This is a genomic window from Flavobacterium lotistagni, assembly GCF_011392125.1.
Classification (GTDB): Bacteria; Bacteroidota; Bacteroidia; order Flavobacteriales; family Flavobacteriaceae; genus Flavobacterium; species Flavobacterium lotistagni.
In genome coordinates this window covers 57672-115342 of sequence record NZ_JAAJBU010000002.1, presented here as the reverse complement: position 1 = coordinate 115342, position 57671 = coordinate 57672, and the positions used below count along the sequence as shown (strand labels likewise).

General features: G+C 43.0%; 44 protein-coding genes (2 of these 44 cut by a window edge). 19 read left to right on the top strand and 25 right to left on the bottom strand.

From position 1 onward, the window contains the following. The 8 genes from G4D82_RS03295 to pheT all read right to left on the bottom strand — a co-directional run. Nucleotides 1–562, bottom strand: the 5' portion of a protein-coding gene (locus G4D82_RS03295) for an ABC transporter permease (RefSeq protein WP_166334477.1). 275 nt of this gene lie to the left of the window's left edge; the window shows 562 of its 837 coding nt (coding positions 1–562); it begins with the start codon at nucleotides 560–562; its stop codon lies off the left edge, out of view. Between the two features lies 1 nt (nucleotide 563). Continuing rightward, entirely contained in the window at nucleotides 564–1460 is an 897-nt protein-coding gene (locus G4D82_RS03290) for an ABC transporter ATP-binding protein (protein WP_166334475.1), read from the bottom strand. 67 nt (nucleotides 1461–1527) lie between these two features. Then, nucleotides 1528–1770, bottom strand: a complete 243-nt coding sequence (locus G4D82_RS03285) for a hypothetical protein (RefSeq protein ID WP_166334473.1) — start codon at nucleotides 1768–1770, stop codon at nucleotides 1528–1530. 182 nt (nucleotides 1771–1952) lie between these two features. Then, nucleotides 1953–3011: a nucleoid-associated protein gene (locus G4D82_RS03280; protein WP_166334471.1), complete on the bottom strand. Its 1059-nt coding sequence runs from the start codon at nucleotides 3009–3011 to the stop codon at nucleotides 1953–1955. Between the two features lie 36 nt (nucleotides 3012–3047). Then, nucleotides 3048–3407: a four helix bundle protein gene (locus G4D82_RS03275; protein ID WP_166334469.1), complete on the bottom strand. Its 360-nt coding sequence runs from the start codon at nucleotides 3405–3407 to the stop codon at nucleotides 3048–3050. 118 nt (nucleotides 3408–3525) lie between these two features. Beyond that, nucleotides 3526–4074: a plasmid pRiA4b ORF-3 family protein gene (locus tag G4D82_RS03270; RefSeq protein WP_166334467.1), complete on the bottom strand. Its 549-nt coding sequence runs from the start codon at nucleotides 4072–4074 to the stop codon at nucleotides 3526–3528. Nucleotides 4075–4203: 129 nt separating this feature from the next. Further along, complete coding sequence (locus G4D82_RS03265; protein WP_166334465.1) at nucleotides 4204–4593, bottom strand: hypothetical protein; 390 nt, start codon at nucleotides 4591–4593, stop codon at nucleotides 4204–4206. A 54-nt stretch (nucleotides 4594–4647) separates the two neighbouring features. Next, nucleotides 4648–7068 carry a phenylalanine--tRNA ligase subunit beta gene (gene pheT, locus G4D82_RS03260; RefSeq protein ID WP_166334463.1) on the bottom strand — a complete coding sequence of 807 codons (2421 nt, stop codon included), beginning with the start codon at nucleotides 7066–7068 and terminating at the stop codon, nucleotides 4648–4650. 260 nt (nucleotides 7069–7328) lie between these two features. On the opposite strand from pheT, the gene G4D82_RS03255 reads away from it, so the two are divergent. Both G4D82_RS03255 and G4D82_RS03250 read left to right on the top strand, forming a co-directional pair. Beyond that, complete coding sequence (locus tag G4D82_RS03255; protein WP_166334461.1) at nucleotides 7329–8834, top strand: aldehyde dehydrogenase family protein; 1506 nt, start codon at nucleotides 7329–7331, stop codon at nucleotides 8832–8834. A 74-nt stretch (nucleotides 8835–8908) separates the two neighbouring features. Beyond that, the gene (locus tag G4D82_RS03250; RefSeq protein ID WP_166334459.1) at nucleotides 8909–9283 is read left to right on the top strand and encodes a DUF779 domain-containing protein; all 375 of its coding nucleotides are present in this window, start codon (nucleotides 8909–8911) and stop codon (nucleotides 9281–9283) included. On the opposite strand, the gene G4D82_RS03245 is transcribed toward G4D82_RS03250, so the two are convergent. From G4D82_RS03245 to recG, 7 genes are all read right to left on the bottom strand, one after another. Next, on the bottom strand, nucleotides 9280–10200 hold the full coding sequence (locus G4D82_RS03245) for an AraC family transcriptional regulator (RefSeq protein ID WP_166334457.1): 921 nt from the start codon (nucleotides 10198–10200) through the stop codon (nucleotides 9280–9282). The two genes, G4D82_RS03250 and G4D82_RS03245, sit on opposite strands and share 4 nt — an antisense overlap. 308 nt (nucleotides 10201–10508) lie before the next feature. Continuing rightward, nucleotides 10509–11375: a bestrophin family protein gene (locus tag G4D82_RS03240; protein WP_166334455.1), complete on the bottom strand. Its 867-nt coding sequence runs from the start codon at nucleotides 11373–11375 to the stop codon at nucleotides 10509–10511. A 66-nt stretch (nucleotides 11376–11441) separates the two neighbouring features. Then, nucleotides 11442–12857, bottom strand: a complete 1416-nt coding sequence (locus G4D82_RS03235) for a hypothetical protein (protein WP_166334453.1) — start codon at nucleotides 12855–12857, stop codon at nucleotides 11442–11444. Between the two features lie 36 nt (nucleotides 12858–12893). Then, complete coding sequence (locus G4D82_RS03230; RefSeq protein ID WP_166334450.1) at nucleotides 12894–14207, bottom strand: TolC family protein; 1314 nt, start codon at nucleotides 14205–14207, stop codon at nucleotides 12894–12896. Beyond that, the gene (locus G4D82_RS03225) at nucleotides 14191–17283 is read right to left on the bottom strand and encodes an efflux RND transporter permease subunit (RefSeq protein ID WP_166334448.1); all 3093 of its coding nucleotides are present in this window, start codon (nucleotides 17281–17283) and stop codon (nucleotides 14191–14193) included. The genes G4D82_RS03230 and G4D82_RS03225 overlap by 17 nt, the downstream gene beginning before the upstream one ends. 33 nt (nucleotides 17284–17316) lie before the next feature. Beyond that, entirely contained in the window at nucleotides 17317–18378 is a 1062-nt protein-coding gene (locus tag G4D82_RS03220) for an efflux RND transporter periplasmic adaptor subunit (RefSeq protein ID WP_166334446.1), read from the bottom strand. Nucleotides 18379–18476: 98 nt separating this feature from the next. Continuing rightward, entirely contained in the window at nucleotides 18477–20579 is a 2103-nt protein-coding gene (gene recG, locus G4D82_RS03215; RefSeq protein ID WP_166334444.1) for an ATP-dependent DNA helicase RecG, read from the bottom strand. A 122-nt stretch (nucleotides 20580–20701) separates the two neighbouring features. On the opposite strand from recG, the gene G4D82_RS03210 reads away from it, so the two are divergent. From G4D82_RS03210 to G4D82_RS03155, 12 genes are all read left to right on the top strand, one after another. Then, nucleotides 20702–22789, top strand: coding sequence for a M1 family metallopeptidase (locus G4D82_RS03210; RefSeq protein WP_166334442.1), 2088 nt, complete (start codon nucleotides 20702–20704; stop codon nucleotides 22787–22789). A 6-nt stretch (nucleotides 22790–22795) separates the two neighbouring features. After that, entirely contained in the window at nucleotides 22796–23701 is a 906-nt protein-coding gene (locus G4D82_RS03205) for a patatin-like phospholipase family protein (RefSeq protein ID WP_166334439.1), read from the top strand. 54 nt (nucleotides 23702–23755) lie between these two features. Beyond that, nucleotides 23756–24532, top strand: coding sequence for a toxin-antitoxin system YwqK family antitoxin (locus G4D82_RS03200; protein ID WP_235924294.1), 777 nt, complete (start codon nucleotides 23756–23758; stop codon nucleotides 24530–24532). Between the two features lie 64 nt (nucleotides 24533–24596). Next, entirely contained in the window at nucleotides 24597–25784 is a 1188-nt protein-coding gene (gene mnmA / locus G4D82_RS03195; protein WP_166334437.1) for a tRNA 2-thiouridine(34) synthase MnmA, read from the top strand. Between the two features lie 22 nt (nucleotides 25785–25806). Then, entirely contained in the window at nucleotides 25807–27423 is a 1617-nt protein-coding gene (locus G4D82_RS03190; protein ID WP_166334434.1) for a S8 family serine peptidase, read from the top strand. After that, a complete protein-coding gene (locus G4D82_RS03185; RefSeq protein WP_166334432.1) occupies nucleotides 27423–28367 on the top strand; it encodes an NAD(P)H-dependent flavin oxidoreductase in 945 nt (314 codons plus the stop codon). Before G4D82_RS03190 ends, G4D82_RS03185 begins: the two co-directional genes overlap by 1 nt. Nucleotides 28368–28377: 10 nt before the next feature. Then, a complete protein-coding gene (locus G4D82_RS03180) occupies nucleotides 28378–28803 on the top strand; it encodes a hypothetical protein (RefSeq protein WP_166334430.1) in 426 nt (141 codons plus the stop codon). Nucleotides 28804–29190: 387 nt separating this feature from the next. Then, a complete protein-coding gene (locus G4D82_RS03175) occupies nucleotides 29191–36339 on the top strand; it encodes a gliding motility-associated C-terminal domain-containing protein (RefSeq protein WP_166334428.1) in 7149 nt (2382 codons plus the stop codon). 12 nt (nucleotides 36340–36351) lie between these two features. After that, nucleotides 36352–37299, top strand: a complete 948-nt coding sequence (locus G4D82_RS03170; RefSeq protein WP_166334426.1) for a PorP/SprF family type IX secretion system membrane protein — start codon at nucleotides 36352–36354, stop codon at nucleotides 37297–37299. A gap of 11 nt (nucleotides 37300–37310) precedes the next feature. Then, on the top strand, nucleotides 37311–39188 hold the full coding sequence (locus G4D82_RS03165; protein WP_166334424.1) for an OmpA family protein: 1878 nt from the start codon (nucleotides 37311–37313) through the stop codon (nucleotides 39186–39188). 127 nt (nucleotides 39189–39315) lie between these two features. Then, complete coding sequence (gene pafA / locus G4D82_RS03160; protein WP_166334422.1) at nucleotides 39316–40929, top strand: alkaline phosphatase PafA; 1614 nt, start codon at nucleotides 39316–39318, stop codon at nucleotides 40927–40929. Nucleotides 40930–40931: 2 nt separating this feature from the next. Next, entirely contained in the window at nucleotides 40932–42170 is a 1239-nt protein-coding gene (locus G4D82_RS03155; RefSeq protein WP_166334420.1) for a T9SS type A sorting domain-containing protein, read from the top strand. Here G4D82_RS03155 and G4D82_RS03150 read toward each other — a convergent pair whose 3' ends face one another. Beyond that, on the bottom strand, nucleotides 42171–43442 hold the full coding sequence (locus G4D82_RS03150; RefSeq protein ID WP_235924293.1) for a T9SS type A sorting domain-containing protein: 1272 nt from the start codon (nucleotides 43440–43442) through the stop codon (nucleotides 42171–42173). Nucleotides 43443–43615: 173 nt separating this feature from the next. Between G4D82_RS03150 and G4D82_RS03145 the strand changes: the two genes are divergently transcribed. Then, a complete protein-coding gene (locus G4D82_RS03145; protein ID WP_166334418.1) occupies nucleotides 43616–44002 on the top strand; it encodes a YegP family protein in 387 nt (128 codons plus the stop codon). Nucleotides 44003–44100: 98 nt separating this feature from the next. Here G4D82_RS03145 and lysA read toward each other — a convergent pair whose 3' ends face one another. Next, nucleotides 44101–45303, bottom strand: a complete 1203-nt coding sequence (lysA, locus tag G4D82_RS03140; protein WP_166334416.1) for a diaminopimelate decarboxylase — start codon at nucleotides 45301–45303, stop codon at nucleotides 44101–44103. A gap of 176 nt (nucleotides 45304–45479) precedes the next feature. Between lysA and G4D82_RS03135 the strand changes: the two genes are divergently transcribed. After that, on the top strand, nucleotides 45480–45857 hold the full coding sequence (locus tag G4D82_RS03135; RefSeq protein WP_166334414.1) for a T9SS type A sorting domain-containing protein: 378 nt from the start codon (nucleotides 45480–45482) through the stop codon (nucleotides 45855–45857). A gap of 214 nt (nucleotides 45858–46071) precedes the next feature. After that, nucleotides 46072–47268, top strand: a complete 1197-nt coding sequence (gene sucC / locus G4D82_RS03130; protein WP_166334412.1) for an ADP-forming succinate--CoA ligase subunit beta — start codon at nucleotides 46072–46074, stop codon at nucleotides 47266–47268. 344 nt (nucleotides 47269–47612) lie between these two features. On the opposite strand, the gene G4D82_RS03125 is transcribed toward sucC, so the two are convergent. From G4D82_RS03125 to G4D82_RS03115, 3 genes are read right to left on the bottom strand one after another with little or no spacing between them, the layout of a single operon-like run. Beyond that, nucleotides 47613–48077, bottom strand: coding sequence for a DUF1569 domain-containing protein (locus G4D82_RS03125; RefSeq protein WP_166334410.1), 465 nt, complete (start codon nucleotides 48075–48077; stop codon nucleotides 47613–47615). Continuing rightward, nucleotides 48077–48508, bottom strand: coding sequence for a DUF1456 family protein (locus tag G4D82_RS03120; RefSeq protein ID WP_166334407.1), 432 nt, complete (start codon nucleotides 48506–48508; stop codon nucleotides 48077–48079). Before G4D82_RS03120 ends, G4D82_RS03125 begins: the two co-directional genes overlap by 1 nt. 38 nt (nucleotides 48509–48546) lie before the next feature. Further along, nucleotides 48547–49350, bottom strand: coding sequence for an alpha/beta hydrolase (locus tag G4D82_RS03115; RefSeq protein ID WP_166334405.1), 804 nt, complete (start codon nucleotides 49348–49350; stop codon nucleotides 48547–48549). A 344-nt stretch (nucleotides 49351–49694) separates the two neighbouring features. On the opposite strand from G4D82_RS03115, the gene G4D82_RS03110 reads away from it, so the two are divergent. Continuing rightward, nucleotides 49695–50096 carry a TerB family tellurite resistance protein gene (locus G4D82_RS03110; protein WP_166334403.1) on the top strand — a complete coding sequence of 134 codons (402 nt, stop codon included), beginning with the start codon at nucleotides 49695–49697 and terminating at the stop codon, nucleotides 50094–50096. Between the two features lie 99 nt (nucleotides 50097–50195). Here the strand turns inward: G4D82_RS03110 and uvrB are convergent, their stop codons facing one another. Then, nucleotides 50196–52187, bottom strand: coding sequence for an excinuclease ABC subunit UvrB (gene uvrB, locus G4D82_RS03105; protein ID WP_166334400.1), 1992 nt, complete (start codon nucleotides 52185–52187; stop codon nucleotides 50196–50198). 554 nt (nucleotides 52188–52741) lie between these two features. Beyond that, a complete protein-coding gene (nudK, locus tag G4D82_RS03100) occupies nucleotides 52742–53323 on the bottom strand; it encodes a GDP-mannose pyrophosphatase NudK (protein WP_166334398.1) in 582 nt (193 codons plus the stop codon). Nucleotides 53324–53470: 147 nt separating this feature from the next. On the opposite strand from nudK, the gene G4D82_RS03095 reads away from it, so the two are divergent. Further along, nucleotides 53471–54127: a hypothetical protein gene (locus G4D82_RS03095; protein ID WP_166334396.1), complete on the top strand. Its 657-nt coding sequence runs from the start codon at nucleotides 53471–53473 to the stop codon at nucleotides 54125–54127. 120 nt (nucleotides 54128–54247) lie between these two features. Here the strand turns inward: G4D82_RS03095 and G4D82_RS03090 are convergent, their stop codons facing one another. From G4D82_RS03090 to G4D82_RS03080, 3 genes are all read right to left on the bottom strand, one after another. Further along, the gene (locus G4D82_RS03090; protein ID WP_166334393.1) at nucleotides 54248–54910 is read right to left on the bottom strand and encodes a thiamine diphosphokinase; all 663 of its coding nucleotides are present in this window, start codon (nucleotides 54908–54910) and stop codon (nucleotides 54248–54250) included. Between the two features lie 80 nt (nucleotides 54911–54990). Further along, nucleotides 54991–55815, bottom strand: coding sequence for a DUF4249 family protein (locus G4D82_RS03085; RefSeq protein ID WP_166334391.1), 825 nt, complete (start codon nucleotides 55813–55815; stop codon nucleotides 54991–54993). A 5-nt stretch (nucleotides 55816–55820) separates the two neighbouring features. Further along, nucleotides 55821–57671: the 3' portion of a TonB-dependent receptor gene (locus tag G4D82_RS03080; protein WP_166334389.1), read on the bottom strand. The gene runs 534 nt beyond the window's last position; the window shows 1851 of its 2385 coding nt (coding positions 535–2385); its start codon lies off the right edge, out of view; its stop codon occupies nucleotides 55821–55823.

The window sequence follows — 57671 nt, the reverse complement described above, 5'->3', positions numbered from 1 at the left end:
GTATGTTCCAAACTAGTAAAAAGCCCAGAGCAAAAGCCGATCGTTTGACCAAAATACCGAGAAACAAACAGAACGAAAAGAAGCCCACGAGTTTGACGAAATAAGCCAAGATGTAATCTAAATCGGAAAAAATAATCCCGATTTCGTTGTAAGAAGAAAAACACAAGCCAAGAATCATCGACATTACAAAAACAAATACAGTCGAAATGCCCGAGAGAACGACCACCGTTAAAAATTTGGACGCGATAAATTCTTTTTTGCTCAAACTGTCAATCAGGTTTTGCTTGAGCGTTCCGTAACTGTATTCGTTGGCCATCATTGAAACGATGACAATGGCCAAAAAGAATTTTAAAATGGCGGCGATATAGGTGTTGAAATGCCAAATAAACGGAAAATTAAAAATTCCCATTTCGGCCAAATGAAATTGGAAAGGTCCAAGGTCGAACTTGATAGATGCAATTAATGCAATGAAAGTCAGTAAAATAAAATAAGACAACGTCAAGACGCGGCTGGCGCGATTTTTCCAGATTTTCTGGAGTTCTATGCTAAGAAGGCGCTTCATTTTAATGGCTTTTGGTGAGTTCAAGAAATTGTTCTTCAAGGCTGTGTTTGCGCAAAACCAAATGGTTGAGCACGATGTTTTTCTCAAACAGCAAACGGTTAAGTTCTTGAGCCTTTATAGGTGCTTTTAAATACACGAGCAGCTTGCCGTTTTCTTCAATACATTTTTCAATTTTCGGCAACAATAACAAAACCGATTGGAGTTGCTGCAAATCATCACTCTGCAATTCAAAGAAACCATCATTGGCAGACATTTCATCGACGCGGCCCGAATAAAGCACTTCGCCTTTTCGAAGCACTAAAACATGCGAGCAGACTTTTTCGACTTCATCTAGTAGGTGCGAGGCCAGTAAAATTGTCGTGCCTTGTGCTGCAATCATTTTAATAATATCGCGGATTTGATGAATACCTTGCGGATCTAAACCGTTTGTAGGTTCATCGAGAATCAAGATTTCAGGATCGTTAAGTAAGGCCGAGGCAATCGCTAAACGCTGTTTCATTCCAAGAGAGAAAGTACTGAACTTGCTATTTTTGCGATCGATTAACCCAACAAGTTGCAGCTTTTCGTTAATTTTTAAATAATCCGCACCTTTGATTTTGCATACCAATTCTAAGTTTTCGGTGGCGGTCATGTACGGATAGAAATTCGGACGTTCAATGATGGCGCCTACTTTTTTGAGTGCTTCGTGCGTTTGCATCGTACCGCCAAACCAAGAATAATTTCCTGAGGTTTTGTTCACGACATTCAAAACAATGCCCAAAGTGGTTGATTTTCCCGAGCCATTCGGGCCTAAAATTCCGTATACGTTGCCTTTTTGTATTTCAAGCGAAACATTCCTGACGGCTTGTACCGGGCCGAAACGCTTGCTGAGGTTTTCAATGCTGAGGATGGTTTCCAAACTGTTCGTTTTTTGAGATGGCTTTAGGACGAACAAGGTAGGGAAAAGTTACCGAACCAGCTAAAATTTAGGACGTCAAATGGTGGCGTTTTTGATAAAAATGCACCAGCGTTTCGTTAATGGCTTTGTGCTCAGGAGTAAGAAAAATGCGCCGACCTTGCTCATCGTTGGTCAGTTCGAGCTGGCAATGAACACATTTATATTCACGAAAATAATCGGTCACTTTGCGCGTGGTCACGAATCGGTGGCCAAAAATAGAGCACCAGACTTTTCCGGTCAGCGTCATAGGTTGGTGGGTGAACTTCTTCATTGCATTAGTTATAATTGGGGCGAGCAAATGTATCTATAACATTGATTAAAAGCAAATTATACCGACTAAATGCAGCTATTTAACAAAACGCAGTATAAAAACTTACAAAACAATAACCGTTACCCAATAAAAAACCCTAACTGTTTGTGACAATTAGGGTTCAATTTTGAAAAGCTTCGTTCTTAGCTCTTTTGTTCCTTATTAAAATATACCAAATAGTAATACATCTGTTTTTCTTCGTCCCAACCTTTTTCTACGAATTTTTCGGCGCTTTCCGGGTTGATGAAATCCAGTTTGATTTGAATGTGCGTATCCAGGTTAATGACGTTCTTAATTGACTTTCTTGCGTCTGAAACTGCGGCATTGGCAATCGGGAAAGTCGTCACGTCTTCGATACTGTATTTCTCGCCTTTATCGACTTTGTAATTCTTGAATTCCGGAATCAGATCCGGGTTATCAAGTACTTCGTTGAGGAAATTCGTTTCTTCGAACTGGTCGTTTTTCGCGAAATAATTTACCGAGCGGTTCATGAACATCACTTCTTCTTTCTTGTCTTCAGCCGGAAATACAACATCTTTAGCAAATCCTTGGCAGAATTTCAAATACTTTTTAGTGATGAAGTTCTCGTCTTCAAAAGCGTCTACTGAAAGGAAATGCTCGAGCCAATAGCGCGCGTCATAACGGTTGCTGTCGACGGTCAGGATTTTATAACCTTCTTCTTTTTTATAGTTGAAGATCAAACAACCTTTGTCGAGTTTGTTCAGGTTGATGCCTTGTTGCAAGATCATTTCCAGCGTATTGCCTTTTTCCTCGAACTGCATAAAATCAGACTGGATCTCACTTTTGAAAATCCCGATGGCATCAACGAGGTTATTGTCGATGTTCAGGTTCGTCAGATAAGCCACGTAAACCTCGCCGTTCTTGATGTGCGGATGGTTCGACTGTTCGAAAAGGTGCTTGGTAATTTTTTTAGAAACTTCGTGAACCGCACTCGGATTGGTAAAAATCTCAGTGGCGAAGTTGTACATTTCGTTGTAATCCAAATCTACATCGTGCGCGAATTGGAAATAGTTTTCTTCTTTTTCGCGAAACGGCTTGAAAAAATATTCCTTGAGCAAAGGCACTACTTCGTCATTGAGCGCATAAGGCTGTTCTGATAAAAAAATCGCTTCGTTGCGGCTTTTGTTCCCGACGCGGTGGATCGAAAGGTTTTCGATGTGGGTGTTGTATAAGTTGATCATTTTGAAAAGTGCCTGAGTGCCTGAGTGCCTGAGTTTTTATGCTACGGTGTTTAATTTTCTTGCGAATGTCAGCATCATAATTTCCAGTTCACGGCTATTCTCGTAGAGCAAGTTAAATTCTAATTGGTTTAAATAATTAATGTTTTTTGCAATTTCAATTTGAGTTTGATACTCATATAAAGAGCCGATAGAAATTGATAAATAGCGGGCCAACTCTTTTTTTGTCTCACGACCATACCCTTCAGCAATATTCGACGGAATTGAAACCGCACACCTGCGTAATTGTGAAGTAAGGCCATATATTTCGGATTGCGGAAAACAATTCGTGTTTTCATAAGTGGCAGTGACCAATTTCATGGCTTTTTGCCAAATCAGCAAATCTCTAAAAGTTTTCATCGGCATATAATTTTATAAACGGCTTGTAATCAATAAAATAATTTAATTTTGCACTAAGGCACTAAGGCACTAAGGCACTAAGGCACTAAGGCACTAAGGCACTAAGGCACTAAGGCACTTAGTTCCAATTATCCTCAAACCCATAATCCTCATAATGCTCGCCGCCTTCTTCGTCGTTGAACATATCGAGGTCGTCATCATCGAGGTCATCTTCAAATTCGCCGTAAATATCGTTGGTCATATCGGCCTCGAAAGATTTATCGCCAGCATCCATCGGCATCATTCCGTGTGAGAATAAAGTGCTTGGATAAGTTTCTCCAGATTCCACTTCTTCAATCGCGGCCAACTCTACCAAGAAGGTCCACATATTCAGGAAATCGTATACGTAAATAATCTTTGTGTTTTCCTTGTCGAGTATCGAAGTGAGCGGATAATCGGCCATGGTTTTCATTTCGCCGGCCACATCGCCTGTATCAAAAAGCGGAATTTCTTCGTTTTGGTTCCATTGGTTGTCGCAGGTGTAGAACGAAGCCAGTTCAGTGCCGTCAAAGTCGAAAGCATTCACGATGGCGTTGTGCAAATCTTCGAGATTGTCTTCTTCAAGAATAGCAATGTCGCGGAAAATATCTTCTTCAGTATCTAGGATTACCCTGAATTTATAAACCATAATCTTTGTTTTTTTGGAAGGCCAAAGGTAATTTTAAATTTCGTTTCAGCCGAAAAAAGTAATTAACAAAATGCAGAAAAGTACTCGTGAAATGCCATAAAAAAAGCCCAATCAATTTGGGCCTTCTGTTTATTTCTTCTCGGAGCACAACCCGACGATTTCATGGAACACATCGTGCAGGTCAGACAATGATTTTTTGATGTCAGCATCTGAAGCTTTTGCGGTCACCATCTTGTGTAAGGCTTTGCTTTTGAGTTGCAATTTTTCGGCTGAGGCTAAAATTGGAGCCGTTTTGAACTCGGCTGGAATGTCTGATTTTAAAACCGCCGCCGCTTTGTTCATCAATTCTTCAGAGCGTGATTTGATTGGTTGCAAGTTGCCTTCTTCAGACGGATGGAACGTTTGCGACATCACTTCGTGGAATTCCTTGATGGCCGGCCATTTGTCAAAAGTAGATTGTGCGCTTACGGTGCTGGCTGTCAAGAAAAGCAACAGCATCGCTACAAATTTAATTTTCATGATCGATAATTTAGATTAATATTCCTTTGAAACAAATATAACTTTTCTTTGGTTCTAGCGCAATACCGCACCGAGTTCGGCAGCTAGGTTTTTTTGCAATTTGCCCATGACTTTCTCAATCTGCTCGTCAGTGAGTGTTTTCGACGGATCTTGCAAAGTAAACCCAACAGCATACGATTTTTTACCTTCGGGCAAGTTTTTTCCGGTATAAACGTCGAACAGTAAAATGTCTTTGAGTAGCGATTTTTCGGTTTGTCGGGCGATTTTATACACGGCATCAAAAGCCACATTTTCGTCGAGCAATAAAGCCAAATCGCGGCGCACTTCCGGATATTTCGGAATGTCGATGAATTTGATTTTGTTCGAAATTAATTTCAAAACCAAACTCCAGTTGAAATCAGCATAGAAAACTTCCTGCTTGATGTCGAAATGTTTCAATATAGATTTCTTTACGGTGCCAAATTCTACGAGTATTTCTTCGCCAACCACTAGAGCAATTCCCTCAGCAAAAACGTCAGACTTTAAAGGTTCGGTCTTAGTTTTATCAATGCCTAATCTTGAAATAATAGCATCGATGTAGCCTTTGAACAAGAAGAAATCGGTTGGTTTTTGGGTATACGTCCAGTTCTCGTCGGAGCGGTTTCCGGAAATAAAAAGCGTCAAGTGCTTCAATTCCTCGTAACCCGAATCATATTTGTGGTACGATTTCCCGAATTCGAACAATTTCAAATCCTGATTTTTGCGGTTGATGTTGTACGAAACAGATTCCAAACCAGAGAACAGCAACGATTGGCGCAGCGTAGAAAGTTCACTGCTCAACGGATTCAGCATGGCTACATTGTGTTCTTCTCGAAGCAAATCCGACAAGGCGATATACTCGGGCGAAGTCAACGAATTGGCCATCATTTCGTGAAAACCCATCGAATTGAGTTGCGTCGCCACAATGTTCTGTACTTTATAATCTTCAGTTCTCGAGGAATTGGCCACCGTGGCGTTGAGTTTTTTAGTGAAGTTGATGTTGTTGTAACCGTACACGCGCAAGATTTCTTCAATCACGTCGATTTCCCTTTGTACATCTACGCGGTAAGCCGGAATCGTGAGCCCAAGCCCGGCATCAGTAACGCTATTGACTTTAATATCGAGAGAGGCTAAGATTTTCTTGATTGTTTCTTTCGGCAATTCCTGACCGATTAATTTTGTTGCTTTGACAAAATTGAGAAATACCGGGAAGTCTTCAATTTTCTTAGGATAAATGTCGATGACGTCTGAAGTGATTTCGCCGCCGGCCACTTCTTGAATCAACAAAGCCGCACGTTTCAAGGCATATTCGGTAATGGTCGGGTCGATGCCGCGCTCAAAACGGAACGAAGCATCAGTACTTAAACCATGGCGTTTGGCCGTTTTACGGATACTCACCGGATTGAAATAAGCGCTTTCCAGAAAAATGTTCGTAGTATTTTCAGTTACGCCAGAATTTTTACCGCCGAAAACACCAGCAATGCACATCGGGCCTTTCTCGTCGCAAATCATCAAATCTTCTTCGTGCAATGTTCTTTCGATATCGTCTAGCGTCGTGAATTTGGTTCCGGAAGGCAGCGTTTTTACGATTACTTTTCCGTTGATTTTTGAGGCGTCGAAAGCGTGCAGCGGCTGCCCAAGTTCGTGCAAGACATAATTGGTCACATCGACAATATTGTTCTTCGGATTCAAACCGATAGATTTCAAACGATTTTGCAACCATTCCGGAGAAGGCTTCACGGTAACGCCTGAAATCGTCACTCCGCAATATCTTGGCGCAAGTTTGTTGTTTTCAATTTTTACATCGATTTTGAGCGTTCGCTTGTCAATTCGGAAGGTACTCACTGACGGCGTAATCAGCTCTACATTGGTGCCTTTCTGAATCATTCCCGCACGCAAATCTCTCGCAGTTCCCAAATGACTCATTGCATCGGCGCGATTGGGTGTGAGGCCGATTTCGAAGATTTCGTCGTTTTCTACTTTGAACACCTTGGCCACAGAAGTTCCGGGCTTCAATTTCTCGTCTAAAATCATGATGCCGTCGTGGCTGGTGCCTAAGCCCAATTCGTCTTCGGCGCAAATCATACCGTGGCTTTCCTGATCGCGGATTTTTCCTTTCTTAATCGTGAACGGTTGGTCGTCTTTGTCATACAAAACAGCACCAATGGTGGCTACAGGAACTTTTTGTCCGGCAGCTACATTGCTGGCACCACAAACAATTTGAACCGGAACGCCGTCACCTAAATCTACGGTGGTAACCTTCAAACGGTCGGCGTTAGGATGCGGCTCGCAAGTCAGTACATGGCCCACTACAATGCCTTCGAGGCCACCTTTCACAGATTGGTATTTTTCAACCACTTCTACTTCGAGGCCTAAGTCGGTGAGTAGTGCCGCTGTGTCTTCAGATTTCCAGTCTATTTTAATGAATTGCTTGAGCCAGTTGTATGATATTTTCATGTTCGTTTATCGGTCTTAAATGCGGCTGCAAATATAAGGATTGCTGCCTGCAACTCGAAAACTTTTTTGGGTTTTTTGCCATTGCCAATACCGGTAAATTTTTACAGGAAAATTATCAATCTTATATAAATGAGATAACTGTTTTGCGAATCGTTCAAAAAAATCTGCACTTTGGAAAATTAGTGCTACTACTTGAATGAAAAGTGCTATTGCAGCTGCACCGATGCCATTACATTTGGATAAACCAAAACTATAAAAACATGAGTAACATAGTCCAAAGACCTCAATTCAAGGCAAAGTATGACAATTTTATTGGAGGAAAATTTGTCCCTCCAGTAAACGACGAGTATTTCGATAACATTTCGCCCATCGACGGAAAAGTATTCACCCAAGCCGCACGATCGACAAAAGCCGACGTAGAGTTAGCGCTTGATGCCGCGCATGAAGCGTTCAAAACTTGGGGCAAAACCTCGGTCACGCACCGCAGCAATCTATTGAATAAAATCGCCAACGTGATTGAAGAAAACCTCGAGTATTTGGCGGTAGTGGAAACCATCGACAACGGAAAAGCCATCCGTGAAACCCGCGCCGCCGATTTGCCGCTAGTTATTGACCATTTCCGCTATTTCGCCGGCGTAATTCGCGCAGAGGAAGGTACTATTTCTGAGCATGACGAAAACACTGTTAGCATTTGCTTGAGTGAACCTTTGGGCGTGGTCGGGCAAATTATTCCTTGGAATTTTCCTTTACTAATGGCTACTTGGAAAATCGCTCCAGCCTTGGCAGCCGGAAATTGCTGTGTAGTCAAACCGGCCGAGCAAACCCCAACATCCATCATGGTCTTGATGGAATTGATTCAAGATATTTTACCGCCGGGCGTTCTGAACATCGTGACCGGATTTGGTCTGGAAGCCGGAAAACCTTTAGCGCAATCCGACCGCGTAGCCAAAGTATCGTTCACAGGAGAAACCACCACCGGCCGATTGATTATGCAATATGCTTCTGAGAACTTGGTGCCTGTAACGATGGAGTTGGGTGGCAAATCGCCGAACATTTTCTTCTCATCGGTAGCCGAACACGATGACGCTTTTTTCGATAAAGCCATTGAAGGCGCGGTGATGTTCGCATTAAACCAAGGCGAAATTTGTACTTGCCCGTCGCGTCTTTTAGTTCAGGAAGACATCTACGACAAGATTATGCCGCGCATTCTAGAGCGTATCAAAGCCATTAAAATTGGGCATCCACTCGATGGTTCGGTGATGATGGGCGCCCAAGCTTCGAACGACCAATACGAGAAAATCCAATCGTATCTCAAAATCGGCAGGGAAGAAGGCGCTCAGGTTTTAATTGGCGGAGAAGTCAATCAGTTAGATGGTGAACTAGCTGGCGGATACTACATCCAACCGACTGTTTTCAAAGGCCACAATAAGATGCGCGTGTTCCAAGAAGAGATTTTCGGCCCGGTACTTTGCGTGACCACTTTTAAAGATGAAGCAGAAGCTTTGGAAATAGCCAACGACACACTTTACGGTTTAGGTGCCGGAGTTTGGACCCGAGATGCGCACCAGATTTATCAAGTTCCGAGAGCCATTCAGGCCGGTCGGGTTTGGGTGAACAGTTATCACGCTTATCCGGCGCACGCTCCGTTTGGCGGTTACAAGAAATCCGGTTTTGGCCGTGAGACGCACAAAATGATGCTCGCCCACTACCGCCAAGTGAAGAACATGCTGATTTCTTACGATAAGAACAAATTAGGATTCTTCTAAATAAAACTCTTGATGATGCCCCGCAAAGTTAGATTTTGATTTCGGCTTTGTGGGGCATTTTATTTTCTGTAGCTATGACACCCAGAGTAACCCTTACCCCAAAAGCCAGCGAACTGATTGCTGAGCTTAAAGCCCGATACGGCGCGTTGATGTTCCATCAAAGTGGCGGATGCTGCGATGGTTCCCAGCCGATGTGTTTTGAAAAAGGCGATTTTAGACTAGGCCAAAGCGATGTGTGTTTGGGCACTATCGACGATTGCGAATTCTGGATGAGTAAAGACCAATTCGAATATTGGCAACACACCCAACTCACAATCGATGTGGTCGAAGGCCGAGGTTCGAGTTTCTCGCTGGAAATTCCTTTGGGTTTGCGTTTTTTAACTCAATCTAGGCTTTTCACCGAATCGGAAAGGCAGGATTTGGAACCTTTGCGCTACATCGAAGATTAATTCACGTGCAATAATTGGTATTGCTTCGGTGTGATGCCTTCGTATTTTTTGAATAGCCGGATGAAGTAATTGCAATCCTCAAACCCAGACATGAAACAAACTTCGTTGACTTGAATAGTTGGGTTTTTCAGCAATTGCTTGGCGCATTTTATTTTTTCCTTCAATACAAATTCCAGTGGGCTCATGCCTAGCTCGCGCTTGAAAAACCGATAGAACGAAGTCGTGCTCATACACGCTTTTTCACTCAGGCTTTTCATCGACATATTCTCGCGTAGGTTCATCCGGATAAATTCCAAAACCGGTGCAATCGGATTGGTTGTATCTGGCAAAACGCCTTGGTCAATCGCTTTCACAGTCTGCGTTTGAATGATGCGGATCAGTAATTCCTGCAAGGTCAAGTCGGCCAAAATATCTTTAGTCAACGATTGGCTCGTACATTCCTTAATGAGTTTGCTGATGGTCGCCGCCAATTCCACGTTGTTGTAAAAGAAATAGTTCTGATAATCCAACTGCCAAAAACGCTGCTGCCCTTCTTTCGGGTAACGCTCGTTGAGCAACTGCAAAGTCTGCCCGATTTTTTCTTGATCGATAGCCAAAGCCAAACACTGCGTCGGATTGTCTGTAGTGGCTTCCGGGAAATCGATTTTCATTTCCACTTTCGACGGAATCACCACTGTTTCGCCCGGCAAATACTCAAACTCCGGATCGTCGAAAAGGTGCATCACTTTTTTGCCGCGCAACATGCTCGTGACAACCAAATCGTCGAATTGGAGCGGTACTAAAGCCGAAGCCTGATAAGTCTCGAACAAATTCAGCTCGCAATGGTTCAACGAATAAACGGTGCGGTTTTCCACCAAGGTTTTCAGCGAACGTTCTCGGGTAAGTGCTGGTGGCCGAATCAGGGCACGTTGGTTCATATCAAATGCTGTAAAAATGCGAGAGCTAAAGATAGCCAAAATAGGGATACACTAACAACTTAAGCAAAAATTAATTAGCTTAAAATATTTTAAATTCGGTTGCTAATTCAATAAGCTGCAATATGTTGAAAAACAGAGATTTTTTGTCAAAGTAAAATCGGTAGCCTAAGAAAAGTTAACCATTTACCGAACCAAGTTCAGGGGGCAAAGTAGCCCAACTACAAGTATTTTTTTTAGAAGCTAATCCCGCTCTACGCTCTATCTTTTGTTTTGAACCCCAAAACAAAAGGATGCCGCTGTGATCGGGGCTAGGGCAATAGTTCCGCAACGTGCTTTTTGATGTTGTCCGCAATTTTTCTGGTTGGCAAATCGTTCGCATCGCCACCAAACGGATCTTCAATTTCTTCGGCAATGAGTTCCAAACTGGCCAATACGTAGAAAATAAAAACAACCACTGGCGCAGTATAATATCCCAGTGAAAACGAATAACCAAAAGGCAAAGTCATCACATAAAAGAAAATAAACTTCTTGATAAAAGCGCTGTAAGAATAGGGAATAGGCGTGTTTTTAATTCGCTCGCAAGCACCACAAATATCCGTAAACGATTGAATTTCGGCATTTAAAATAATGAGTTGGTCGCCGCTAATTTTTTTTGAATCGTACAGATCATTCACTTTCTGAAACAGATTCTTAGCGACTTGATTGGGTCGGTGCGCCCGATGGTCAATCTTCAAATCTACATCATCGAACAGTTGCTGGCTTGTTTCTTCATTACTCAAATGTTCGTGCAAAATCGTTGCATACACCGGAATCATCTTCTTGAAGTAATGGCGATCGTTTTCGTCTTTCAAAATCACCGCAAGTTTCAGCGCAAAATTCCGGCTGTTATTCACCAGCGCGCCCCACATTTTTCGGCCTTCCCACCAACGGTCATAAGCGGTATTGGTTCTGAAAACCAAAAGCAACGAAATCACAAAGCCCAACATACCGTGCATGATCGTGATATTTTTGATGTAGCTTGTGTCAGTGAGTTTCCAGTATTCTACTTCCAAATAGCCAACAATAGCCGCATAAATGCCAATGCCCACCATTATCGACAGCAGTTGCCGAAACGTGTCAGCCTTGTGAAAACGGAAAATAAAAGTAAACCAATCTTTAGTGTTGTAGGAAATCATAGCTCGGAATTTATCTGCGAAAATAAACAATCTGAGTACATTCTGTGAGAGAAGTGTTGGCGGTTTTTAGTTTTGTTTTAGTTTGGTTTTGTCGAAGTATTTTTTTGTGTTCATCAGCTCGATTAAAGCTTCAAATTCTATGTTGTTTTTGACCACCAGAAGCAGCACAGCATTACCTTTCGGGTCAAAAAAACTCAAAAGCAACGGTTCGTTTTCATAATGCACGGCAGACAATTCAGGATAAATTTCTTTGAGTTGGTTTAAAGTATTTTGCTGATTTTGATTAATGATAATGAGCTGATTTCCGGCACTTTCTTTTAAATGGTCAATACTATAAGGATGCAAAATCGGAGACGAGGAATTCAAATGGCTCAATCTAAAATATTTTCGCAATGGAACCGTAATTTCGCTTTCGTTTTCATTGTCATAATACAAATACAACTTGTTCAATAAAATCGAATAGTCTGCATTGGCATTAGGGAATTTTAAACCAAACAACGAAATGGCTTGGTCGATAAAATTTTTGTCGATGGGTTTGTTTTCGTTTAAATAAGATTCCACCAAAGGATAAAGGGCTCTGGCAAAGCCTTCAATGTAAGGATCATTATACCACTGTTCAGAATCCATTTTTCCGGTGATATTTTGATAAGCCCAACCATTTCCTAACGCAGTAGCCAAGGCTTCGTCAAAATAAGTACTCGCGAATTTTGAATACTCAGATTGGTTTGCTGCGAAATACGAAACCAATTCTTTTTGAAATTCCTTAGATTGTTCGTCATACAAAACATGACACATTTCGTGAACAATGACACCATTTCGCCCGACATAATCCGTTTCATCGGTCAGCACGCCAATGCATAAACTGTTTCCGTGTGGCATGGCAGTGGTTGAACCGTTTTTCCCCGGAATCGGATACAAAGCAATTTGGAATGGAATTTCATTTGTCCAAGTCGAATGATAGAAGGCATTAAATCGGTTAAAAATTTCAACATTTGATTTTTTGAATTGGATTAAATTGTTTTTTTGGTTGATGATTTTCTTTTCATAATCCTTCCAAATGATCTCGTCGTATATTTTTTCGGCTTCAAACAATAGGTCAAATAGTTTTTGATATTCTACTATGGGCAAAATACCGACAGTCGCTGCTTTAAATTCATTTAAGTTAGCTGAATTCACAGCCTGAATCGAAATTAAATCAAAAGTAGAGCGGTTGGGTCGGCGCTCATCGGGAAATTCATAACGTTTGAAATGATAACTTAAATTAATCTTGATGTATTCTTTGCAGAGGTTTTTAAACTTCGGATTATTTTGGGTTTTCTCTTCAATAAACTTTCTGAAGTAAGCAGAAGTTCCGTTGCCGCCGGTGGCTGTTTCCATAAAGTTGAAAACGCAATACGGTTTGCTGATTTTATAGCTGAAAAAATCTTGACCAAAAGCCAAAGAAGCAGTAAGAATCAGCAAGCTCAAAAGGGTTTTCTTCATAAAAATTTTATTTAAGTTATTTACGGGTTGAAGCATTTAAAACCCCAAATTTCCAGCTAATTCTTTCAAAGCAATTTCCGATAATTTCGCTTGGTATTGCGTGCCGGTAAAACGCACTTTTGCGTTGATATAATTGAGCTGTGCGGTACGAAATTCAATCGTCGGTATGGTTCCGATTCTGAATTTCTCTAAAGTGATTTCGAGGTTTTGCTTGGCGATGGCTTGGTTCTTTTCTTCGAGTTTTACCAATTCGAGATTGGTTTGATAAGTTTGAAAAGCGGCTGCCAATTGGCTTTCGAGTGTTTTGTTTTGTTGTTCGATAGCAATCTGGGAATTGGCTACTTGCAACTGAGCGACTTTCTCGTTGCGGTGTTGGTTAAAGCCATCAAAAATAGGCAGCGTAGCACTAAAACCGTAATTTAAACCTTGCGAAGAAGTTCTCGTGGCAAAACCCAAATCCGAACGCGATTCATTGAAATTATAACCGGTATTGAGCTGCACCCTCGGATAGCGATTGCCTTTGATTTGCTTGAGTTGCAACTCGGAAATTCGTTTGTTGAGCACCAAGGCTTCCACTTCCGGATTCTGTTTCGAGGCCAATTCGTTAAGGTTGGCCAAGAGCAGTTGGTTATCGATTTGAATTTCTTCTGACACTTTGAAATCGAGTTTCGTATCGCGGGCGAGTTGTTCGTTGAGCTCAATTTTGGTGCGGGCGAAAAGTTCTTTTTGGCGCAGTAAAGTTGTGGTATCAGTATTCAAATCTACTTCGGCATTGAGGGTTTCAAGCTTTGAAGCTTTGCCAATCGTGTAACGGTTTTGGGCCAAGGTCAATCGCTGTCTCGAAATCACAATCGTTGAATCAAGCGCTGCCAATTGCTGCTGCTGTTGCACCAAGTCGTAGTAAATCGCCATCACATCACTAACTTTCTGCAAAATGGTTTGTTTGAGCCGAATATCTCCCAGTTTTTCTAGTTCTTTGAGTTGATCGCGGCGGGCAAACATTCTAAAACCATCGAAAATCGTCCAATTCAAGTTAGCGCCGTAAGTCAGGGAATTGTTCTTGGCATTGTCGAGCGAATTTGTTGTACCATCGGCCCGCGTTTGCGATAGGTTTTGAATGCCGTTATTGTCTACCACGGACGCATTTACGGTAGGCAACATTCCGGCGTTTCCCAGTGTGTTATCAGCTTGGGTAATCTTCGAATGGTTCGCAGCAATACGAATGTCGTAGTTGTTTTCCAGAGCTATCTTGACCGCATCCTCCAGAGTCAAAGTTTGCTGTGCGCTCGTTTTGATGAAGCACAACAAGATCAATCCGAGCCATTTTATTTTATTACATTTTTTTTTCATAATCTTCCAAATGGTCAAATTCAGGACGATGTGTTTTGGCTCTAGACCACATTAAGTACAACGCCGGAATCACAAAAAGCGTCAGGATTAAAGAGAAAATTGTTCCTCCGACAATCACCACGCCCATTCCAATTCGGCTCGTTGAGGCAGCTCCGAGCGATAAAGCAATTGGCAAAGCGCCCAGCGAAATGGCTAAACTGGTCATCAAAATCGGGCGCAAACGGGCTTCGGCGGCTTCCACCACAGCATCGTATTTGGATTTTCCTTGCTCGCGCAGTTGGTTCGCGAATTCAACAATCAGGATTCCGTTTTTGGTTACCAAACCAATGAGCATGACGGTTCCAATCTGACTGAAAATATTCCAAGTTTGATCAAAAAGCCATAGCGAAAACAAGGCTCCGGCCACCGCCATCGGAACGGTCAATATAATAATAAATGGGTCGATGAAGCTCTCAAACTGCGCTGAGAGAATCAAGAAAATCAGTAATAACGCCAGTCCGAATGCAAATGACGTATTCGAGGAACTTTCAACATAATCACGCGATTCGCCACCCAAATCTGTTGTGAAGCTTTCGTCGAGTATCTTAGATTTAATCCTGTCCATAGCTTCGATGCCGTCTGAAATACTTTTCCCCGGAGCCAAACCGGCAGAAACGGTCGCCGACATATTTCGGTTGTTGTGGTACAGTTGCGGCGGATTGCTCTTCTCGGTGATGCTCACCACATTGTCCATCTGAATGAGTTCACCTTTGACATTGCGCACAAAAATTGAAGTCAAATCGAGTGGTTTTGAGCGGTCTTTCTGGTCGAATTGCCCAATCACCTGATACTGTTTTCCGTTGCGGATGAAGTAACCAAAACGCTGTCCGCTAAAGGAAAGCTGTAGCGTTTGTGCAATATCGAGTACTGAAATTCCGAGGCTTTCTGCTTTTTCACGATCGATGGTAACATTGATTTCGGGTTTGTTGAATTTCAGGTTGACATCTGTAATGGAAAAGGTTGGATCTTTTGCTGCTTCTTCCATGAATAGCGGAATCTTTTGCTGCAATTTTTCAAAGTTTGGCGCTTGAATGATATATTGTATAGGCAAACCACCGCGTTTGTTCACGGCTATGGTCGGCTGTTCGGTCACCGAAGTTTTGGCCTGCGGATATTTCTTGGTCCATTGGGTGAGTTTCTCGGCGATTTCTTTTTGAGAGCGTTCTCGTTCTTCTGGCTGAACCAGAGCAATTCGCACTCGACCACTATTGGTTGCTGAAGCGTTGAAACCCGGTGCGGTAATGATTAGGCTTACTTTTTTCTCCGGAATCGAATCATCAATGAGTCTGGAAAGTTCCTGCATGAACCGGTCGGTGTATTCATAAGACGAACCTTCGGCAGTGGTAGCAATCATGACCAGTGCGCTGCGATCGTCATAAGGTGCGGTTTCTTTTTGGAGGATATTGTAGAATAGGTAAATCAACCCAAAGCAAACGATGAGTATCGGAAAACTCAGCCATTTTTTCTTCAGAAAAGCCACTAAATTCTCGGCGTAATTGCGATTCATTTTCTCGAAAAACGGTTCGGTCAAGGTGTAGAATTTCGATTTTTTCTGCTCGCCGCCTTTCATCAGGTAAGCGTTCAACATCGGCGTCAATGTCAGCGAAACAAATGCGGAAACTAAAACTGCCGCGCCAATCACAACGCCAAATTCGCGAAACAATCGGCCCACAAAACCTTCCAGAAAAATTACCGGCAAAAACACCGAAGCCAAGGTTACAGAAATCGAAATCACCGCAAAGAAAATCTCGTTCGAACCTTTGATGGCAGCTTCAATCGGCGACATGCCTTCTTCGACTTTTTTGAAAATATTTTCGGTCACTACTATTCCGTCATCGACCACCAAACCAGTTGCTAATACTATTGCCAATAAAGTCAAAACGTTGATCGAAAAACCGAACAGCCACATGATAAAAAAGGTAGCAATCAGCGAAACCGGAATGTCAATCAGCGGTCGGAAAGCAATAGCCCAATCTCGGAAAAATAGGTAAATGATTAAGATCACCAAAAGCAGCGAAACACCAATAGTTTCCACTACTTCCAGTACCGATTTTTTCACGAAAACGGTATTGTCAATCGCAATGTTGAGGTTGATGTCTTTAGGTAAATCTTTTTTGAGTGTTTCGAATTTCTTGTAGAACTCTTTCGAGATGTCGAGGTAATTCGCGCCCGGAAGCGGCACAATCGCCACACCAACGAGCGGCATTCCCGATTGCGACATTTGCGTCTCTAGATTTTCAGGGCCAAGATTTGCCAAGCCAATATCACTAAAACGAACGGTTTTTTCGCCGTCTGCTTTGATGATTAAATTGTTGAATTGCTCGGGCTTGTTGAGGTTTCCAACGGTTTTCACGGTGAGTTCGGTGTTGTTTCCCGTGAGTTTTCCCGAAGGCAATTCAACGTTCTGTTGGTTCAAGGCCTCTTTTACATCCGAAACGGTACAGCCATAAGCCGCGAGTTTTACCGGATCAATCCACAAACGCATGGCATATTTTTTTTGTCCCCAAATCTGAATACCGCTCACGCCCGGAATGGTCTCGAGTCTCGGACCGATTACATTTTCCGCATAATCACTGAGTTCTAGCGGGTTTTTCGTGTCGCTTTGGATGGTCATCGAAATAATCGCATCGGCATTCGCGTCGGCTTTTGAAACTACCGGCGGCGCATCGATATCTTTCGGAAGGCTTTTCGCGGCAATAGCAACTTTATCGCGCACGTCATTGGCCGCAGTTTCCAAATCTTTGGTAAGGTTGAATTCGACCGTAATATTACTGGTTCCTTGAACGCTCGAAGAAGTGATGTTCTTGATGCCGTCGATCGAGTTGATGGCTTTCTCAATCGGTTCGGTAATCTGCGATTCAATGATGTCTGAATTGGCTCCGGCGTAATCCGTCCGTATGGAAATCTGGGCCGGATCTATCGAGGGAAACTCGCGCACACCCAAGAAAGTATAACCTATCGCCCCAAACAGTATAATGGCCAAGTTCATGACAATGGTCAAAACCGGACGTTTGATACTGATGGTGGATAGACTCATGGGGTTTTAGATTGTTGATTTTGGATTGGAGATTTAAGATTTGATCTTTACTTTTACGCTGGCGTCTGCTTTGAGTGCCATAATGCCGGAAGTGATCAGTGTGTCACCAGCTTTCAGCCCTGAAAGTACTAAGATTGACGCATCGGTTCTCGTGGCGGTTTCGACCATGATTTCCTTGGCTTTGCCGTTTTCGCAAACAAACACTTTCTTGCCGTTCTGTACCGGAACAATCGCTTCGGTAGGCACTAGAATGGCGTCTTTAATGGTTTGTAGCGGAAGCTCAACATTAGCGAAAGTGCCCGGAAACAATTTGCCGTCGTTGTTTTCGGCAATCGCTCGGATTTGTAAAGTTCTGGTAGCAGCTTCTATACTGGGCTCGATGGCGTAGACTTTTGCGGAATATTTTTGAGCAGAATTCGCGACGGTGAAATACAGTAAAGAGTTCATTTTAATCTCTGCGGCATATTTTTCAGGAATAGAAAACGTGATTTTGAGCTTGCCGGTGTTGACCAAATTGGCTACTAAAACCGAAGGTGTAATATAGGTTCCGGGAGAAATGTTCCGCAAGCCGATTTTTCCTGAGAAGGGCGCTCTCACCGAAGTTTTCCCGATTTGTGCGCTAATGAGTTGGCTTTGCGCTTGTGCTGATTTGAAATCGGCCCTGGCAATGTCGTATTCTTCTTGACTGATGGCTTCTTTTTGCAGCAGCAATTGGGCGCGGCGTTCGTTCTCTTTAGCCAAGGCTTCTTTGGTTTTGGCTTGACCGAGTTGGGCGCGGAGTTCAATATCGTTTACTTTGAACAAAATTTGTCCTTTAGCCACGTTACTGCCTTCTTGAAAATTGATGCTCTCCACAATGCCGGAAACTTCACTACGGATTTCTACTTGCTCATTGGCCTGAATCGCGCCGGAAAGTGAGAGGTTGTTTTCGAAAGTTTGAGGCTGAACGACCATTCCGCTGACGGTCATGGTTTTCCCTTTTCCACCTTTGTCTTTACCGTGGTCGTCTTTTTTCTTGTTTTGGGTGATGCGATAACCGATAAACGCCGCAAAACCGATAATCAATAGCGTATAAATCAAGTGTTTTAATCTCATGTGGCTTGGGTAAGAAGTGCGACAAATTTAGGTTTTACAAACTTTAAAACCGGGCAGTTGTGGCTTATTTAACTTTTATTTTGCTGTTTTTTTCCACATCAACTGATGTAGTTCCAGATGTTTTTTTTGCGCGAGAGTTCCAGAAAAATTTCCCTAAGTCGAGCATGTTCAGGATTCAACATCGACGGATCGTCTTTGAGTAACTTGACCGCTTCGTGTCTGGCGGTCAGTAAAATCTCTTTGTCTCGAACGATGTCGGCTATTTGCAGGTTCAAAACGCCACTTTGCTGTTTGCCCATAATATCGCCGGGACCGCGCAGTTTGAGGTCGACTTCTGCAATTTCAAAACCGTCGTTGGTGCGGCACATGGTTTCGATTCTGGTTTTGGTATCGCTAGACAATTTGTGCGAAGTCATTAAAATGCAATAACTCTGCTCGGCGCCACGGCCTACACGTCCGCGCAATTGGTGTAGTTGCGAGAGCCCGAAACGTTCTGCACTTTCAATAATCATCACACTGGCGTTGGGAATATTCACGCCGACTTCAATCACGGTAGTGGCCACCATGATATTGGTTTTGCCTTCCGCGAAGCGTTTCATCTCGGCGTCTTTATCGGCGGGTTTCATTTTGCCGTGAACAATAGAAATCGAGTAGAGCGGCAGCGGAAAATCCCGCGAAATACTCTCGTAACCATCCATCAAATCTTTAAAATCCATTTTTTCAGACTCTTGGATCAGCGGATACACGATATAAATTTGACGGCCTTTGTGAATTTCGTCGCGAATGAATTTCCATACTTTCAAACGGTTGGTGTCAAAGCGGTGCACGGTCTGAATCGGTTTGCGTCCGGGCGGCAATTCGTCGATGATGGAAATGTCCAGATCACCATATAAACTCATCGCCAAAGTGCGCGGAATCGGTGTCGCAGTCATGACCAAAACGTGCGGTGGTGTTTCGTTTTTCTGCCAAAGTTTCGAGCGTTGTTCTACGCCAAAACGGTGTTGTTCGTCAATAATCGCCAAGCCTAAATTCTTGAATTTGACTTTGTCTTCGAGCAGGGCGTGTGTGCCGATGAGAATGTGAAGTTGCCCATTTTCAAGTTCCTCATGAATGATTTTCCTATCGGCAGTTTTGGTCGAACCCGTCAGTATTTTGATATTTAAATTGAGTGTTTGAGCCAGTTCGCTTAAGCCCAGAAAATGTTGGTTGGCCAGAATTTCTGTCGGCGCCATCAAGCATGACTGAAAGCCGTTGTCTATGGCGAGCAACATACTCATAAAGGCTACGATAGTTTTTCCCGAACCTACATCGCCTTGGAGCAAACGGTTCATTTGCGCCGGATGGCCCATGTCGTTGCGGATTTCTTTGAGCACTCTTTTTTGGGCACTCGTCAAATCAAAAGGCAAATGATTTTGAAAAAAAGTGTTGAAATATTCGCCCACTTGCGTAAAAGCGTGGCCTTTGATTTTGTGTTTGCGAATCAAGTTTTTGGTAATGAGTTGCAACTGAATGAAAAACAACTCTTCAAACTTGAGTCGGAATTGCGCCTGAGCCAGTTTCTCGTTGCTTTTCGGAAAATGGATGTTGAAGAGCGCATCTTTTTTGGGCATCAACTTCAACTCGTTCAGCAAATATTCGGGCAAAGTTTCGACAAAAAGATTTTGCGTTTCCAGAAACAACTGCTGCATCATTCTAGACATTACCCGGCTCGTGATTCCTTTATTTCCGAGCGCTTCGGTCGATGGGTAAACCGGTTGCATCGCCGAACGCAGATTTTGTTCATGGTCTTTGAGCAGTTCAATTTCCGGATGCGACATCGAGTAGGTTTGGTTGAATAAAGTGCACTTTCCGAAAATCACCACAGGCACATTCAGCGGTAAGTTTTCCTTGATCCATTTGTGGCCTTGAAACCAAATGAGCTCCATTGGTCCGGTGTCGTCTATGAAGTTTGCTACCAGTCTTTTACCGCGTTTTTGTTCGACTGTTTTTAGAGTAATAATTTTACCAATGAGCTGTACTTCGGCGGGCTGGTTTTTCAGTTCATTGACTTTGTAATAACGGGTTCGGTCGATGTAGCGGTTCGGATAACACTGAATTAGATCTTCGTAGGTATTGATGCCTAATTCCTTGCGCAAGGCCGCACCGCGAGCAGGGCCGACGCCTTTTAGATATTCAATCGGGGTGTGCAGTAAGTGGTTCATCGTGGCGTTAAGATTTTGTCAAAGCGAAGATAACCATATTTTCACAAGTGGGAAACTTGTAAATTTACTGCCGTTAGAATTGAACCAACCCGTTTATATTTGTATTGCAAATGCCTCCATCCATGCGTTATTATCTACTTTTATTGTTTACTTCGATTGTACTGGGCCAACAAACACGCTGGGTAGATTTCAAAACACTGCAGGCGCAACTGGAGATTAATCCCGTTAAACGCAACGTGAAAGGCAATATCACCTACAATTTCGAAGTCAATCAAAAAGTAGATACCATCCGCATCGACGCTCAAAAAATGACCTTTTCGGACGTCAGAATCAACGGAAAACCGGTCGCTTACAAAGACAACAAAAAACAGTTGCTTTTATTTGATGGTTTTGATTTAGGAAGCAATGTCTTGACTTTTACTTACGAAGCGTTTCCAACCCAAGCGATGTATTTTGTTAATTGGGATTTCAATCAAAAAATCGTTGCTCCCGAAGAAGTGCAAGGCCAAATCTGGACACAAGGTCAAGGCAAATACACCAGCCATTGGCTGCCAAGTTTCGACGATGTTAATGAAAAAATAATCTTTAGTCTGGAGGTAACTTTTCATAAAAGCTTTACAGTAATTTCAAATGGAGATTTGGTTAAAAAAGAAGCTAAAGGCAACAATCTGGTTTGGTCTTATCGTATGAGCCAACCGATGAGTAGTTATCTGGTGATGCTCGCCATTGGTCATTTTTCCAAGCAGCAAACCACTACTAAATCCTTAACGCCGCTGGAGTTTTATTATGAAGCAGAAGACCAAAAAAATCTAGAGCCGACTTACCGTTACAGCCGCGAAATTTTTGATTACCTAGAAAGTAAAATCGGCGTGCCTTACCCGTGGAAAATTTACCGTCAAGTTCCGGTGCGCGATTTCCTTTATGCCGGAATGGAAAACACTACAGCAACCGTGTTTGCCAGAGATTTTATAGTAGACAGTATCGCATACAACGACCGCAATTACCTGAATGTCAACGCGCATGAATTGGCGCACCAGTGGTTCGGTGATTTGGTCACGGCAAAATCCGGAAAAGACCATTGGTTGCAAGAAGGTTTCGCTACGTATTATGCTTTGTTGGCTGAGAAATCGGTATTTGGCGAGAATTATTTTTATCACAAAGTTTACAATATTTCGCGGCAAATCTTGGAGGCTTCTAAAACAGATACGATACCAGTGCTTAATGAAAAAGCGAGTAGTTTGTCATTTTACCAAAAAGGTGCTTTGGCATTGTTTGTTTTGAATGAATCCATTGGCGATGAGAAGTTCGATTTAGCGGTTAAAAATTACCTGAACAAATATGCTTACCAAAATGTCACGACGGATGATTTTCTAAATGAAGTGAACCAAGTAGCGCTTTTTAACACGGCGTTTTTCAAGAAGCGTTGGTTGGAGAGTGCTGAATTTCCGGCCGAAGACATGAGCTTGTTGCGCAACAATAAATTTCTTGATCAGTATTTGGAGTTGCAGCGAAATCCGCTTTCGGTCACAAAAGACAAGGCCGCTATACTAGCATTGATGCAATCTGACGCGTATTATCCGATTAAAGAAATGCTGGTTTTTCAAACTGCTTCCCAACGGTTTGAAGACAAAGAGTTTTTGCTCGATGCCGCGCTTAAAACCGGAGAAATCCATGTGCGTCAAGCGGTGGCCAATTCGCTCACGAAAATCCCGGAGTCGTTCCGCGAGCGATATGAAACCTTGCTCAATGATCCGTCATACGAAACCCAGGAAGCAGCACTATTCAATCTTTGGAAACAGTTTCCTGCAGAACAAAAGCGCTATATCGACCTTTCTAAAAATTGGGTAGGTTTTCAAGACCAAAACCTCAAATTGTTGCATTTATATTTGGCCCATTTGACCACTTCTGACCCGAAGCAAAAAGTGAAGATTTACCTGAAATTACTGGCTTTCACCGGAACCAACTATGATTCAAACATCCAGCAGCAAGCACTGCAAAAACTACTCAATCTTCAAATTTACACTGAAGATGTTTTTCGCGGTTTGGCCTACGGAATTGCCCACCACCGTTGGCAGTACGTCAAATTCTGCAAAGACAATATCCGCAAACTCATCAAAGAAGATAAGCATAGAGCGACATTTAATCTAATTCTCGGGCAATTGCCCATTCGTGAAAAAACCCATTTGCAGCGACTCTTGAATGAGAAATAAAACAACATGAAAGCACTAGTGATTTCAGGCGGCGGAAGCAAAGGCGCGTTTGGTGGTGGCGTGGCGCAATACCTTTTGGAGGAAAAGCGTTGCCAATACGATTTGCTGTTGGGCACTTCTACCGGTAGCTTGCTCATTCCGCATTTGGCATTGGGCAATGTGGCTAAAATTCGTTCCGTTTATACCGAAGTGGCGATGCACCATATTTTCGACATCAATCCGTTTGTGGTCAAGCACAAAAATGGTGTTGATACGGTGGGTATTAACCATTTTAACGTATTGCTCCAGTTTTTTCGTGGCAAGCGCACCTTCGGGGAAAGCCATCAGTTGCGCAAGTACATCAAGGAAAATTTCACCTTATCTGAATTTAACCAACTCAAGAATTCCCATAAGAATATTGTAGTCACGGTGACCAATCTTTCCAGAAATGAGGTCGAGTACAAATGCATCCGCGATTTTGATTACGAAGATTTCTGCGATTGGATCTGGATTTCGTGCAACTATATTCCGTTCATGACCTTGGCTTCCAAAGACGGGAATGATTATGGAGACGGCGGATTTTCTAGCTTGGTGCCGATTAGAGAAGCCATCAACCGCGGTGCTACAGAAGTCGATGTAATCATTCTGGAAACTGAAGTGCTTACGGCTCCCAGACGGATTGGTAAAAACCCGTTTTCGTTGATGGTCGATTTGTTCCAGACTTTGCTCAATCAGGTAGAAAAGCACGACATTACCATCGGCAAACTATCCGCTAAAAATAAAAATGTCAAGCTGAATTTATATTACACGCCAATCCAACTCACCGACAACGCACTGGTTTTCAACAAAGAAAAAATGAAACAGTGGTGGCTACAAGGGTATGAATATGCTAAAAATAAAAGTGAATTCATGAGCGACAACAAGCCGGATTAACTTGTGCTGTTTTCATGTAGATTTGCAAAATAAAATTACTCAAATCGAGTTAAAATGGATCGTAAAATCAAGATTATGAGAATGAGAAGTTGGCTTTTAGTTGTTTTAATTGCCTCTAATATCACATCTTTGGCACAAGAAGATATCAATAAAGTTGATGATAAAGGCAAGAAAGACGGGCTTTGGAAAGGCTATCATCCTGAATCAAAAAGATTGCGTTATCAAGGAACTTTCAGCCATGGCAAGGAAGTCGGGACGTTTACTTATTACGATGATACCAAAGCACAAACGGTCATTGCCACGCGTGAATTTAACCCCAAAGACAATTCGGTTTACACGATTTTTTATGACCAACGTAACCATAAAGTCAGTGAAGGCAAGCAAGTGAACAAACTCAATGAAGGCGTGTGGAAGTACTATCACGAAGGACTGCCCGATATCATGACTTTAGAGTATTACAAAGCCGGTAAACTAGAAGGCAAGCGCACGGTTTACTATCGCGGTTCAGGTGTTCAAGGCGAAGAGAATATTGCTGAAGAAGCCCATTACTCGAAAGGTTTGAAACACGGTAGTTACAAGAAATATACAATGAAAGGAGTAGTGCTGGAAGATTCCAATTACAAACAAGGTGAACTCGACGGACCGGCTGTTTTTAATGACCCGTTGGGAAATCCGGTGTCTAAAGGCGTTTTCAAAAATGGCAAAAAGGTAGGCTTTTGGGAATTTTATCAAGACGGAAAATTGCTCAAAAAGGAGAACATGGACAAGGTCAAACGCCGGAAATCAGCGCAGGTGAAAACCAATCCTGAATCTGGCTCAAGCAAAGGTTAAGAAACTACTAAAGCAGCGTCGCAATGAAAAAATATTGTAGTTTTGCGGCTAAAATTTTTGCATCATGAAACGCGTAGTTGTTGGGCTTTCCGGAGGTGTTGATTCGAGTGTTGCCGCTTATTTGTTGCAACAACAAGGCTATGAAGTCATTGGGCTGTTCATGAAGAATTGGCACGATGACTCGGTCACGATTTCCAACGAATGTCCTTGGCTGGAAGACAGTAACGACGCTTTACTGGTGGCGCAAAAACTCGGAATTCCGTTCCAAACCGTCGACTTGAGCGAGCAATACAAAGAGAAGATTGTTGATTATATGTTTGCTGAGTACGAGAAAGGCCGCACACCGAATCCGGATGTGTTGTGCAATCGTGAAATCAAGTTCGATGTATTTCTAAAAATTGCGCTTGATCTTGGTGCTGATTTCGTAGCCACCGGGCATTACTGTAGAAAAGGTGAAATCGAAGTCGATGGACAACCGGTTTATCAACTGCTTTCGGGTGTCGATAGCAACAAAGACCAATCATACTTTTTGTGTCAGTTGTCTCAGGAACAATTGGCTAAAGCTTTGTTTCCGATCGGTGAATTGACCAAACCAGAAGTTCGCGCGATTGCTGCCGAAATGGAACTGGTTACCGCAGAAAAGAAAGATTCTCAAGGCTTGTGTTTCATCGGAAAAGTGCGGTTGCCGGAGTTTCTCCAACAAAAACTACAGCCCAAAGCTGGTTTGATTTTCGAGGTGGAAGCCCATCAGCAAATCTATCTCGATCTGCCGAAGAATGCCGATAACTTAGAAGCACAACTAGCGCAAGAAGCCGCACCGATTCGATATGTTCCCGAAATGGGAAAAGTCGTTGGCAAACACCAAGGAGCACATTATTTCACCATTGGCCAGCGCAAAGGTTTGAATGTAGGTGGCACGGCCGAAGCTTTGTTTGTAATCGCGACCGACGTAGAAAATAACGCCATTTATACCGGGCAAGGCCATCAACATCCGGGGCTTTTCCGTAGGGCTTTGTTTGTGGATGCCTCAGAGGTACATTGGATTCGCGAGGATTTAAAACTGTTGCCGGGCGAGTCGATGCGAGTTCAGGCCAGAATCCGTTACCGACAGGCATTGCAATCGGCGGTTTTATACCAATTTGAATCCGGCCTATACGTCGCTTTTGACGAGCCACAGTCGGCCATTACCGAAGGGCAATTTGTTGCTTGGTATCTCGGCGAAGAGTTGGTCGGATCAGGAGTAATTTCGTAAGTTTACAAAAAAAAATACAGCTATGAGAAGATTTATTTTACTATTGGTTTTCTTGGTGTCGTTCCAAGTTTTTTCTCAGGAAGATGCTTGGGTGTATTTGAATGCCAAGCCGAATGCTGATGCATTTTTCAGTAATCCTTTGTCGGAGCTTTCGCAACGTTCGTTAGATAGGCGCACAGCTCAGAATATTTCGCTCGACATTCACGATGCTCCAATGCACCAACCTTACATCGACCAAATTGAAGCCGCTTCCGGAATTGAAGTAAAAGCCCAATCCAAGTGGTTCAATGCTGTGCACGTTTGGGGCAGTGTTACCGATATTAATGCCTTGACTGTGTTACCTTATGTAGACCATGTAGAATTTGCAAACCGCTCGCTCAATGGCGCCGGGAAATCTGTTACAGTCAGAAAAAGCAGCAAAGTTAAAACTACACAAAGAAGATTGGCCCAATTCAACTACGGGAATTCGTTGAATCAGATTCAAATGTTAAAAGGCCATTTGTTGCACCAGCAAGATTATACGGGTTCCGGGAAAATTATTGCCGTAATGGATGGTGGTTTCCCGGAGGTTAATACTGCAGAGCCTTTTGATCGTTTGCGGGCCAACAACCAAATTTTAGGCGGTTATGATTATGTGAATCGCAGTGCCGATTTTTACACCGGAATTTCTCACGGAACGATGGTGCTTTCTACGATGGGCGGTTACAAAGACGGCGAACTTGTAGGTACTGCACCGGATGCTTCTTATTATTTGTTTATCACCGAAGATGGCGCTAACGAATGGCCGTTGGAGTTGTCATTATGGGTTGAAGCAGCTGAAGAAGCAGACCGTTTGGGTGTCGATATTTTAAATACTTCGTTGGGTTATACCGAATTTGACAATCCGGACTATAATTTTACCTACGAGGACATGAACGGACAGACGGCTTTCATTTCGAAAGGAGTGGAAATGGCCTTTAGCCGCGGTATGATTTCGGTGAATTCTGCCGGAAATTCAGGTAATGATGATTGGCATTATATTTCCGCCCCAGCCGATGCCGAACATGCCCTAACTGTGGGCGCCGTGGATGCTGCCGGAAATTACGCAAGTTTTTCCTCGCAAGGCCCCTCATTTGACGGTAGAGTGAAACCAGATGTAGTGGCACAAGGCCGTCAATCGGTGCTTTCTAATACCAATGGCGATATTGTTACCGGCAACGGAACTTCTTTTTCTGGGCCAATTATAGCCGGAATGGTAGCTTGTTTGTGGCAGGCTTTACCGACAAAGACTAATGCTGAAATTGTTCAGTTGATTAAGCAATCAGCCAGTTTGTTTTCTACTCCGAATGATGAATTGGGTTATGGTATTCCAGATTTCAATCTGGCTTTGAATAATGCTTTGTTATCAGTAAACACCACTGCTGCTAACGGGTTTTTACTTTATCCAAATCCAGCGCAAAATAATATTACTATTTCTTTGCCTAGCGCTTTTCAATCTGCTGAGTTGAGCTTGTACAATACTTTAGGACAATTGGTGTTGCAACGTAAAATTTTCCAAGATCAGTCAAATGTCAATTTAAGCGATATGAATTCTGGCGTCTATTTGTATAAAATTCAAACGGCGACTTCTAGTCAATCTGGAAAAATTTCTAAACAATAATGAATAGCATTACACAACTTTTCGGGATTCAATACCCGATTATTCAAGGCGGCATGATTTGGAACAGCGGTTATAAACTTGCCAGTGCAGTCAGTAATGCTGGAGGTTTAGGGCTCATTGGTGCTGGCTCGATGTATCCGGAAGTGCTTCGCGAACACATTCAGAAATGCCAAAAAGCAACCGATAAACCTTTCGGAGTCAATGTGCCGATGTTGTATCCTAACATTGAAGAAATCATCCAGATAATCATTGAAGAAGGCGTGAAAGTAGTGTTTACTTCTGCCGGAAATCCAAAAACTTGGACCGCGCATCTTAAAGCCCAAGGCATTACTGTCGTTCATGTAGTGAGTAGTTCGAAGTTTGCCTTAAAAGCGCAAGAAGCGGGAGTAGATGCGGTGGTTGCTGAAGGTTTTGAAGCCGGTGGGCACAATGGTCGGGAGGAAACCACCACTTTAACTTTGATTCCGATGGTGCGCAGAAATATCTCGATTCCACTCATTGCAGCCGGCGGAATTGCTACCGGAAAAGGGATGTTGGCCGCCATGATTTTGGGTGCTGATGGCGTTCAGATGGGCAGTAGGTTTGCAGCTTCAGAGGAATCTTCTTCGCATGCTGATTTTAAGAAAACCATCATTGAAGTGCAAGAAGGCGATACCCAATTGACCTTGAAAGAACTCGCACCTGTACGGTTGATTAAGAATAAGTTTTATAACGATTTGCAAGATTTGTACAGTAAATGTCCAACGCCAGAAGAATTAAAAGCATTGCTGGGTCGGGCACGTGCCAAACGCGGCATGTTTGAAGGCGATTTAATCGAAGGCGAACTAGAAATTGGTCAAATAGCTGGCCTGATAGATGAAATTCAACCTGTTGCAAGAATCATTAAAGAGGTAATCACAGAATACAATCAAGCAAAAGTTGCTGTAGCGCAGTTTAATTTTTAATCCGTTCGTTATGAAGTTGAAGTTCCTTTACAGTTTTTGTCTGATTGCTTTTACAGTCCTGCTTTCCAATGCGCAAACCTATAAATTTCTCACAACCGGATTCAGTGTCATGGAGCGCAATAATAAAGGCGAGTGGGGGAAATGGTCTGACTTGAAAGATACTTCCATCGTGATTACTTTGGATACAGATAAGAATCGTATTATAGTCTATTCGCAAGAAATTCAGCTCTACGATATTTTGGATTACCAAGAGAAAGAAGAGAACGAGAACGATTTGGTGTATCCGTTTACTTGCAAAGATGCAGACGGTTTGCCATTTACGATTTCGATTATTACACGCAAAAAGCAAGGTGACCGAAAACAGTTATACATCAATCAAAAAGACTTTATTGTTGTCTATAATATTGTAAATTATCCTGAGAAAAATGTCAGGTAAGAGCCAATTCGAATCTGGAACAAACAAAGTGCTTTTTTAGGCACTTTTTTTATGTAAATGGGTTTCGTTAGCGACTTTTTTATTGTGAATATCTTGTTGTTGAAAACTTTATTTTTAACGTTTTATTCCTGCGTTATTTTGGATTTTAATTGTTTTTATTTTTTTAAATGACTGATAAATAATTGTTTAATTCAGTTTTTGTTTAAATTTTTTTATCAACAAGGTGTTGATGATTTTGTTTATAACATTAAAATCTCATAAAAATTGACAAGATTAAATACAGTAATATAGTGTCATGTAAACTAAGCTGTTGTTTTTGCTTATAAAACTAGTTTTTTGCTGGTTTTGCTACATGAAAAAACACTAATTGGTCAATTTGTAATGCTTATGGGAATTAATACTCTTGGTAGAAAAAAATCATTTCAACTTTTTTGGATCCTGGTCTTTGTCGGTTTTGCGATGAATTCCTACGGACAATGCCCGACGGTTACAAATCCGACCCAATCTTTTTGTGATACCGAATTTCCAACAGTAGCAAGTTTGGCTGCAACAGATAATGGAGGTGGAATTCGTTGGTATGCCAATGCGACAGGTGGTACTCCATTGGCGGGAACTATTTCGCTCAACAACGGAGAAGATTATTTTGCAGATGACGATACTGGAACTTGTGTTCGTCAGCCTGTCGTGGTTACTATATACACTAAGCCTACTGTTGTCGCTCAGCAACAAGGTTTTTGTGAAGAGTCTGTTGTGGCAGATTTGCAAGCCACGGGAAATATGATTCAGTGGTATTTGAGTCCGACAGGTGGAACGGCTTTAGATGTTAACACTTCTCTCATTAATAATACATTTTATTATGCCAGTCAAATCAATCCTGATACGGGTTGTGAAACTTCGCGCCAAAGGGTATTTGTTGCAGTAAGGATTTTGCCACCACCAACCGGGGATAATGTTCAAGTTTTGTGTTCTACGCCCAATCCGACGATAGCCGATTTGGTTGTGCAGGGTACCAATGTGGTTTGGTATCCTAGTTCAACTTCAGGAGTTGAAATTCCAACCACGACACCTATAATAGAAGGGCAAACTTATTATGCAGCCGAGACTGATGAGTTTTGTGAAAGTATTACTAGGCTTGATGTTACGGTTATTTTCAATGATCCTAATGATCCGGGGTCTAATGGCGCTAGAAGAATTTGTATTTCTGATGTGCCGTCCACGCCGCCTTTTAATCTTTTCGATGAGTTGGGAGGAACACCGGATGCTACAGGAACTTGGACAGGCCCTTTGCCGACAACGAACGGAAATTTAGGAACGGTAGATATTTCAACTTTGACGGTAGCTGGCAGTCCTTATGTGTTTAGTTATAATGTTACTGCTTCGGTTTGTTCGGCAGCTCAATCTACAGTAACTATTGAGGTTTTGCCATTGCCTGAAGCGACTATTTCTGCTACTTCAACTACGATATGTTCTGGTGCCAGTACAACTATTAATATTAATGGAACACCAAACGCTACTGTTACCTATACTATTAACGGAGGAGCTAATCAATCCATTACTTTGAATAATGCTGGGACGGCTTCAATTAATAATACCTATACGGCTGGTACCACTTTCAACTTGATTAGTGTGGCTTCGGCAGGCACCCCAAGTTGTAGTCAGTTGCTCAGTGGTGCTGGAACAACTGTAACAATCAACGTGAATCCATTGCCTACTGTTAGTGTGAATAGCCCTTCTATATGTGCTGGACAAACCGCTACGGTAACCGCTACGCCGGGAGCGGCAGGGAATTATCTTTACACTTGGACTGTTCCTTCAGGGGCCACGAATCCGGGTAATGTGGCTACTTTCAATACAACTGTTGCTGGAAATTACAGTGTTATAATAACGGATAATACTACTACTTGTAACAGTCTTAGTGCTTCGGGAACTGTCACAATTAACCCTTTACCTACCGTTGCTGTGAATAGTGCTACGATTTGTCCGGGTGTGAATGCGACGGTTACTGCTACACCAACGCCAGCCGGAACTTATTCTTATGTTTGGACAGTGCCTACAGGAGCAACTAATCCTGGTAATGTGGCTACTTTTAGCACGCAAATCGCCGGAACCTACAGTGTGATTATCACTAATACGGTTACTACTTGTGTTAGTTTGAGCGGATCAGGTACGGTAACGATTAGTCCGCTTCCGACTGTTGCGGTTAATAGTCCTTCGGTCTGTGCCGGACAAAATGCGACAGTTACCGCTACGCCATCTCCAGCAGGGAATTATTCTTATTTATGGACAGTACCATCAGGAGCAACCAATCCCGGAAATGTAGCTACTTTCAATACGAATGTACCTGGAATTTATAGCGTAATCGCTACAAATTTAACGACTACTTGTGCGAGTTTGAGTGCTTCGGGAACGGTCACTATTAATCCATTGCCGACTGTAACAGTAAATAGTCCAACGGTTTGTGCAGGTCAGCCCGCGACAGTAATAGCAACTCCAACACCGGCAGGAACATATACTTATGCTTGGACAGTGCCAACTGGGGCGACTAATCCGGGGAATGTGGCGACTTTCAATGCTAGTGTGGCTGGTAGTTATAGTGTGATTATTACCGATGCGACTACTACTTGTGCTAGTTTGAGTGCTTCGGGAACAGTCACTATCAATCCTTTGCCGACCGTTACTGTGAATAGTCCTTCAATTTGTCCGGGTGAAGATGCTACGGTGACTGCGACACCTACGCCAGCCGGAAATTATTCTTATGTTTGGACAGTACCAACAGGAGCTACAAACCCAGGAGATGTAGCAACTTTTATTACACAAATTGCCGGAACTTATAGCGTTATTATTACCAATACCACAACCAATTGCCCAAGTTTAAGTGCTTCTGGTACGGTGACAATCAATCCGATACCGACTGTTGTTGTAAACAATCCGTCAATTTGTGCAGGTCAAGATGCAAATGTTACGGCTACGCCTTCTCCGGCAGGAAATTACTCTTATGTATGGACGGTTCCGGCAGGAGCAACCAATCCGGGTAATGTGGCTACTTTCGCAACCAATATACCGGGTGTTTATAGTGTAATTGCTACCAATTTAACCACCAATTGTGTCAGCTTAAGTGCTTCAGGTACAGTAACTGTGAATCCATTGCCGACTGTAACTGTCGATAGTCAAACGGTTTGCGCTGGTCAATCGGCTACTATTACCGCGACACCATCTCCGGCAGGAACTTATTCTTATGCTTGGACGGTTCCGTCAGGGGCTAGCAATCCGGGAAATGTTCCTACTTTTAATACAACAATCGCAGGAACTTACAGTGTTATAATTACTGACGCTACTACTACTTGTGCCAGTTTGAGTGCCTCAGGAACTGTAACGGTCAATCCTTTGCCAACTGTCACGGTCAATAGTACTTCGGTTTGTGCTGGAGGAACTGCTACAATCACAGCAACGCCTGGAACGCCTGGGAATTACACTTATACTTGGACGGTGCCAACCGGAGCCACAGATCCAGGGAATGTTGATACGTTCAATACTACTGTCGCCGGAACTTATAGTGTTACTCTAACAGATGTAACTACAACATGTATCAGTGCCAGTGCAGGAACAGTGACCATCAATCCGTTGCCGACAGTAACCGTTAATAATCCATCCATTTGTTTAGGTTTGGATGCGACAATCACAGCTACGCCATCCCCGGCAGGCAATTATTCTTATGTATGGACGGTGCCGGCTGGGGCGACTAATCCGGGAAATGTAGCAACTTTTATAACTTCTACCGTTGGAGTTTACAGTGTCGTGGTGACCAATTTAACAACGACTTGTGTGAGTGAGAGTGCTTCAGGTACGGTTTCGAATAGTGCATTGCCGGTAGTTACTGTGAATAGTACATCAATATGCGAAGGAAATGCTGCTACAATTACTGCTACGCCAGACACTGGAACAGCTGCCGATTATTCTTACGCTTGGACTGTTCCAACGGGAGCAACCAATCCTGGAAATGTAGCGTCATTTGATACTACAGTTGCGGGAACTTATAGCGTTATAATCACACATTTAACTACTACTTGTGTGAGTCTTAGTGCTTCTGGAACTGTAACAGTAAATTCTATACCCACAGTAACGGTGAATAGCATTTCGGTTTGTTCCGGAACTGACGCTACACTCACAGCTACTGTTGGAACCGGTATTCCAACTGACTATTCTTACGCTTGGACAGTTCCAACCGGAGTAACTAACCCTGGGGATGTGGCGAGTTTTGATACCAATGTGGGCGGAACATATAGTGTCATTATTACTAACTTAACAACCAATTGTCCTAGTGCAAGTGCTTCAGGAACAGTAACGGTTAATCCACTACCTACTGCTACAGTTTCTTCAAGTGGCACGGTTTGTTCGGGTTCTATTGCTGCCATTTTATTTACTGGAACTCCAAATTCTACGGTTACTTATAATGTAAACGGTGGTGCAAATGCCACAGTGGTTATTGGGGCTTCGGGAACTTTTACCTTAAATACACCGCTAAGTGTTACCTCGACTTTTAATTTGGTTAGTGTGGTTTTGAATAATCCGCCTAGTTGTTCTCAAACACTTACTGGTGCTACAACCATGACTGTTACCCAACCGCCGCAAGCCGGAAGTAACGCGAACCTCACAGTTTGTAGTAACGATGGTCCTCAAGATTTGTTTTTACTCCTAGGTGCTTCTGCTCAGCCTGGCGGAACTTGGTCTCCAGCATTGGCTAGTGGAACGAACATTTATAATCCGGCTTTAGATACGGCTACTAGTTATACCTATTTAGTTGCCGGAACTCCACCGTGTGTGAACGATACTGCAACGGTGTTTGTAACGGTTACCCCAGCACCTAACGCAGGAACAAATAGTACGGCTAATCTTTGTTCTAATATTGATCCTGTTGATTTAACTGGTTATTTAGGCGGAACACCGCAAACTGGCGGAACTTGGACACCAGCTTTAGCCAGCGGCACTAATTTTTTCAACCCTGCTGTTGATTTGGCTGGCGTTTATACTTACACGGTTAATGGCAACGGTCCATGTGGAAGTGCTCAAGCAGATGTTACTGTAAATATAACAGTTGGGCCAAATGCAGGAACCTCAAATAGCACCACTTTGTGTGTGAATAGCCCTGCCATCAATTTATTTCCTTTACTCGGGCCATTGGCTGAAACGGGTGGAACTTGGTCGCCAGCATTAGCCAGTGGAACGGATTTATTCGATCCTGCTATTGACGCAGCTGGGCCATATACTTATACTTTAAGCGGGAATGATCCTTGTGATAACGATACTGCTACAGTAACGGTAACTGTGAATCCGTTGCCTGATGCTGGTGAGAATGCAACTACTGATATTTGTTCCAATGCAGACCCAATTGATTTGATTACCAGATTAGCAGGAACTCCTCAACCAGGCGGTGTTTGGACTCCAGCTTTAGCTAGCGGTACCGGAATTTTCGACCCAGCGGTTGATGCTGCGGCTACCTATACTTATACTGTAGGCAATCCTTTTTGTACACCAGATTCTGCTGATTTAGTTGTTAATGTCATTCCCGGACCTGATGCAGGTGGACCTGGAGCTATTACTTTTTGTGTAACTGATACGCCCCAAGATTTGTTTTTAAGTCTTACCGGAACGCCACAAGCCGGAGGAACTTGGTCTCCAGCCTTAGCTAGTGGAACAGGTGTTTTTGATCCGGCTGTTGACCCTGCTGCAGATTATACGTACAGTCTGAGCGGCAATGATCCTTGTGATAACGATACTGCGGTGGTTAGCGTTACAGTGAATCCGGTTCCTGATGCCGGAAATGCCGCACCGAATCAAGACGTATGTAATTCACAAGGAACGTTTGACTTGAACTCTTTACTAATTGGTGCTCAAACTACTGGGCTTTGGACCGATAGCAACAACCAGTCTGTAACCAGTACAGTAGATGTCTCTACTTTAGCTCCGGCAGTTTATACTTATACTTACACCATCACTAATAGTTGTGGAACTGATGCCACTACGGTAACCTTTACAATTTTGCCCAATCCTTCTTTAGAAGCTTCCAATATTACTGTTTCATCTCCCAATTGTTCTGGTGAAAATGTGACGGTAACGTTCAATAATATGTTAGATGGCAGTTATGTATTGAACTATGATTTATCGCTTAGTAATGTCTTGACTAACCAATCTTCGCCCGTAACTATTGTCGATGGTACCGGAATTATGACGATCAATGCCAATGATATTCCAAATACAGGAACAACGCGTCTGACCTTCACCAACATCACTAATGCGACCACTTCTTGTACAGTGCCAATCAATCCGATTGTCAGTGCTGATTTTATCATCCGTCCGAGTTCAAATCTAGACAATACCAATTTGGCTGTTACCAATCTATGTTTCGGAGAAGATGCTACGGTTTTAATTGCCGGCGCTACTGGTTTGGCAGATGGAGACTACCAATTTGTTTACAGTCTCCCACAAGCGACTCCTGATACCGGCACTACAGGCACAGTAACTATTACTAGCGGAACAGGACAGTTTACAATTCCTGCGGTTGTCTTGGCCGCGACAGGTGGTTATACTTTGACGATTACCTCAATTGTTAACCTTTCCGGCGGTTGTAATAATTTAACAGAAGATGCTACGGCTACATTTACCGTGAATGTCTTACCCGATTTGTCTAACGGTACTTTGAGTGCGGTTACTTCTTGTTTGAATTTCTCCAATGAAGTTATTTTGGCAAGTGATATCAACTCTTCATTACCTGACGGAAGCTACAATATAACTTACGAACTCTCGGGTGCTGTTACAGCAACCCATACCGATTTGGTTACCATTCTTGATGGAGTAGGGACTTTCACTATCCCAGCAAACGATTTGAATACTGCTGGAAATGTAACAGTGACCATTACACAAATTACTTCAGTCGTAGGACTTTGTAATGCAGCGACCATCGGTATTGATCCAATTACTTTTGAGGTATCACCTGAAGTAGAGACACCAGTGTTAACTCCTAACGGGGAAAAATTCTGTGCACCAGAGAATCCAACTATTGCCAACTTGAGTTCGAATGTTACGGGTACTTTAGAAGTGGTTTGGTATGATGCACCAACGGCTGGAACAGCTTATGCAAGTACAGATTTACTAATAGATGGTGCTACTTATTATGGTTCCTATTTGACAGCAGCCGGTTGCGAAAGTGTGACTCGTTTACCGGTTACGGTTGATTTAGATAATTGCGAGGATATCATGATTCCTGACGGTTTCTCGCCTAACGGAGATGGTGTGAATGACGCATTCGTGATCAAAAACCTTGCAGAGAAATACCCAAGATTCACTCTAGAAATTTATAACCGTTATGGCAATGTGCTTTATAAAGGCGATATCAACACACCAAATTGGGACGGAACTAATAGCGAAGGCGGCGTCAAGATTGGCGGAAAAAATGTTCCAGTAGGGGTGTATTTCTATATTGTTGAATTCAATGACGGCACCCGCGATCCAAAACAAGGCCGACTATATTTAAGTAGATAAATGAAAATTAAGATGAAAAAAAGAAGCATTCCCTATTTGGTTTTTATCGGTACTTTCCTGATATCTACATTGGCAAAAGCTCAGCAAGATCCGCAGTTCACGCATTATATGTATAATATGAGCGGAATCAACCCCGGATATGCTACCGATAATCCTGGCGTTATCAACGGTGGAGGTCTTTACCGTACACAATGGGTTGGGGCAGTGGGTGCGCCAAAAACAGCGACCGCTTTTGTGCATTCACCTATTGCAAAAAGAGTAGAACTTGGTTTGTCTATCGTTAGCGATGTGATTGGCGATGTGGTTCACGAGAACAATATTTATGCTGACGCGGCTTATGTGATTCCGGTGTCTGCAAACAATAAACTGTCATTCGGTTTGAAAGCTGGTGTTACACTTTTCGATGTCGACTTCAACGGATTTCAGTATACTGATACGCCACCAGATGAAGCTTTCTCTGAAAATGTCAACAAGACTTTCCCGAATATCGGAGCCGGAGCTTTTTACTTCAGCGATCGTTACTATTTAGGATTGTCTGCACCCAACTTGCTTACGACCAAACATCTTGAAACCAAGAATGGAGTTAAAGCGACAGGCGTAGAGGAAATTCATTATTTCTTTACCGGAGGTTACGTTTTCGATTTGACTACCAGTACCAAATTTAAACCCGCATTTATGGCCAAAGCTGTTACCGGCGCACCACTTTCTATGGATTTAACAGCCAACTTCTTATTCAATGACAAGTTCGAACTAGGAGCCGGTTATCGTGTAGATGATGCCGTGAGCGGGCTGGTAGCTTTTACGATTTCACCTAGTATTCGCATAGGATATTCTTATGATTACACACTTTCAAACTTGAGTAAATACAACTCAGGTTCACACGAAATATTCCTATTGTTTGATCTGGATACTTCAAGTCTTTCGTCTAAAGGATACGATAAATCGCCTAGATTCTTCTAATAATGAGCAACATGAAAAAATACTATTTGATACTTTTAATGCTGTGTTTCAGCCCGAAACTCATCGCCCAAAAAGGAAGCGAGAAGAAGGCCAACTCGTTATTTGAGAAAAGATCTTATGTGAAGGCAGCCGAAATGTATGAGCAGCTTGCCGAGAACCAAAACGTATTGCAGAACCTCGGTGATTGTTATTACAACAATTCCCTGATGAAAGATGCTGTGCGCGCTTATGGTAAATTGTTCCTGACTTTTAAAGACAGCGTCAAACCGGAATATTATTTTAAGTATGCACATGCACTTATGGGTGCCGATGATTATACCAAAGCCGATTTAATTATGGCTGAATACCTCAAATTCGCAGTCAGTACGCCAAAGTTCATCAACAATCTAAAAACGAATGTGCCGTTCAATTATGTGTTGCAACCGATGACCAAGAACACTTCAAACGGCGATTTCGGAATTTCGTTCTATGGCGATAAAGTGGCCTTTGCTTCGTTAAGAACTGCAGAAGGGAAATCTTTTGGGTGGAACGAAAAACCCTATCTGGATTTGTTTAGCGCTGAAGTCAATTCTAAAGGACAACTTACTAACATCGAGCCTTTTCCAAAGGAAATCAACACTAAAACACACGAGAGTTCAGTTACCTTCAGCAAAGATGGTCACATCATGTATTTCAACCGTACCAACGACAAGCAAGTTAAGGTCGGTAATCACAAAGTAGCCAACATCAAGATTTATAAAGCCGAATTTGTTGACGGCAAATGGACGAACATCACGGCGTTACCATTTTGCAGTGACCAATATTCAACGGAACATCCGGTATTAACCAAAGATGGTAAGAAGCTTTATTTCTCTAGTGACATGCCCGGAAGTATCGGTTCGTTCGATATTTTCGTAGTCGATGTAAACGAAGACGGCACTTACGGAGAACCGGTAAACCTAGGCCCGGCAGTCAATACAATCCATCGCGAGCAGTTTCCCGAAATTTCTAACGACGGCAGCATTTTATACTTTGCCTCAGATGGTCATCAGGGCATGGGCGGACTCGACATCTTCATGAGCAAATCTTTAAACGGAGGCCCGTTTGCCAAACCACTCAATTTGGGAGAAACCATCAACAGCAACATGGACGATTTTGGTTATGTGGTGGATGAGAAAAAGAACATGGGTTATTTTGCTTCGAACCGTAAAATAGGCGATGCACTTTACAGTTTTACTCGCACCGAAAATGAAGAGCGTTATGTTGTAGAGGGCGAAGTTAAAGACAAAAACACCCAAGATTTATTACCGGGAACTTTAGTGTCACTTTATGACGAAAACAATATCCTGATTGGTCAAATGGTTGTTGGAGCAGAAGGCGATTATGTTTTTGCCACCGAGCCCAATAAAAAATACAGAATTGAGGCCATGCGCGATTTTTACATTCCTCACAGCGAAGAGTTCACTACCAATGAAGACGGAAAATTGCGTTACACGATTGAACTATTCATGGAATGTTACGACGATGCTGAAGAAATCATCACCAAACGCCAAGACGGAAAAGTGCAGATTGTACTGGAGAACATCTACTTCGACTTGAACAAATGGGACATTAAATCTGATGCTGCCCGAATTCTTGATGTTTTGGTTGACTTACTCAAAAAATACCCTGAGATGGAAATCCAACTGGGCGCCCATACCGATTCACGCGCTTCAGATACATATAATTTGATGCTTTCAAATAAACGGGCCGCTTCTACCTTGGAGTATCTCGTAGACAACGGAATCAAAAGGAAAAGACTTCGTTCAAAAGGTTTCGGTGAATCCGTGCCTTTGGTGAAATGTGGAAATAACTGTACCGAGCAGGAACATTCCATCAACCGCCGATGCGAGTTTATCATTTTGAAGTAATTAATTTAATTGGGTTAAAATGCCGCTAGGGATAGCGGCATTTTTTTATGGTTAAATCTGAGCTTTCTTCAATTGATGCAACCGAAAGCCACTATATTTGTAAGCGGTTAACTTAAAGGCCTTTTTTATGAAGAAATTACTTTTCGCTTTGTGCTTGACTTCGGTCGTAATGGCGCAACAGCCACGCCCAAAATTGGTGGTCGGTATTGTGGTAGACCAGATGAAAATGGAATACCTCTACCGCTTTTCTGGTGATTTTTCCAGCAACGGTTTTAAAAGACTGATGAACCAAGGCTATACATTTACCAATACGCATTACAATTACTTACCGACATACACAGCGCCGGGCCACGCTTCGATTTATACCGGAACCACTCCCGCAATTCACGGAATTGTCGGCAACGAATGGTTTTCCAGAAGCACTTCCAAAGAACGGTATTGTACCGATGATGAAGCGGTCGAAACTTTGGGTGAAGGCACTAAAGGAGAAGGAAAAATGTCACCCAGAAACCTGCTATCAACCACCATCACAGATGAACTTCGGCTTTCGACCAATTTTAAAGGAAAGGTCGTTGGGATGAGTTTAAAAGACCGCGGTGCTATTTTGCCTGCCGGACATTTTGCCAATTGGGCTTTTTGGTACAGCAAAACCGGCAATTTCATATCGAGTACCTTTTACGGAAAAGCGTTGCCAGAATGGGTAACGGAGTTCAACAAAGAAAAAAATTACGAAACCTTCCTCAATAAGCCATGGCAACTTCTCAAACCTTTGGAAACCTATAACGAAAGTTTGCCCGACGACAATCCGTACGAAGGCAGGCTTTATAAAGTAGACAAACCGGTGTTTCCCTATGACTTGAAGAAGTTATATGCGGCCAACGATGCCGGCGTTTTGCGCACCACGCCATTCGGAAATGATTTCTTGGCCATGTTTGCCAAACGAGCCATTGAAAAAGAAGAGTTGGGTAAAGATAACATAACGGATTTTCTGGCGGTGAGTTTTTCCTCAACCGATTACGTGGGTCACATTCTCGGGCCACGGTCGATTGAATTGCAAGACACTTATTTACGTCTGGATCAAACCATTGCCGATTTGCTAGTTTTCCTAGACAAAAGCGTCGGGAAAGACAATTACTTATTGTTTCTAACTGCCGATCATGCCGGAGCCGAAAATGCCAAATTTCTATCCGACAACCAATACGACGTAAAACCGATTGAACCCAAAGAAATTGCTAAAGGTTTAAGACTGTTTTCAATCGATACCTTCGGCGAAGATTTGGTGTTGAATTATTCTAGCTTTAACGTATTTTTCAACCGCGACAAAATCAAATCTAAAAACCTAGACTTGGCTACTGTAAAACGAACCTTTAAGGAATATTTAATGACTCAGCCGCAGGTGAAAAGAGTTTATACCGAAGAAGAAATTCTTGCCGACAGTGGCAACGATTACCATTTGCATTGTATTGCTAGAGGTTATGATGTTAAGCAAAATGGCGATTTGGTCTTGATTGACCAACCGGGTTTCATCGAGTATGGCGCCACTGGAACTTCGCACGGAACGACTTATAGTTACGACACGCACGTTCCGCTCATCTTCTACGGTTGGAACATTCCCCCGGGAAGTACCGCCGATAGAAAAATCATTACCGAAATCGCCCCGACCATTGCGCTAAAAATTGGGATTACTTTACCTAACGGCACAGAGTCTGAAGTCTTGACTGAGATTATTAATACCAAATAGGCATGATCAGGTTTTTGAATGTTTGCTTGGCTTTATTATCAGTTTTCAATCTTCAGGCACAAGCTTGGCCAGCCTCACCGTGGACCAATGGTATCAATCTGACTAATATCATGGATGCCGCTGGAGTTAATGATTTGAGCGGGCTGCATTTTAATCCTGTAAACAATCGGTTGTATGCCGTGCAGAATGATGGTCGTGTTCGGGTTTTGCAATGGAATGCTATTGCCAGTGGTTTTACCCAAATCGCCAATAAAACTATTGAAGGTGGTCCAGAAGGCATTACCCAAGCCAATCTTTCCGCCAACGAATTCTATACGATGGATGAGAACAATTACGAAATCCGTCGGTATACTTACACGGCTAATTTTTCTTCGGTTACAGAATTTAAACATTGGAATTTGCTCAACGCGCCATCGCCCATGGAAGATACCGGAAATACCGGCCCGGAAGGCATCGTGTTTGTACCCGACAGTTTTTTGAGTGCTGCGGGTTTTATCAGCGAGCAAACCGGTCAATTGTATACTTCTACCAAAGGTTTGGGCGGTTTGTTTTTTGTGGCGCATCAAGACGGTGGTTATGTTTGGGTTTTCGATGTAAATCCGAACACGAACAATGATTTTGCATACGTCGGCAAGTACAAAACCAGTCGCGAAGAAAGCTGTGATTTGGCTTTTGACCGAAGCACCGGTTTGTTATATATACTGCACAATATTTCAGGAAACAATAAACTCGAAGTCACGAATTTGTCGTCGGGTATGATTAGCGGAGAAAGGAAATTTGCTGTGACCAATGAGTTCAATATTCCCGATACGTTTGATGCGAATGACAACATAGAAGGTTTTGCGCTAGTGCCGAAATGTGAAACCAATTCCATAGCCGGCGCGTGGCTGTGCCGCGATGTTGGGAACAATGATGAAAGTTCGATTTTGCAGAGTGCCTTGCGCTGGTTCCATCCGTTTGAGGCAGCCGGTAATTGTACACCATTGGCTGCTGTTGATTTTACTAAAGCTGAAGTTCAACTTTACCCCAATCCTGTCAACGACGAATTGACGGTTTCAAACCTCGGAACCGAGCCTACGCATATTAGGATTTACAATAATCTAGGCCAATTGATGGTGCAAAAAGAAAACCAAAGCCAGACGACCTTGGTTTTAGAAACAACCTATTTACAATCGGGAATTTATATGCTGGAAATTAAAACTGACGCTCTAGTAAGAACCTTGAAATTTCTGAAGCAGTAACTATTTTTTAATAATTTTTTCAGCTTGTTCGCCCGAGTCGTTGTGCAAACTCAAATAGTAAGTTCCGGCGGGATAAGGAAACGGAAAGCTATAATTTTTTTTCCCCGCTGAAGTAATTCTTTCTGTTTTGAATTCCGTAATCCATTTGCCGTTGTTGTCAAAAAGCCTTAAGATGATATGATCGGCACTTTTAAAATTAACATTGAATTCCAATTGATTGCCCACCGGATTGGGCGCTATGTGCACTTCAAGCTTTTCTCTTTCGGCATTTCCCGAAGGATGAGTAGTGCCTAGATTTTCATCGGAGAATTTATAGATTCCATTGCCAGCACAATATGCCAGATTTTCATCAAAAAACTGAATTCGGTTCAGACTGCCGCCAAAACCGGTGTTAGTCCAAGTATTGCCCGCATCAAAGGTTTCGAGAAATCCGGTGTGATGTCCGCCCATCCAGCCATGATTTTCAGTATTGAAACCTACCGCTTGAATATCGGTATCAGGCACTTCTTTTGAAACCCAGTTTTGGCCGCCATCAACAGATTTTACCAATTTGCCATTCAGAGGCGCCATTGACTCTACCGAGCCGAACATGATTTCCGGATTAGAGAAAAGGCGTTGTAATTTCCAAACCCATTCGCCATTGATTCCGGTATGGTAAATTTCGGTCCAACTTGCGCCACCATTAGTGGTTTTGAGAATCACGCCACCGTTGCTGTTGCCGCCAGAAGCAAAGCCAGTATTTTCATCGACGAATAAAACTTCCACCAAACTTTCGGCATAAGCACTCATATCGATAAACTGCCAAGTGGCGCCGCTGTCAACAGATTTGATAATATAAGCCGGACCGAAATAAGTTCCGCAACCGTAAATGGTATGCGTGCCCACCGCGTCAAGCCCGCAAATTACGTCGTTGGGTTCTTCATTTCCGTTAGCGGGCACAACATTGTTAACCAAAGTCCAGTGATTTCCGCCATCATTGGTTTTGTAAAAACCGCCGTTTAGTGTGCCGAGAAAGCCTACATTCTCATTGAGGAATTCGATATTACGGATGTAGATATCGCCCAAATCCAGTTGTAATTCCCAATGGGCACCACCATCCTGAGTTTTGTAAACGAAGCCTCCGCTACCGGCTGCCCAACCCAAATTCGGATTCAAGAAAAACACATCGTCATACCTAGAACCATTAGATTCTGGTAAGATTTCTTGCCAAGTAGGTTGTGCCCATAAACCAGCACTAAGGCCTAAAGCTAGCGTGAGTAATTTTGTTTTCATACTTAGTTTTTTCAATAAAAGTAATATTTTTTTCAAATGAAAATCGGGATTTAAAGCATTAATAATGATTAGAATAGAATCGTCATTTTCCTGTAAATTAAGTTCCTGTTGATAATTTCCGACGAACATTTTTTCGGATATGTTTAGTTTTGGCGCATTATAAAAACACACTTTTGGGAACATTCGTCATCAGCAAACGCGACAACGGAGATTATAAATTCATCTTCGCCACCCGGCGCGGCAAGACTATTTTTACGAGCATCAGCTACAAACAAAAATCAGATTGTGAAAAACTCATTGGCGGGTTCCAACAACATTTTGAATTGTTTGCGATAACCAAAATTCGTAATGCAGGCGGGAAATATTTTTTCAGGCTTTCGAAAGACGGTTTTATTTTGGCCAATAGCCGAAAGTATACCACCGAACTCTTGATGCTCAAAGGAATCAATGAAATAGCCCAACACATTCCCGCAGCCGAGGTGCTCGATTTTTCTGAAAACGATTCGATTTTTCCCGAAGCGGATTTGGTGTTTGCCGAAACAGAAGAAGCCAACAAATAGCAATCTTCGACCTATTAACTGGAAATCCAAAAAAAAGAAAAGCAACAATAGAAAGTGTTCCATACCACTTTGCGACTTCGCGGCTTTGCGAGCTTTTTTTAATCCAACAGAATCTGGTTTCGCAGCAAATCCTCAAAAGTTTCGCGCTCCCGAATCAGGATGCCTTTACCGTCTTTGAATAAAACTTCCGCAGGTTTATAACGCGAGTTGTAGTTGGATGCCATCGTAAAACAATAAGCACCGGCATTTCGGAAACAAAGTATGTCGCCTTCGGTAATTTCGGCAATTCTGCGATTATTGGCAAACGTATCGGTTTCGCAGATGTAGCCGACTACGCTGTAAAAACGTTCTTTTCCTTTGGGGTTGGAAATGTTTTCGATAGCGTGCTGTGAGCCGTAAAACATCGGACGGATTAAATGGTTGAAGCCGCTGTCGATGCTAGCAAAAACCGTTGAAGTCGTTTGTTTGACTACATTCACTTTAGCCAGAAAAAAGCCGGCTTCGCTAACGATGTACTTTCCGGGTTCGAAAGCTAAGGTCAAGTCGCGGCCGTATTCTTTTTCAAAAGCGTTGAAACGTTTGCTGAGCTTTTGGCCAAATTCTTCAATGTCGGTTTCGATGTCGCCTTTTTTGTACGGTACTTTAAAACCACTACCAAAGTCAAGAAAATCCAATGTTTTGAAATGTTTTGCGGCGTCGAACAAAATCTCTGATGCGTATAGAAAAACTTCAATGTCGAGAATGTCCGAGCCGGTATGCATGTGAATGCCATTGATGTGCATGCCTGTATTTTCTACGATGCGCAACAGATGTGGCATTTGGTGGATAGAAATTCCGAATTTGCTATCGATATGGCCGACCGAGATATTGGTGTGTCCGCCTGCCATCACGTGCGGATTGATGCGGATACAAACCGGAACCCGCGGATGCTTGGTGCCGAAATGTTCTAATACGGAAAGATTGTCAATATTGATTTGAACACCTAAAGCGGCGGCTTCTTCAATTTCTTCAAACGAAACGCCATTTGGGGTAAAGATAATTTGCTCAGGAGCAAAACCGGCGTACAACCCGAGCCGTACTTCTTGAATCGAAACCGTGTCAAGGTTGGCCCCGATAACTTTCATGTATTGCAACACCGCTACATTAGACAAGGCTTTTACGGCATAATTGATTCTCACGCGCGCTACTTTAGAAAAGCCATTTTTCAATCGGTCGTATTGCGATTTGATTTTCGCTGCGTCGTAAACGTATAGCGGGCAGCCGAATTCTTGGGCTAAAGCGAGCAATTCTTTGGGTTGCATAAGTGTGGATTTTTGACAAATCTATTGTTACAATCGTTGGTTTGCAAATAATTACAAGAGAATTTAACCTTCAAACGTTTTCGTAAAATCTTAAGGAAAATTTAAGCTGTTAAAGTTTGAAGTATATCGACGAAATACAAAAAATATCGTTTATTTGCATCGACTTCCAACAAAGTATGAGAAAACTTATTGTCTTTTTATTGTTTTCGGTGGCTGGCCTACAAGCGCAGGAAATGTCTCGATTGACTGATGCATCTATCGAAGCCGTAGATAGTGAAGCGCCAATTGGGCTTGACCTGATGGGCGGCAACAAAGAAGGCGTAACCGTATATCCGAATGCCGACAATGACCACATCTTGATTTCGGTGGCCGGTAAAAGAAGCGAGCGCAAGTCGATTTCGATTTCTGATTTTTCTGGACGGATTGTTTTGCAAACACCAAAGTCAGCAGAGAATACTTATTTGGTGGATGTTTCGGGCTTGAAAAAAGACTTTTATATCGTGGAGGTTTATTCCGGTGGCAAAGTGTATCGCAAGAAGTGGTTGCGCAGTTAATTGCCTGATTTTTTTAGCTGTTTTTTCTTTTGGAAACTAGTGCCCTAGCCCCGATAGCAGCGGCACCCTTTTGCCGCTTTCTTTAAGCGGGAAAAGGTAGAGCGGATAGCGGGAAACAGCTTCAAAAAAACTTCCAAATAAAAACCCATTTTGCCCGTCTAGGTTTGATTGATTTTATTATTTTTGTGACACTTTAAAGTCAAATTACTACAAAATGGACATACACGAATACCAAGGAAAAGAAATTCTAGCCAGTTACGGAGTAAAAGTACAACGCGGTCATGTGGCCAACAATCCTCAGGAAGCGGTAGCTATGGCTAAGCAACTCACTGCAGAAACCGGAACCGGATGGCACGTCATTAAAGCACAAGTACATGCAGGCGGGCGCGGAAAAGGCGGCGGTGTGAAGCTCGCTAAAAACCTACAGCAAGTAGAAGAATTGGCAGAACAAATCATCGGCATGCAGCTCATTACGCCACAAACTTCGGCGGAGGGTAAAAAAGTACATAAAGTGCTCATTGCCGAAGATGTGTATTATCCTGGTGAGAGTGAAACGTCTGAATTCTATATGTCGGTACTACTTAACCGTGGCAAAGGCCGCAACATGATCATGTATTCTACCGAAGGCGGAATGGATATCGAAGAAGTAGCCGAAAAAACCCCGCATTTGATTTTCACCGAAGAAATCGATCCGGCGGTTGGTTTGCAAGCTTTTCAGGCGAGAAGAATTGCGTTCAACTTAGGTTTATCAGGCGCAGCGTTCAAAGAAATGACGCAGTTTGTTCCGGCTTTGTATAACGCTTACGTGGGTTGCGATGCGACGATGTTCGAAATCAATCCGGTTTTGAAAACTTCGGATAACAAAATCATTGCAGTTGACGCTAAAGTGAACCTTGACGACAATGCTTTGTACCGTCACCCGAAATATGCTGAAATGCGCGATATCCGTGAGGAAAACCCAATCGAGGTAGAAGCCAAAGCTGCCGGTTTGAATTACGTAGACCTTGACGGAACCGTAGGTTGTATGGTGAACGGAGCCGGACTGGCCATGGCGACGATGGATTTGATTAAATACGCCGGTTTCGAGCCAGCGAACTTCTTGGATGTTGGAGGAACTGCTGATGCGAAACGTGTCGAGTTGGCCTTCAGAATCATCTTGAAAGACCCGAACGTAAAAGCGATTTTGATCAACATTTTCGGAGGAATCGTGCGTTGCGACCGTGTAGCACAAGGGGTTATCGATGCTTACAAAAACATGGGCGATTCTATTAAAGTGCCGATTATCGTTCGTTTGCAAGGAACTAACGCAGAGTTGGCCAAAGAGATGATCGACAATTCAGGCATGCCGATTTTATCTGCGGTGCAATTCCAAGAAGCTGCAGACCAAGTGAAAAAAGCTTTGGGTTCTTAAACAGCATCCCATAATTATAAATGAAATCCCAGGTACCGCAGTGCTTGGGATTTTTTTATGCGAACACTTACAGTTTGGATAGGGCCAAACAGAGCGATATGGTTTTTTTGAATGAGAAGCCGGGAACCTGCTGTGCGCTACAATCTTTTACTTCGAACCCCGAAGCAAAAGGATTTTCACTTCCATCAGGGCTAGGGTTTTAGTAAAGATCAAGAACATTGTTTTTTAAATGAAAATTAGGCCTAGTACCTGAAGTCCACTGGACTTCCTCCTCTTAATATCAAATCATCAGGGCTAGGGCAGTAGCGTAGAGAATATATTTTTCGTTTTTAAATCGGCCTTACTTAAGGAATTGACTTGATGATGTCGTCAATAATTTTCAAATGGTGCTGAGTATGCAAAGCGATGAACTTTTTGGAGCGTTTTAAATCGAGCATTCCAAAAATCGGGTGCTTGAAGAATTTTTTTGCATCGAGGTGATCCAAAGCCAAAACGGCAGCCTTAGCTTTTTCGAATTCTTGTTCAAATTCGGTCGGAGTCATATCCTCTGAGGGAATTACCGATTGTGGCGATTTGGCTTTCCCACGCGGGATTTGGTTCATCAGAAAAACAATACTGCGGGTTTTGTTGAATTGCCAGCGGTATTGCTGCGGATCAGAATGCTGGATTGCGCCAGAAATTTGGTAAATGACTTTCAGACTATGGGCAATATGCCAAGCCACTTCCCGTTCAGAAACCTTCACATTCGCGGCTTCTCTGTATGGCATTTTATGCTCGAGCTGAACCAATAAACGATGCAGTGTTTCCATTAGGATTTCTTTTTCTTGCCGTTGTTGAATTTCACTTTCTCGACTACTTGAATTTTCTGAGCTGGTTTCTTGTCGGCCAATTTTTTCTTGAACTCTGGTTTGAACTTGGAATCGGGTTTGGGCTTTTCAGTTTTCGGTTTTTCCGATTTAAAAGGTTTGGGTTGGGCTTCCTGACGGTGAACCGCAATCACGTCGTTGGGGTTTTTCGGGTTTTCTTTCGTTCCGCGCAGGTAAATCACCAATCCGTTTAGAAAGTTGCGTAGCACCTGATCACCACATTCCATATAATTCGGATGGTCGGCGTTGCGGAAAAAATTGCCAATCTCGCCTTTAGACATTCTAAAATCCACCAATTGAAGAATGTCTACAATCTGGTCATCGCGCAACATCAAAGCCACGCGGAGCTTCTTAAAAATATCGTTATTATTCAACTCTAATTATTCATTATTAATTATTAATTGTTCATTAACTAAAGAAGCCAAAGATAAGCATTTACAAATCCGTCGCGCCATAATTTTTCATTGTGTTGTCCGCCTTTTACAATCACTTTTTTATTGAGCATTTTGCACGCGCAGCGTTTGGTATTCACCAGATATTCTATTCTATTCAAATCGCGAATCATGTCGTCGTCGCCCTCGTTGTCGCCGCAAAGGAAATACACTTTGGTCTTGAATTTCTTTGTTTTTTCCAGCATTTCGGTAATGCCTTGTCGGTTGATCCAGAATGCTGGCGAGAAAACCCCGGCTTTGCCAAAAACTTCCGGGTATTTTAAAACCGCATAAAAGGAAGTCAAGCCGCCCAAAGAACTGCCCATGATGGTCGTGTGTTTTGCGCCAGTTTTGGTGCGGTACTTTTTATCGATTTCGGGTTTGAGTGTCTTGACGATAAAATCTAGGTAAGCATCTGCTTTGCCCCCGCCGTGTTTTTCATTTTTAAATGGCGTAAGCTCTTCGAGGCGTTTTTCATTTCCATGTTCGATACCGACGACAATCACCTGCGCGTTGAGGCTGTCGAGTTTTTCATCAACGTTCCATTCGCCACTAAACGAAGTTTTGGCATCGAACAAGTTCTGCGCATCGTGCATATAAATCACCGGATATTTTTTTTTGGTTGATGATGCGTAATTTTTGGGCAAGTAAAGCCAGATTTTTTTGGTGGTTTGCAATTGCGGCACTTCGAGCGTGAAAGTCGAGACTTGTGGCGAAGCAGTATGTTCTTGTGCTATCGCGGTTGCGGAAAACAAAAGGGCAATGAGTAAGCGAATCGGTTTCAATTTTTTTTCTGGTGAAGATAGGAAAAAGTTGCTAGTTGTTAGTTGATGGTTGTTGGTTCGTTTACGGAAATATATACTGTTTTTTTGAATTGGCTTTTACAATACAGTCTGATGGCTCTTTCATGCTGATGGCTGATAGCTGTAAGCTGATTGCGCCCGACGCCCGACGACCGACGATCGCCAACCATTCTCTCGCGTGAGGGATGGCAGCATTTGTTTGAGCTCTTTTTGCGCTGGCGTTCAGCGTAAAAAAGCGAGTGCGAACAGCCCGACCCTTGGGGCACGCCCAAAATCTGATGATGGTCGAATTGATTTTTTTCTAAATTAGCGCCAAATTCCAGACGATGAATGCCTACGAAGAAAAACTGAATTTACTGGCTGAAATGGTGTCGTTTGCCGTGGTCGATGGGAAACTGCACCCTCGCGAACTGCAATTTCTGACCCTTGTGGCCGACGAACTTCAAATTGCGCCCGAGGATTTTAAACAACTGTTCCATCAGGAATCGTATCCGGTAGTGATTAAGTCGCATTTTCAGCGCATCCAACAATTTTACCGGCTGGCGTTACTAATGCATTGTGACGGTATTTTGCACGAGCGCGAACGAAAGGCAATCAACGAAATTGGCGTAACTATGGGCCTGAATCCGCATGCTGTCAAACGCGTTTTGCAAGCCATGGAAATTTCACCCACGGGCATGATTGCGCCGGAATTTTTACTAGAGGTTTTTCAGGAGCAGAGTAATTAGCTGTCAGCTCTCAGCTTTTAGCTGTATGGTTGAGTAGTGAAATTAAGGGCTAATGACAACTTGATATAAGCTGACCGCTGTCTGCTGACCGCAGTTAGCTTACCCCAACTGCCCTTGCAACGCCTTAATCTCATCCCTTAATTTCGCCGCTTGCATAAAATCTAAATCTTTAGCCGCTTTTTCCATGGCTTTGCGTTTGTCTCGGATGCGTTTTTCGACTTCCGTTTTCGATAAGTATTCTACGGCTGGTTCCGCTGCTTTGGGCGCTTGGTAGCCGAGTTCTTGATCGACCAGCGGGACTTTGGTAAAGGCACTTTCGATTTTTTTGTTGAGCGCCATCGGAGTGATGTTGTTTTCGGTGTTGAAGTTGATTTGCTTGGTTCTGCGGTAATTGGTTTCGTCAATGGTTTTCTGCATACTGTCGGTGATTTTGTCGGCATACATGATGGCTTTTCCGTTGAGGTTTCGCGCGGCGCGTCCAATAGTTTGCGTGAGTGAGCGGTGGCTTCTGAGGAAACCTTCTTTGTCGGCATCGAGTATCGCAACGAGTGAAACTTCGGGTAAATCCAAACCTTCACGCAAAAGGTTGACTCCAATCAGTACGTCGAATATTCCTTTGCGCAAATCCTGCATGATTTCAATGCGTTCGAGTGTATCGACCTCCGAATGGATATAGCGACAACGAATGCTCACTTTGGTCAAGTACTTCGCGAGTTCTTCGGCCATTCTTTTGGTCAAAGTCGTCACCAAAACACGTTCGTCTATTTCGGCGCGTTGCTGGATTTCGTCAATCAAATCGTCAATTTGGTTCAAGCTAGGCCTAATTTCAATTACCGGATCGACCAAACCGGTAGGCCGAATCACTTGCTCAACATAAACGCCGTCGGTTTTTTGCAATTCATAATCGGCTGGTGTGGCCGAAACGTAAATCACTTGGTTCTGCATCGATTCGAATTCCTCGAACTTCAACGGTCGGTTGTCCATCGCGGCGGGCAAACGGAAACCATATTCCACGAGGTTTTCTTTGCGGCTTCTATCGCCACCATACATCGCGTGTACTTGTGACAGCGTCACATGGCTTTCATCAACGACCATCAAATAATCTTTCGGGAAATAATCCAGCAAACAGAACGGGCGCGTGCCGGGCAAACGACCGTCCAGATAACGCGAATAGTTTTCAATGCCCGAGCAGTAACCGAGTTCGCGGATCATTTCCAAATCAAAATTAGTGCGTTCTTCTAAGCGTTTAGCTTCAAGGTTTTTCCCGATTTCGTTGAAATAAGTGACTTGTTTAACCAAATCCTGCTGGATTTCCCAAATGGTGTTTTGCAGCACATCGGGCGAAGTCACAAACATATTGGCCGGATAAATATTGAGCTTATCGTATTGCTCGATGACTTTAGAAGTTTTGGTGTCGAAGCTTTCAATCTGCTCAATCTCATCACCAAAAAAGTGAATCCGGAACGCATCGTCGGCATAACTCGGAAACACTTCTACGGTATCGCCTTTAATGCGGAAATTTCCCGGATTGAAATCCGCTTCAGTCCGTGAATACAAACTTTGCACGAGCATATGTAAAAGTTTCGTTCTAGAAAGCACTTGGTCGCGCATCAAACTGATCACGTTTTTCTGAAACTCGACCGGATTTCCAATACCGTACAAACAAGAAACCGAAGCTACAACCAGCACATCGCGACGCCCGGAAAGCAAAGAAGAAGTCGTACTCAAACGCATTTTTTCCAACTCATCGTTAATCGATAAATCTTTTTCGATGAACACACCGGTCACGGGCATAAAGGCTTCCGGCTGGTAATAGTCGTAATAAGAAACGAAATACTCGACGGCATTGTGCGGAAAGAACTGCTTGAACTCCGAATACAACTGGGCTGCGAGTGTTTTGTTGTGCGCCAAAACCAAAGTCGGCCGCTGGATTTCCTGAATCACATTGGCAATGGTAAAAGTTTTTCCCGAACCGGTCACACCCAGCAAAGTCTGGAATTTCTCGCCGTCGAGCACACCACGAGAGAGTTTTTCAATGGCTTGCGGTTGGTCGCCTTTGGGTTGGTAATCGGAGATAACTTGGAATTTCATGGTTCAGTTGTAGGTTGTAAGTTGTAGGTTTTGTTTAGTGGAATTTATGGTCAACAGGTGTGCTGTAGTAGCATTTAAATTGAAATGCGAAAGTACAAATTTCCGTAATCTAACCGACAATCGACAAAGGTCAACCGATAACTTTTATTTGAAGCCGGGAACCTGCTTTCCGCGCTACACGGTAGCTAGCTCCAATCAGGGCTAGGGGTTCAGGGTAATCAGGTAATTTAGGTGGAATTTGCTGTCAGCTATTAGCTTTCAGCCATCAGTCGTCGGTCGTTGGTCGTCAGTCTTCGGGATTCAGTTGTGAGTTGATGGGTTTGTGCTGAATTAGCGGTGTCTGATTAGCTGTCAGCTTTTAGCTGTTAGCTGTTAGCCTGAGCTCTGGAATCAAAGGCGAACAAGCATTTTAATCTAAAAAAAAAAAAAATGAACTTCAAAAAAATAAGGTTCGATTTTCCGTAAACAATCTAGCAGCGCAGCGGTCTACACGAAGTGCCTCTAAAAAAAGTCAACTTTCCGTAATCTCACCCACAACTCACAACAAAGACCTGTCAGACCAATCTGTTAATTTTAGCATATTGCAGCAACATAATCGTTTTGGCATCTTTGATTTCACCGGTCGCAATCATGTGGTATGCTTCTTCAAAACCAAATTCGAGTACTTCTATATTTTCCTGTTCGTCCGCCACGCCGCCGCCTTCGGCAATTTTCATGTCTTTGGTGTATTCACCGACAAAAAAATACACGATTTCCGTTACCGAACCGGGCGACATATAAACTTCAAATATTTTTTTTACATCGCTCACCAGATAACCGGTTTCTTCTTCGGTTTCGCGCCGGATACAATCTTCGGGGTTGTCGTGTTCGAGAACGCCCGCGCAAGCTTCGATGAGCATTCCGGTTTCGTTCCCGTTTAGGTAAGTGGGCATTCGGAATTGCCGTGTCAGAATGACCGTTTTGTTAGCTTTGTTGTAGAGTAGGATAGTAGCACCGTTGCCGCGGTCGTAGGCTTCACGCACTTGAGTTTCCCAACTCTGGTCTTTTTTCTGGTAGTCAAAAGTGATTTTTCGTAGCGTATACCAATGATCGGCAAGCACTTCAGTATTGGTAATCTTAATTTTTGGATGGGTCATGGAATTGTTGTTTCAAAGTTGAAAGATAACGAAAGTACTGCTTGAAAATTGCCAGTAGAAGAAATGATAAAAAAAAGATAAAATGCGTTTACAACCCACCAAAAGCTATAATTTTACCGCCGAAATCCAAATGGTTTTTACTTAAAAATGAGTCAGTTCACTACAATAAAATTACTATGGTCAGGTTGGGCTTTTTTGGCTTTTTCGACGGTGGCTTTAGCACAAAGTGAATTCTTGAACCCTTCCAATTCGATTGCGCCTCAAGGTAGCGGACTCAGCACTCCAAAAGTATTCAAGCCATCGGTTTTCTCTCCAAGCGCCAAGCCGAACAACAATAACAATTCGTCGATACTCGAAGACAAAAAACTCCAGTTTGTCAAGAACAACCAGTTCGCTAATCCGGGCGATTCTTACAAAGAAAAGCTCAACAACAATCTCAAAGAAGGCGGGCAGGACAACAAAATTTTTCGCAAGAACGAATATTTCGGCGAGTTCATAATCAAAGCAGACCACGTGAAAATCACTTACCGCGATTTCGGTGAAGTCGATGGCGACCAAATCAAATTGTTGGTCAACGGCCGCGAAATGGTGACCGATATTACTTTGCTGGGTGAATTCAGAACCTTCACTCTCGGTTTAGAAAAAGGCTTTAACAAAGTAGAATACGAAGCCATTAATGAAGGTTTCTCCGTACCGAATACGGCAGAATTCCAGATTTTTGACGATGAAGGGCAGCTGATTACAGCCGGGCAGTGGTATTTGGCGACCGGTTTTCGCGCGCAGTTTATGTTGATTCGCGAGTAGTCGTCAAGTGCTTGTTGGTCTTTGATTCCAGCATTCGATCGGATAGCTGTCAGCTTAAAGCTTAATTCCACAGTACGAAACTGACAAACGACAACCCATAACTCAAAAACCTACAACCCATTAATCCACACATTCCATCAAAAGCAAATCGCCTTCGTAGTGGCTGATTGTCACCATGCCGTCTGTTGCAACGCGATTGCTGTTTCCGCTGCGATAACCCATTTGAAGCGATTCGTCGTGTAGCGGATAAACCAAATTATCTGTAGTCACACCATGCACTTGGCCAATCGGAATCAGCGAAATCATAGTGTCTTTCGGATACCATTTTTGGAAATAGCGCGGCAGTAAGTGAATTTTAGAATGGTCGTCGTGGATGACGATTTTCAAATGCTCTCGGTAACGCACGATATTGCTGATGTTGTTCATCGTATGGTCGGCGCGTTTTCCGGTCGCCCAAATCACGTTGACCGCAGGTATTTTTCGGGCAATCAAGTAATCAAAAGCTTTTTCGAGATCGGTTTTGTTTTGGTCGGGCGCGTGAACGATTTCTATCGGGTATTGTTCTTTGACCCATTCCTCGGGCTGGAACCCGCGGTCGAAATCCCCGAGCAGCACATCAACTTTAATGTTGCGCTTGATTACCCGCCGAATCGCAGCATCTAAAACAATAACTAGTGGCGACCATTCGAGCAATTGCCCGAGCAATTCGTCGTGGCAGCTAGCTCCGTTGGCTATGATTAGCGCGGGTTCTTGGTCGTCGCGGACAATGTGGTGGGAAGACACTTTTTAAATAATAATGAATAATTAATAATGAATAACTAGAGTGGAATGCAATATAAAAATTATTCATTATTAATTATCTACTACTGGATGGTGTAAGTTTGCGTGTCTACTTCGCTGAGCCTGAAAAAACCTAGTGCGTAGTTGTCGAAATTGGTTTGGTTCACGATATTGCCTCGAACCGTTGCCGGTGGTGATTGAAATGGCCCGCCATTATTGCTTCCGGCTACACTGAGCAAAATATTCATGTAATTGTAAGACGAACGCGAAATACCGTAATGTGTAATTTCTACCACATCGCCTGCGCTGAGATCGTCGTTGTCTGTGATGCTGTAAAAGGTGTTGCCGTTGTAGAAGCGGTCTTCATCTACGTAATAATCGACTTTGGCGCGGTTGGAATATTTAAAGCGGTACATATAATAATTTTCCTCTAGCGCCGGATCGTTGAAAGTGCTGCGCAACTCGATGTCTTCGCCGAGGATGCCACCATCGTTTTTCTGGATTACTTCTTGAATCGGCGCGACAGATTTGAGCGTTTCAGTAGCCGTATAAGTTTGGCCGCCACTGATGACTGTGAGCGTATACGTTTCGTTAATTTGCGGGATGAAATTCGTGCAAACATATTCTCCGGTGCCAGGAATTTCAATGAAATCGAAGGTGGTGTTCAAGCTGTTTTTGATGTAAACCGTAGCATTAGAAACTACCGGAACCGTGGTATTGTAATAACCGGTTGTGGTGGTAAGTTTGATTTTCTGCTGGTCGCCCGCGGTGCCTTTGTACCAGTTGATGCCCGCGTCAATGACCAATCTTGGTGCTTCGGTGTCCAGTGGTACATCGATGACTTCTTCGCAACTCTGTACTAAAAAAGCTAAGATAAAAATCGGGAGTATGGCTATATATTTTTTCATGATGTCTAGAATTTAAAGTTATAACTCACTGCTGGGATGAATCCGAAAATGGAAGTTCTGACGGCTTCGTTTCGTCCGGTATCGACATTTTCTCGGAAGGTGATCGAAGCGGCATTTTTGCGTCCGTAGAGGTTGTAAATACTGAACACCCACTCGCCTTTCCAATTGCGGTTGGCGTTTTTGCGCGGCGTCAGTGTGGCCGAAATATCGAGATGGTGGTACAATGGCAAACGGTTACCGTTTCTCAAGCCGTAGCTCGGCACGTTAATTTCTTCGATGCGATAATAGCTTCTCGGATAAGTGACCGGTTGCCCGGTTTGCAGGGTGAAATTGGCCCCAAAACTCCATTTCTTGGTCAAGACGTAATTGCTGGTAACGGCTAAATTGTGGGTTTTGTCGTGCAGTGAATTGTACCACTGTCCGTTATTGATTCCGGTTTCAGCCGTCGTTCTGCCAGGCGTTTGTTGTTGCGATTTAGACAAAGTATACGAAATCCAGCCGGTGAGTGCGCCTTCGTTTTTGCGCAGCATCATTTCTAGTCCGTAAGCGCGCATACGACCGTTGAGAATAACTTGCTCAATGGCTTCATTTGCAATAAGGTTGGCACCGTCGATATAGTCGATACGGTTTTTAATTTTCTTGTAGAAAGCTTCTACTTCGAGCGAGTATTTCTCGTTGCTGAAATTCTTGAAATAACCCAAAGCGACTTGGTCGGCCAATTGTGGTTTGATGAACTCGTCACTTGGTGTCCAGACATCCAGCGGTGTTGGAGAGGATGTATTCGAGAGCAGTTGCAGGTATTGTACCATGCGATGATAACTGGCTTTGACCGATTGGTTGTCATCTATTTGATAGGCAATAGAGGCACGCGGTTCAAAGTTGGCGTAGCTTTTAATGACTTCATTTTTTCCGTAATGGACCGAGCCGGTCGGTGTGGCTTTTTCGTATATCTGTTGCTGTTGGTTGAACACTACAGGATTATTGTCTGCGTAGGTGTTGATGCTGGATTCGCCCATGCGGTAGAACAAACTGTAACGCAAGCCGTATGACAGTGAGATTTTTTTCGACACATTTTGTTCCACATCGATATAAGCTGCCGGTTCTAGCGCGGTTTTCTTTTCGAGTTGTTCGTAAAGTATAGCAGATTGACTCGAAAGCGGTTTGACTGTGCCCGGATTGAAGTCATAATAAATCGCATTTACCCCATAATTGAGTTTGAAATTGTCGGAAATGTAGTTCTTGAAATCGTATTTGATGTTATAGTTTTTGATGCCTGATTCCCATCGCAAGTCGATAAATCCTAAGTCCAATCCGTAATAATAATCACTGTAAATTAAAGACAGGTTCGAGAATAATTTATCGGAAAACAAATGATTCCAACGCAAATTAAATGTCGCATTGCCATACGTATTAGAGAAACTTTTCTGGATGCTGAACACATCACGACCAAAATAACCTGAAAGGTAAAGGTTGTTGTTGTCGTTGAGTTTGTACGACAATTTGGTGTTCAAATCATAAAAGTAAGCCGTGTTATTTTTTTGTTCTTCGTTGAGTTTGAGAAACAAGTGCGCATACGAAGCACGGCCACCAATCAGGAACGAACCTTTGTCTTTCACGATTGGGCCTTCAGCGAGCAAACGGCTCGAAATCACTCCAATACCGCCATTCATGTGAAAGCCTTTGCTGGAGCCGTCTTTTTGATAGATGTCTAGCACTGAGGAAGCCCGGCCACCGTATCGTGCCGGAATACCGCCTTTATAGAGTTTCAAATCTTTAATTGCATCTGGGTTGAACACGGAAAAGAATCCGAAAACGTGAGACGAATTGAAAATGTTGGCCTCGTCGAGCAAGATTAA

What these genes read in the sequence shown, in the direction of transcription:
- G4D82_RS03285 (WP_166334473.1), bottom strand. Translation starts at nt 1,770, where the DNA reads ATGAAGAAGTTCACCCACCAACCTATGACGCTGACCGGAAAAGTCTGG.
- G4D82_RS03280 (WP_166334471.1), bottom strand. Translation starts at nt 3,011, where the DNA reads ATGATCAACTTATACAACACCCACATCGAAAACCTTTCGATCCACCGC.
- G4D82_RS03275 (WP_166334469.1), bottom strand. Translation starts at nt 3,407, where the DNA reads ATGAAAACTTTTAGAGATTTGCTGATTTGGCAAAAAGCCATGAAATTG.
- G4D82_RS03270 (WP_166334467.1), bottom strand. Translation starts at nt 4,074, where the DNA reads ATGGTTTATAAATTCAGGGTAATCCTAGATACTGAAGAAGATATTTTC.
- G4D82_RS03265 (WP_166334465.1), bottom strand. Translation starts at nt 4,593, where the DNA reads ATGAAAATTAAATTTGTAGCGATGCTGTTGCTTTTCTTGACAGCCAGC.
- pheT (WP_166334463.1), bottom strand. Translation starts at nt 7,068, where the DNA reads ATGAAAATATCATACAACTGGCTCAAGCAATTCATTAAAATAGACTGG.
- G4D82_RS03255 (WP_166334461.1), top strand. Translation starts at nt 7,329, where the DNA reads ATGAGTAACATAGTCCAAAGACCTCAATTCAAGGCAAAGTATGACAAT.
- G4D82_RS03250 (WP_166334459.1), top strand. Translation starts at nt 8,909, where the DNA reads ATGACACCCAGAGTAACCCTTACCCCAAAAGCCAGCGAACTGATTGCT.
- G4D82_RS03245 (WP_166334457.1), bottom strand. Translation starts at nt 10,200, where the DNA reads ATGAACCAACGTGCCCTGATTCGGCCACCAGCACTTACCCGAGAACGT.
- G4D82_RS03240 (WP_166334455.1), bottom strand. Translation starts at nt 11,375, where the DNA reads ATGATTTCCTACAACACTAAAGATTGGTTTACTTTTATTTTCCGTTTT.
- G4D82_RS03235 (WP_166334453.1), bottom strand. Translation starts at nt 12,857, where the DNA reads ATGAAGAAAACCCTTTTGAGCTTGCTGATTCTTACTGCTTCTTTGGCT.
- G4D82_RS03230 (WP_166334450.1), bottom strand. Translation starts at nt 14,207, where the DNA reads ATGAAAAAAAAATGTAATAAAATAAAATGGCTCGGATTGATCTTGTTG.
- G4D82_RS03225 (WP_166334448.1), bottom strand. Translation starts at nt 17,283, where the DNA reads ATGAGTCTATCCACCATCAGTATCAAACGTCCGGTTTTGACCATTGTC.
- G4D82_RS03220 (WP_166334446.1), bottom strand. Translation starts at nt 18,378, where the DNA reads ATGAGATTAAAACACTTGATTTATACGCTATTGATTATCGGTTTTGCG.
- recG (WP_166334444.1), bottom strand. Translation starts at nt 20,579, where the DNA reads ATGAACCACTTACTGCACACCCCGATTGAATATCTAAAAGGCGTCGGC.
- G4D82_RS03210 (WP_166334442.1), top strand. Translation starts at nt 20,702, where the DNA reads ATGCGTTATTATCTACTTTTATTGTTTACTTCGATTGTACTGGGCCAA.
- G4D82_RS03205 (WP_166334439.1), top strand. Translation starts at nt 22,796, where the DNA reads ATGAAAGCACTAGTGATTTCAGGCGGCGGAAGCAAAGGCGCGTTTGGT.
- G4D82_RS03200 (WP_235924294.1), top strand. Translation starts at nt 23,756, where the DNA reads ATGGATCGTAAAATCAAGATTATGAGAATGAGAAGTTGGCTTTTAGTT.
- mnmA (WP_166334437.1), top strand. Translation starts at nt 24,597, where the DNA reads ATGAAACGCGTAGTTGTTGGGCTTTCCGGAGGTGTTGATTCGAGTGTT.
- G4D82_RS03190 (WP_166334434.1), top strand. Translation starts at nt 25,807, where the DNA reads ATGAGAAGATTTATTTTACTATTGGTTTTCTTGGTGTCGTTCCAAGTT.
- G4D82_RS03185 (WP_166334432.1), top strand. Translation starts at nt 27,423, where the DNA reads ATGAATAGCATTACACAACTTTTCGGGATTCAATACCCGATTATTCAA.
- G4D82_RS03180 (WP_166334430.1), top strand. Translation starts at nt 28,378, where the DNA reads ATGAAGTTGAAGTTCCTTTACAGTTTTTGTCTGATTGCTTTTACAGTC.
- G4D82_RS03175 (WP_166334428.1), top strand. Translation starts at nt 29,191, where the DNA reads ATGGGAATTAATACTCTTGGTAGAAAAAAATCATTTCAACTTTTTTGG.
- G4D82_RS03170 (WP_166334426.1), top strand. Translation starts at nt 36,352, where the DNA reads ATGAAAAAAAGAAGCATTCCCTATTTGGTTTTTATCGGTACTTTCCTG.
- G4D82_RS03165 (WP_166334424.1), top strand. Translation starts at nt 37,311, where the DNA reads ATGAAAAAATACTATTTGATACTTTTAATGCTGTGTTTCAGCCCGAAA.
- pafA (WP_166334422.1), top strand. Translation starts at nt 39,316, where the DNA reads ATGAAGAAATTACTTTTCGCTTTGTGCTTGACTTCGGTCGTAATGGCG.
- G4D82_RS03155 (WP_166334420.1), top strand. Translation starts at nt 40,932, where the DNA reads ATGATCAGGTTTTTGAATGTTTGCTTGGCTTTATTATCAGTTTTCAAT.
- G4D82_RS03150 (WP_235924293.1), bottom strand. Translation starts at nt 43,442, where the DNA reads ATGAAAACAAAATTACTCACGCTAGCTTTAGGCCTTAGTGCTGGTTTA.
- lysA (WP_166334416.1), bottom strand. Translation starts at nt 45,303, where the DNA reads ATGCAACCCAAAGAATTGCTCGCTTTAGCCCAAGAATTCGGCTGCCCG.
- G4D82_RS03135 (WP_166334414.1), top strand. Translation starts at nt 45,480, where the DNA reads ATGAGAAAACTTATTGTCTTTTTATTGTTTTCGGTGGCTGGCCTACAA.
- sucC (WP_166334412.1), top strand. Translation starts at nt 46,072, where the DNA reads ATGGACATACACGAATACCAAGGAAAAGAAATTCTAGCCAGTTACGGA.
- G4D82_RS03125 (WP_166334410.1), bottom strand. Translation starts at nt 48,077, where the DNA reads ATGGAAACACTGCATCGTTTATTGGTTCAGCTCGAGCATAAAATGCCA.
- G4D82_RS03110 (WP_166334403.1), top strand. Translation starts at nt 49,695, where the DNA reads ATGAATGCCTACGAAGAAAAACTGAATTTACTGGCTGAAATGGTGTCG.
- uvrB (WP_166334400.1), bottom strand. Translation starts at nt 52,187, where the DNA reads ATGAAATTCCAAGTTATCTCCGATTACCAACCCAAAGGCGACCAACCG.
- nudK (WP_166334398.1), bottom strand. Translation starts at nt 53,323, where the DNA reads ATGACCCATCCAAAAATTAAGATTACCAATACTGAAGTGCTTGCCGAT.
- G4D82_RS03095 (WP_166334396.1), top strand. Translation starts at nt 53,471, where the DNA reads ATGAGTCAGTTCACTACAATAAAATTACTATGGTCAGGTTGGGCTTTT.
- G4D82_RS03085 (WP_166334391.1), bottom strand. Translation starts at nt 55,815, where the DNA reads ATGAAAAAATATATAGCCATACTCCCGATTTTTATCTTAGCTTTTTTA.